Source organism: Bacillus sp. TH30 (genome assembly GCF_016650875.1).
GTDB classification, from domain to species: Bacteria; Bacillota; Bacilli; order Bacillales; family Bacillaceae_G; genus Bacillus_A; species Bacillus_A mycoides.
On record NZ_JAEKEY010000002.1, the window covers coordinates 2,693,015 to 2,750,685 of the forward strand.

Below are 57,671 nucleotides of genomic sequence, written 5' to 3' on the forward strand. Positions count from 1 at the left end.
CGGTAAAATAAGAAAGAATAGGAAGGGATTTGGCAAAGAGTAGCGAAAATAAACCGATAAGATATAAGAAGCTTTAAATCTTGTACTTACACAGAAAGGTTGGGAGTTATGGAAGGGAAAATTTTAATCGTTGATGATCAATATGGCATTCGTGTTTTATTGCATGAAGTGTTCCAAAAAGAAGGTTATCAGACGTTCCAAGCAGCGAATGGATTTCAAGCTTTAGATATCGTGAAAAAAGATAATCCGGATTTAGTAGTGTTAGATATGAAAATCCCAGGTATGGATGGTATAGAGATTTTAAAACATGTAAAAGAAATTGATGAGAGTATTAAAGTGATTTTAATGACTGCTTATGGAGAATTGGATATGATTCAAGAAGCGAAAGATTTAGGAGCTTTAATGCACTTTGCTAAACCGTTTGATATTGATGAGATTCGTCAAGCAGTGAGAGATCAGCTTGCTGTAGAGGCGTAAAAAATGAATTTTTTATAAAAAATATGGAAAAAAGCGTTTACATGGACTATTGAGCAGGTGAATACAGTTGAGTTTTTGAGTACAAGTTGTTATCCTATTGAGTGTAGAAAGAAGTCCGGTATGTAAATATACATATTTTACCTTATTCTGGTCATACTACCAGCGATAAGAATTTATCGGATACAAAAAACGTTTTTTAGGAGGATTCACCATGCCTTTAGTTTCTATGAAAGAAATGCTAAACACAGCACTAGAAGGAAAATACGCAGTTGGTCAATTCAACATGAACAACTTAGAGTGGACTCAAGCTATCTTAGCTGCTGCGGAAGAAGAAAAATCTCCTGTAATCTTAGGTGTATCTGAGGGTGCAGCTCGTCATATGACTGGTTTCAAAACAGTTGTAGCTATGGTTAAAGCTTTAATCGAAGAAATGAACATTTCTGTTCCTGTAGCGATTCACCTTGACCATGGTTCAAGCTTCGAAAAATGTAAAGAAGCAATTGATGCAGGTTTCACATCTGTAATGATCGACGCTTCTCACCACCCATTCGATGAAAACGTTGAAACTACTAAAAAAGTGGTAGAATACGCACACGCTCGTAACGTATCTGTTGAAGCTGAGCTTGGAACAGTTGGCGGACAAGAAGACGACATCATCGCTGAAGGCGTAATTTACGCTGATCCAGCAGAGTGTAAGCACCTTGTTGAAGCAACAGGTATCGATTGCCTAGCTCCAGCTTTAGGTTCTGTACACGGTCCTTACAAAGGTGAGCCTAACTTAGGATTCGCTGAAATGGAACAAGTTCGCGACTTCACTGGCGTACCTTTAGTATTACACGGTGGTACTGGTATCCCAACTGCTGATATCGTAAAAGCTATTTCTTTAGGTACTTCAAAAATTAACGTAAACACTGAGAACCAAATTGAGTTTACAAAAGCTGTTCGTGAAGCATTAAACAAAGACCAAGAAGTTTACGATCCTCGTAAATATATTGGACCTGGCCGCGACGCTATCAAAGCAACTGTTGCTGGTAAAATGCGTGAGTTCGGTTCTAACGGTAAAGCGTAAGAATAAAATTCCGTTTTGGAAACCGTCTAGTCTTTTAGACGGTTTCCTTTCGTTGTATAATGAAAGCGCGAACAAGTCTAAAGATTTTATAAAGTGAATTTTTGGTTTGCGAATATAGAAAATAATGTGCATAGTCCTATTAATAAATGTGGTAAGTATCTGAATTGAGTAATTTGATTCGATGAATAGTTAATCTTCATCTATTTGTACAGCAGGGGAGCTACAGGTGATGGTTTTCTACTTATTGAGTTTCAGGATGGAAAGAGTGATTGAGATTCTTAAGGGGGAATCTTCTACTTCTTATAAAGAAGTAGAAGATAAATACATTCACAAGAAGGGAGCTCAATATGGAAAAGTTGCTAATTGAAGGCGGAAGAGCTTTAAATGGAACGATTCGTGTGAGTGGTGCAAAGAACAGTGCTGTTGCACTAATTCCAGCGACAATTTTAGCAGATACTCCAGTAACTATTGGCGGTGTTCCTAATATTTCGGACGTGAAAATGTTAGGAGACTTACTAGAGGAAATTGGAGGGAAAGTAACTTATGGGCAGGAAGAAGAGATGGTAGTCGATCCTTCTAACATGGTTGCGATGCCTTTACCAAATGGAAAAGTGAAAAAATTGCGCGCCTCTTATTATTTAATGGGTGCAATGCTTGGCCGTTTTAAAAAAGCTGTTATTGGGCTTCCAGGTGGATGTCATTTAGGGCCACGACCGATTGATCAGCATATTAAAGGGTTTGAAGCGTTAGGGGCATATGTTACAAATGAACAAGGTGCCATTTATTTAAGAGCAGACGAACTACGTGGGGCACGTATTTATTTAGATGTTGTTAGTGTAGGAGCTACGATTAATATTATGCTAGCGGCTGTACGAGCGAAAGGTAGAACTGTTATTGAAAATGCAGCGAAAGAACCAGAGATTATTGATGTAGCTACATTGTTAACGAGTATGGGAGCACATATTAAAGGTGCTGGTACAGACGTAATCCGAATTGATGGTGTGGATTCACTGCACGGTTGTCACCACACTATTATTCCAGACCGTATTGAAGCTGGTACGTATATGATTTTAGGGGCTGCGTCAGGAGGAGAAGTAACAGTTGATAATGTTATTCCTCAGCATTTAGAATCCGTTACTGCGAAGCTAAGAGAAGCTGGTGTTCAAATTGAAACGAACGATGACCAAATTACAGTGAACGGCAATAGAAAGTTAAAAGTAGTTGATGTAAAAACGCTTGTATATCCAGGGTTTCCAACGGATTTACAACAGCCGTTTACAACGCTTTTAACAAAAGCGCATGGAACAGGAGTTGTAACTGATACAATTTACAGCGCACGTTTCAAGCATATTGATGAATTGCGCCGTATGAACGCGCAAATTAAAGTAGAAGGCCGTTCAGCAATTGTGACTGGACCGGTTTTATTGCAAGGTGCGAAGGTGAAAGCGAGTGACCTACGAGCTGGTGCGTCCCTTGTTATTGCGGGTTTAATGGCAGATGGCATTACAGAAGTAACGGGACTTGATCATATTGATCGAGGTTACGAAAATATAGTAGACAAGCTTAAAGGGCTTGGTGCAAACATTTGGCGAGAACAAATGACAAAGCAAGAAATTGAAGAAATGAAGAATGCATAAAGTGAAACTTTAATCAGTATGGGGTATCCCACGCCGATTATTAACCCTCACCAATCGGGATAAGGTGGTGATACTTCCGTTAATGGGGAGCGAAGAATCACTACTAACGGAAGTACACTTTATAGAAAAACAAGGTTCACAAAATACGGCAGAAATATAAAGACTTAAAGGAGAGGGATTATCGTGGAAAGAAGTTTATCTATGGAGTTAGTACGTGTAACAGAGGCTGCAGCATTATCATCAGCGCGTTGGATGGGGCGCGGAAAAAAAGATGAGGCAGATGGTGCAGCAACATCAGCTATGCGTGATGTATTTGATACAATTCCGATGAAAGGTACAGTTGTAATTGGCGAAGGTGAAATGGATGAAGCGCCAATGCTATATATCGGAGAAAAATTGGGTACAGGATATGGACCACGCGTAGACGTTGCAGTTGATCCTTTAGAAGGGACAAATATCGTAGCGGCTGGCGGCTGGAATGCGCTTGCTGTTATTGCAATTGCAGATCACGGCAATTTGTTACATGCTCCTGACATGTACATGGATAAAATAGCGGTTGGTCCAGAAGCAGTTGGTGCAGTTGATATTGACGCACCTATTATAGACAACTTACGTGCAGTTGCGAAAGCGAAAAATAAAGATATCGAAGATGTTGTAGCGACAGTTTTAAACCGTCCACGTCATCAAGCAATTATCGAAGAAATTCGTAAAGCTGGTGCTCGTATTAAATTAATTAACGATGGAGATGTAGCTGGAGCAATCAATACAGCATTTGACCGTACTGGTGTAGATATTCTATTCGGTTCTGGTGGAGCACCTGAAGGTGTATTAGCTGCGGTCGCATTAAAATGCTTAGGTGGAGAAATTCACGGGAAGCTCTTACCTCAAAACGAAGCTGAACTAGCTCGTTGTAAAAGAATGGGTATTGAAGATATCAATCGTATCCTTCGTATGGAAGACTTAGTAAAAGGTGACGATGCAATCTTTGCAGCAACAGGTGTAACAGACGGAGAACTATTACGAGGCGTTCAATTTAAAGGTAGCGTCGGAACAACACAATCCCTTGTTATGCGTGCAAAATCAGGCACAGTACGCTTCGTAGACGGCCGTCATAGCTTAAATAAAAAACCGAATTTGGTTATTAAATAAAAAGTGGAGGCGGCTCGTTCAGAATCGCAGGAGGATGGAGCTTCTGACGTAGAGGCGCTTTTTGCCTCGTAGGAAGACGCGAAGCCACCGGAGATTCTAGCTGCCGGCACTGGATTAAATAAAAAGCGTAAGCGGCTCGTTTAGAATCGCAGGACACTTCAAACTCCTAACGAAGAGGCGCTTTTTGCCTCGCAGGAAGAAGCGAAACCACCGACCATTCTAGCTCCTGAAGCTGGATTAAATAAAAAAGCGTAAGTGGCTCGTTCAGAATCGCAGGACACTTCAAACTCTCGACCTTGAAGCATTTTTTGCTTCGAGTGAGAGAGTGAAATGACCGGAGATTCTAGCTGCTGAAGCTGGATTAAATAAAAGCAGAAATGCCTTATCTATTCTGCTTTAAAATCAGGTGAGTAGAAAAAAGAAAGAACTATGAAAAGGCGAAGACAAATTTTCTTGTCTTCGCTTCTTGTATTTGTGTTTCAACGTATTGATTAAAACTAGATAAAAGGGTTACAATAGTGAATATTATCCTACTTGAACTTATTGCCTTTCATTATTATTTATTTGCCTTCCGTATTTTTCCCTTTACCCATGTGAAAAGAGAATAAAGTTAAAGTGTGGTGTCTGAATGAATTTGTCAATTGCAGCATTAGAAAACATGAAATTAAAAGAGTTATACGAGCTTGCGAAGGAATTTAAGATTTCGTATTACAGCAAGTTAACGAAAAAAGAGCTAATCTTCTCTATCTTAAAAGCTCGAGCAGAAAAAGAAGGTTTCTTTTTCATGGAAGGCGTATTAGAAATTATTCAATCAGAAGGATTTGGATTCTTACGTCCTATCAATTATTCGCCAAGCTCAGAAGATATTTATATCTCGGCTTCGCAAATTCGTCGTTTCGATTTACGTAATGGAGATAAGGTTTCTGGTAAAGTACGACCTCCGAAAGAAAATGAGCGCTATTTTGGATTGCTACAAGTTGAAGCTGTAAATGGAGATGATCCAGACTCAGCAAAAGAGCGTGTACATTTCCCTGCATTAACACCGTTATACCCAGATCGCCAAATGAAATTGGAGACGGAAACGAAAAAGTTACCGACACGCATCATGGATTTAATCGCACCAGTTGGATTTGGACAACGTGGTTTAATTGTTGCGCCTCCAAAGGCTGGTAAAACAAGTCTGTTAAAAGAAATTGCACACAGTGTCACAACAAATCATCCGGAAGCAGAATTAATTGTACTTTTAATTGATGAGCGTCCAGAGGAAGTAACAGATATTGAACGTTCTGTTAAAGGTGATGTTGTAAGTTCTACTTTTGATGAAGTGCCAGAGAATCATATTAAAGTAGCGGAGCTTGTATTAGAGCGTGCAATGCGTCTTGTAGAACATAAAAGGGACGTTGTCATTTTAATGGATAGTATTACCCGTTTAGCGCGTGCTTACAACCTTGTTATTCCGCCAAGTGGTAGAACCTTATCGGGTGGTATTGATCCTGCTGCTTTTCATAGACCGAAGCGTTTCTTTGGGGCTGCGCGTAATATCGAAGAGGGCGGTAGCCTAACGATTTTAGCAACAGCGCTTGTTGATACAGGGTCTCGTATGGATGATGTAATTTACGAGGAGTTTAAAGGAACTGGAAATATGGAACTTCACTTAGATCGCTCATTAGCTGAGCGCCGTATCTTCCCAGCGATTGATATTCGTCGCTCTGGTACGCGTAAAGAAGACCTATTAATTCCGAAAGAACATTTAGACAAGCTGTGGGGTATTCGTAAAACAATGCGTGATACACCAGACTTTGTTGAAGGCTTCTTACGTAAACTTCGTCAAACAAAGACAAATGAAGAATTTTTACAAAACATTGTTGCAGACTCAAAAAGGTATGTAACCACTAAGTAAAGGGAAAAGATGGGGACTCGCTTATTTCGTAGTAAGCGAGTTTTTTATGTTTTTAAGGGAATATTAGAGAGAGTAATATATGGAAAAAATTTGTTTTTTAAGATGGAAATCATATTTGGATTGAGAGCTTGAAGTGCCCTACGATTCTGGGCGAGCCGCTTGCGCTTTAAGGTGTATCTAGTTCCATCTCCAGCGGCTAGAATGGTCGGTGGCTTCGCTTCTTCCTACGAGGCAAAAAGCGCCTCTACGTCAGAAGCTCCATCCCCCTCTCATTCTGAACGAGCCGCTTGAGCTTTTAGGTATTATCCAGCTCCAACGGCTAGAATCTCCGGCCATTTCGCTCTCTCGGTCGAAGCAAAAAGCGCTTCTTGGTCGAGAGCTTGAAGTGACCTGGATTCTGAACGAGCCACTTGTGCTTTTAATTTTTAAAAAGACAAAAACAGGTAGTTGCAAAATGGAGTTAGCCTTGTTATAATTTCATCATATGTGTTTCATCAATATAGTTGTGTAAGCAGCTGAAGATGAAAAACTCTGTTTCGAAAATGATTCAGGGCGGAAGGAGATGAAAAGAATGAAAGCAGGAATCCATCCAAATTACAATAAAGTTGTATTTATGGACACGAACACTGGCTTCAAATTCTTAAGCGGGTCTACAAAAGGCTCTAGCGAAACTGTTGAGTGGGAAGATGGTAACACTTATCCATTACTAAAAATTGAGATCAGTTCTGATTCTCACCCATTCTACACTGGACGTCAGAAGTTTGCTACTGCAGACGGACGTGTTGACCGCTTCAATAAGAAATACGGCATCAAGTAATAAAGAACATAAAACAGGCAAGTGTATGTATTCGCTTGTCTGTTTTTTTTGTGAAAATATTAAACCTTTACCCTACTTTGGATTAGGAAAGTAGATGAAAGGAGAGCTCAATGTACTTAATGAATCAAAATGGTTGGATTGAAGTGATTTGCGGGAGTATGTTTTCTGGGAAATCAGAAGAGCTCATCCGCCGTATACGCCGTACACAATTTGCGAAACAACATGCGATTGTATTTAAACCATGTATTGATAATCGTTATAGTGAAGAAGATGTTGTATCACATAATGGATTAAAGGTTAAAGCAGTTCCTGTTTCAGCTTCAAAAGATATATTTAACCATGTAACAGAAGAAATGGATGTTATTGCAATCGATGAGGTACAATTTTTTGATGGGGACATTGTGGAAGTGGTGCAAGTATTGGCAAATCGTGGCTATCGTGTCATTGTAGCTGGATTAGACCAAGATTTCCGTGGTCTACCATTTGGACAAGTTCCTCAGCTGATGGCGATTGCTGAACATGTAACTAAATTGCAGGCAGTTTGTTCTGAATGTGGATCTCCTGCAAGTCGTACGCAACGTTTAATCGATGGAGAACCAGCGGCATTTGATGATCCAATTATTTTAGTTGGGGCTTCAGAATCGTACGAACCACGTTGTCGTCATTGTCATGCAGTACCTACAAAACAAAGATAAATTAAACTCGCTATGTAGAGCGGGTTTTTTTCGAAAATAGATGAAGATTGGTGGCAAGCTCTTCGTGTCTAAGAACCGCCGCAACTCAAGGTGAAAAGCACCTTTTGTGCGAGAGAACCTTAGCCAGTCAGAGCCGCTTGCGCTTTTAAATATTATCTAGCTCCAGCGGCTAGAATGGTCGGTGGTTTCGCTTCTTCCTGCGAGGCAAAGAGCGCCTCTCTGTCAGAAGCTCCAACCTCCTCCCATTCTGAGCGAGCCGCTTGCGCTTTAAATATTATCTAGCTCCAGCGGCTAGAATGGTCGGTGGTTTCGCTTCTTCCTGCGAGGCAAAGAGCGCCTCTCTGTCAGAAGCTCCAACCTCCTCCCATTCTGAGCGAGCCGCTTGCGCTTTAAATATTATCTAGCTCCAGCGGCTAGAATCTCCGGCCATTTCACTCTCTCGCTCGAAGCAAAAAGCGCTTCAAGGTCGAGAGTTCCAAATAGCCTGCGATCCTGAGCAAGCCGCTTACGCTTTTAAATATAATTTGCGTTTTTTTGATTAAGTACCATATACTATTTGTATTAGATACTAGGATGTAGAGGTGAATGGTGTGTTAGATCGTTTGCAAGCTGTAGAAGATCGTTATGAGAAGTTGAATGAATTGTTAAGTGACCCAGAGGTTATTAGTGATACAAATAAGCTTCGTGAGTATTCAAAAGAGCAATCTGATATTCAGGACACGGTAGAGGTGTACCGTGAGTATAAAGATGTTCGTGAGCAATTACGAGATGCAAAAGCAATGTTAGAAGATAAGTTAGACGCTGATATGCGTGATATGGTAAAAGAAGAGGTTTCTGAATTAGAAGGACAAGAGAAAACATTATCAGAACGTCTGAAAATTTTACTTGTTCCAAAAGACCCTAATGATGATAAAAACGTTATCGTTGAGGTTCGTGGCGCTGCTGGTGGTGACGAGGCAGCTTTATTTGCTGGTGATTTATATCGTATGTATAGCCGTTATGCTGAGGTGCAAGGTTGGAAAACTGAAATTATCGAAGCGAGCTATACAGAGTTAGGTGGATATAAAGAGATTATCTTTATGATTAACGGTAAAGGTGCTTTCGCGAAGCTGAAATTCGAGAATGGTGCTCACCGTGTACAACGTGTTCCTGAAACGGAATCTGGCGGACGTATTCATACATCTACAGCAACTGTAGCTGTACTACCAGAGGCAGAAGAAGTAGAAATTAATATTCATGAAAAAGATGTTCGTGTTGATACGTTTGCTTCTAGTGGTCCTGGTGGACAAAGCGTTAATACAACGATGTCAGCGGTACGTTTAACGCATTTACCGACTGGTGTAGTTGTATCTTGTCAGGACGAGAAATCACAAATTAAGAATAAAGAAAAAGCGATGAAAGTATTACGCGCACGTGTTTATGATAAATTTAGACAAGAAGCGCAAGCTGAGTATGATCAAAACCGTAAACAAGCTGTTGGTACGGGAGATCGTTCAGAGCGTATTCGTACGTATAACTTCCCGCAAAACCGTGTTACAGACCATCGAATCGGTTTAACGATTCAAAAGCTAGATCAAATCCTACAAGGTAAGTTAGATGATTTCATCAATGCCTTAGTGATGGAAGATCAGGCGCAAAAGATGGAGGCAGCTGAGTAATGCGTGTCTATGAAGCCCTGAAATGGGCTTCTTCTTTTTTACAGGAAAATGGACGAGATGAAAATGCGGGAGAAATTGTCCTTTGTCATGTATTAAAGACGAACAGAACCGGAATGCTCATGAATATGCGTGAAGAAATAACTGCGGAACAAGAGAAAAGTTTTGAAGAGTTTATCCACAAGCATGTAGAAGGTATTCCGATCCAATATATGCTCGGTTATGAAATGTTTTATGGCCGATCATTCTTTGTAAATGAAGAGGTATTGATACCAAGACCGGAAACAGAGGAACTTATAGTTGGAGTGCTAGAGAGAATTGAGCGCCATTTCGGTAATGAGGAGCTTCACATAGCGGATATTGGAACAGGTAGTGGAGCGATTTCTATTACGCTCGCTTTAGAAAATAAAAATCTTCATGTGTGTACAGTAGATATCGCACAGGAGTCGATTGAAGTTGCAAAAGAAAATGCAAAAACTTTAGGGGCGGATGTAACTTTCTATCACGGCGATTTACTGTCTCCGTTTTATGAAACAGGTCAGAAGTTAGATGTTGTTGTTTCCAATCCTCCGTACATACCAGAGGAAGATTGGCGTGGTCTTTCTACTGTTGTGAAGGAGCATGAGCCGAAGCGTGCGCTTGTTGGTGGGGAAGATGGACTAGATTTCTATCGTCGTTTTATGGAGGAATTGCCGAATGTATTACAGAACAAGGCGATTGTGGCGTTTGAAATTGGTGTAGGGCAAGGTGAAGATGTGAAAGCATTATTACAGCAAACTTTCCCGCGAGCTCAAGTTGAAGTTGTATTTGATATTAATGGAAAAGATCGCATGGTATTTGCAGAGATGGAGTAAGGCATAAGCCTTACTCTATTTTTTGTATGAAAAATTCGCAACTACTCAGCCATACATTTTATTTAGAATTTTGGTAAGGGGTATTATTTCAGCGGAAATACGCACCTTATTACCTATAGATTGCTGTCATAAAGATAAAAATGGACATACACCTTGTTGCCTGTCTTTGTTTTAAAACTTTGCGAGTGGCAGGAAAAGGCCCTGGCCGCTTCTATACATAGCCAGTCCCTCTCGCCAATTAAAAAAATGCTTTTCTATCGGTTTTTTACATAGATTTTGAATTTAATAGTTTAGAAAGATGAAAGTCTGTCCACACTGTTTCTAGAGGGGACGGTGGAGGAAATGAAAAAACAAGTTATTGCTTACTTTCTTTTATTATTAATTGGTGCACAGTTACTTGTGCAGTTTGGATATATGAAAGCTGATGCAAAAGGGCCTACTGTTATTCCGAAAGAGGCCGTTCGATTACGTATTTTAGCTAATAGTGATTCCGATAAAGATCAGGCATTAAAACGTAAAGTACGTGATGAAGTGAAAGCGCAAATTGATGGATGGGTAGCGGATTTAACGTCATTTGAAGAAGCTCAAAAAGTAATTCAAAATCATATTCCTGAAATTGAAAAGACAGTGGCGAATACGCTGAAAAGAGAAGGAAGTAAAGAGGCGTTTCAAGTGAAATTCGGTAAGAATGTGAAGTTTCCTACAAAGGTATATGGGAATTTTATTTATCCGGCAGGAGAATATGAAGCGGTACTTATTACAATTGGAAAAGGTGAAGGTGCAAACTGGTGGTGTGTATTATTTCCACCGATGTGTTTCTTAGATTTTTCAAGTGGTACAGCTGTAAGGAAAGAAGAACATGTTGTGAAAGCTGAATCTCCTGAAGAGGAGCAGGTGAGACAATTAGATGAGGAAGTAGTGGATGTACCGGAGAAGAAAGAGGATAAGGTGAAAGAAAAGAAAGTAGTAAAGCCGGAAAAAGCTGAAAAAGTAACAGCACAGGAAAAGAAAGTAGTAAAACACGAAACACAAGTAGAAGAACAGCCTGTAAAAAAAGTAGAAACAAAAACTGTGGAAAAAGTGGAGAAACCTGTGGAGCAAAAACAAGAAAAGCAAAATGAATATGTAACAGTAGAAGAGGAAGAGAAACCAGAGGTTAAATTATTTATCGTCGAAGCTTTTACATCTTTATTCTCTAAATAGTGCTATTAATAAATCCTTCCTCATATATATCAATGAGGAGGGATTTACTATGAAGAACGTGTATTTTGCTACGAAAGCAGATGTAGAAAGATTACATTCTTTTTTCGGACAAGCTAATAAAAAAGATGATAAAATAAATGAGTTGTACGCACAATTTATGATCTTGGAAGAGGCGGGAGAAATACGAGCGGTAATTGGATATGAACAAAGTGGAGAAAATGCACTTATCCGTTCTTGTTTATTCACACCTAATGTGGATAAACAGACTTTCTTATATTTTTTCGAGATGTTTTTGCAGTATATGAAAGAAAAAGATATTCGACAATTGTACTTACTCACAAATCATCCACAATCTGTGACCATCTTTCAGTTTTTTAACTTTGTCATTATAGAGAAAGAGGAAGTGCCAGAGGAAATTCGACAGTTAGAACACTTTTGTAAAAATATAAAAGAGCTAAATGCAATAATACTAAATTGTCAGCTATTCACAAAGTTATCCACGGATTAACAAGGTTTATCCACATTTTGTGGATAAACCTTGTTTGTCTTTTGGATAAATCTCATAGTAAACTAAAAATAGACAAGTATTTCATGGTAGAAAAGGACGTGGGAAAAAATGCATACAAATATGTGGGTTGTGGATAATGTTGTGGAAAGAAAAAAATATTATCCACAATTAAAAGAAGCAGCGAGATTATTAAGAGAAAATGAAGCGGTGGCCTTCCCAACGGAAACGGTATATGGGTTAGGAGCAAACGCAATGGATGATGAAGCGATAGCGAAAATTTTTGAAGCGAAAGGGAGACCGAGCGATAATCCACTGATTGTCCACATAGGAACAAAATCTCAGTTAGATGGTATCGTAAGAGAAATTCCGCCGGTTGCAGAAAAGTTAATGGAGCATTTTTGGCCAGGACCATTAACAATCATTTTACCGAGAAAAAAAGGGATTTCAGAGAGGGTTACGGCAGGACTTAATACAGTCGGAGTAAGGATGCCGGATCATCCAGTAGCGCTCGCCCTTATTGAAGAGGCAAACGTGCCTGTTGCGGCACCGAGTGCGAATCGTTCAGGACGCCCAAGTCCAACGTTAGCTTCTCATGTGTATGAAGATTTAAATGGGAAAATTGCTGGTATTGTTGATGGCGGGGCAACAGGAGTAGGCGTTGAATCAACTGTAATTGATTGTACGAGCGAGGTTCCGACGATTTTACGTCCAGGTGGGATTACGAAGGAGCAATTAGAGGCCGTGATAGGAAATGTTTCTTTAGATCCAGCTTTAAAGGATGAGAAAGAAAAACCGAAATCACCTGGAATGAAATATACACATTATGCACCGAAAGCGCCACTTAGTATTGTTGAAGGGTCCCGTGAGTTTATTCAACGTATTGTGGATGAGAAAAAGAAAGAAGGATTTAAAGTAGGTGTATTAACGACAGAAGAGTATCAGCATGTGTATAGTGCAGATGTTGTATTGTCTTGTGGTGTGCGAAGCGATTTAGCCAGCGTTGCGACTAAGTTATATGATGTGCTTAGAACGTTTGATGCAAGTGAAGTAGATGTTATTTTTAGTGAATCATTCCCGAATGAAGGCATAGGAAATGCAATTATGAATCGTTTAACAAAAGCTGCGGGACATCAGATTATTATTGAATGATAATGTACCTTTAGCAAACAGAATATTTCTCCTCGGATAAGCATATTGTGAAGTAGCACGTCCGAGGGGGGATATGAATGACACTTGAACAATTAATACCTTTAATAATTATGGCATTTGCCCTGGGGATGGATGCATTTTCAGTGAGCCTCGGTATGGGGATGGTAACATTAAAGTTAAGACAAATCCTTTATATAGGTATGACGATTGGGATATTTCATATTATTATGCCATTTATCGGAATGGTACTAGGACGTTTTCTATCAGAGAGGTATGGGGATGTCGCAAATTTTGCAGGAGCTATTTTATTAATTGGGCTAGGGTTCTATATCGTATATTCGTCTATTTTAGAAGGGGAAGAGACTAGAACTGCTCCAATTGGAATTAGTTTATTTGTATTTGCATTTGGTGTCAGTATAGATAGTTTTTCAGTAGGTCTTAGTCTTGGAATTTACGGAGCAGAGACAATTATTACGATATTATTGTTCGGACTAATAAGTATGTTACTGGCTTGGATGGGTTTATTGCTTGGTAGCCATGCCAAAAATATACTTGGCACATACGGTGAAATAGTAGGTGGTATTATTCTTGTTGGGTTTGGATTGTATCTCCTTTTTCCTATATAATTTTATGTAGGAGGGAATTATGAACAAGCTATTGGAATGGTATGTTAAGCTTTTAACCTTCTTTCCTCGATGGCTAAGAAGACTTATAATATTGGGTGTTATTTTGCAAATTTCGATGTTAGGTTGGATTAAGTTAATTCGTGAATGGTGAGATAGTTCCTTTCTGTGCATAGTTTCGTTTGTACTATATTGATCACACTAAAAAATTACAAATATAGAAAGGATGAGATGAATGACGAGATTGAAGCAAGTTTTTGGTATTATTATTAGTTTTTTTGTTTTTTGGTTCAGTATGCTCGGTGTACAAATGTTTGCTGAGTTTTTAGATATTGAGTCATTGAAGTTTGTTGCAGGAAAATCGGAGGCGGCGCGTACTTTTTATTCTCCGTATCCGTTTTTAATTGTTTTCCTTATTACGTTACTTTCCTTATATTTCTTTGTAATAAAGCTTAGTAGATCTAAAAAAGAGAAATTCCCGTCATTAGAGGAGAAGAACGAAGAATTACGATAAAAAATCCCCCGCTTTCAGCGGGGGTTATGTTTAGGTGATGGAAGTGAACGGGCCCCTTGCGCTTTTAGGGGATATATCCAGTTCCAGTGGCCAGCTAAGAACCTTCCCCACGAGAAGATAAAAAGCATCTTCTGTGAGGAAGGTTCTTAGCCACCGGGCCTGGGCAGTCGGTTCCGCTTTTAAATGTATCCAGCTCCAGCGGCTAGAATGGTCGGTGGCTTCGCGTCTTCCTGCGAGGCAAAAAGCGCCTCTACGTCAGGAGCTCCATCCCCCTCTCATTCTGAGCGAGCCGCTTCCGCCTTTAGGGTGTGATATCCAGTTCCGGCGACTAGCTCTTCGCATCTAAGAACCTTCCGCCCGAAAGGCAAAAAGCGCCTTTAGGACGAAAGAACCTTAGCTGGTCAGAGCTGAACGAGTCGCCTCCACTTTTAGTCGGTATCCAGCTCCAGCGGCTAGAATGGTCGGTGGCTTCGCGCCTTCCTGCGAGGCAAAAAGCGCCTCTACGTCAGGAGCTCCATCCCCCTCTCATTCTGAGCGAGCCGCTTCCGCTTTTAGATGTATCCAGCTCCAGCGGCTAGAACCTCCGGTCATTTCGCTCTCTCGATCGAAGCAAAAAGCGCTTCAAGCGAGAGAGCTCCAATGCCCTGCGATTCTGAACGAGCCGCTTCCACTTTTAAAGTGGCCTCACTAATTCAAATTGTTCTCCTAGTTTTGCGTAGTTGTGTCCTGCTAGGCGGCTTATTGGTTTTAGTTCTTCAGCGTGAATTCGGCCGTTTTCGTATAAGTGTTCAGCGACGTGAAAGCGAACGACGCGGCCGATTAGTAGGTCACAAGCTGGCGAGTCTTCGGTTCCGCCGAGTGGGATAGCGCGTTCTAATATGCACTCCATTCGAATGTTTGCTTCTTTAACCCCTGGTACTGAAATGACATCACTGTCAATCGGTGTTAGTTTTGCTAATTCGATTTCACTTTCATTAGGAGGTAGGTTCGCTGCTGTTTCGTTGATCGCTTCTACGTAAGATTCATCAGAAATATGTACGACAAATTCCCCTTTTTCTATTGCGTTTCTGGAAGTGTCTTTCGGTTTTCCTTCTTTGCGTTGTACTGAAACTGAGATAAGTGGTGGATTGGCAGCGACGATATTGAAATAACTATATGGCGCACCGTTCAATACGCCATCTTTAGTTACAGAAGTAACGAATGCAACAGGACGTGGAATGATACTTCCTGTTAGTAATTTGTAATTATCTTTTTCGGTTTGTTCGTTTGGATTAATGGATAACATGTTGTAATCCCCTTTCTAAATATGAATACTTATTGTTCCTTTACAAGATATCAATGGGAATCTCCTGCTGAAAATAATATTTTTTTGATGATGTAAAAAAAAGAGATTACCTCGATTGTACTGAAGTAATCTCTTTTTTGGTAAATATCTTGAAATAGAGATAAATATTAAAGTAAAACGTAAGCGCCAGGTCCAATTAAAGCTACACCGATAGCGACAGCGATTAACATTAAATTATATTCGAATCCGTTTTGTGTTACCCAGTAACCATTTTTTCCGTGAACTGTGAAAATTGCTACTAACATTGTTCCTACGATAAATAAAGAACCAACTACAGTGAAAATACCTGCTGCGAATAAGAAACCACCTAATAGTTCAGTTGCGCCAGCCATAAATGCCATAAACACACCAGGACGTAAGCCGATTGACTCCATCCAGCCGCCAGTTCCCTTTAAGCCGTAACCGCCGAACCAACCAAATAATTTTTGAGCACCATGACCCATGAATGTAATTCCTATAATAAGACGAATAATAAGAAGACCGATATCCATCATTTCAAAAACCTCCTAAAAGTTATTAACTTATCTTATGTAAGTAATGATAAAATAGTTACTTACTTTAGTTAAGTGAATTTCAACAAAAATTTGAAAGGAATTTTACAAATTAACAACAAAAAATAAAATGTAGTAAAGACCTCTAGACAAGTAAGTGAAAAAAAGAGAAAATATAAATAGAAGTTAACTTCTCATTGTTATTCAGACAATCAGAATTGACTGGAATTTTGTGAAGCGCTACAATAAGAGTCTAGTAGTAATGACATGATTTATTTCGAAAGAGTTTTTACAGTATAACATTCGAAGTATGAAGTCTTACGTGTATTTCGATCTTGAATAGAGATTGCCCTATAAACTTTTAGGTAAATTATAAGGAGGACTATCCTATGTTTAAAAAATTATTCGGTTTTGGTTCAAAAACAAATGAAGAAACAATCGTAGCTCCATTAACTGGAGCAGTGAAAAATATTGAAGAAGTACCAGATCCAGTATTCGCTGGTCGTATGATGGGTGACGGTGTTGCGATCGATCCTACTGAAGGTGTAGTTGTATCTCCAGTTGATGGTGAAATCGTACAATTATTCCACACGAAACATGCTATTGGAATTAAAGCGAAAAATGGTACAGAAATTTTAATCCACGTTGGATTAGAAACTGTAAAAATGGAAGGTGAAGGTTTCGAAGCTCACGTTTCTGAAGGACAAGCTGTAAAAGCTGGAGATAAATTAATCTCATTCGACTTAGAATTAATTCGTGAAAAAGCGAAAAGCACAATTACTCCAATCGTTATTACAAACACAGATGCAGCTGAGTCTATTAAGACAACTGTAGGTGTAACAGCTACAAAAGGTTCAACAGAAGTAATGAAAGTTACAATGAAATAATTATTTGATAGAAGGAATCCGTTTCATATGAAATGGATTCCTTATTTTGTTTCGTAGTGTGTTCATTATGTATGGTAAAATACTTTGGGCACTTGGAAATAGGGTTTCATATATGTGGATAAGGCGCATTTTTCTTAGAAAAAATATAAGAGAAATGCGCCTTTCGTATATTCACATTCCTTTTGTTCTATTCTAATGTACGCTATGATAAAGTGAAACTTTAATGAGTGGAGGGTGTTCATCCCCCGCTGATTATTAGCCTTCACCAATCGGGATAAATGTAGGAAACAGAAAAAAAGGGGTGGGTTTAGATGAAACGGGTGTTATTTGTTTGCACTGGAAATACATGCCGTAGTCCGATGGCTGAGGCTTTGCTTCGTCATTATGGAGAAGGTAAATTTGAAGTGCAATCTGCTGGTGTTTTCGCCTATCCTGGAAGCGATGTGTCGATACATGCAAAGGAAGCTTTAGCTGAAAAAGGAATTGTAATCGATCATGCCGCGCAGCAGGTAAACGATACTTTGGTTGATTGGGCGGATATTGTAGTAACAATGACGGAAAACCATAAGCAAATTGTACTTGGGTATTATCCGAGCGTGGAAAAGAAATTGGATACATTATATGGATTAACTGAGGGTGTAAGTAAGGATATTTCAGATCCATTTGGCGGATCGCTTTCTATTTATAAAGAAACGTTAGAAGAGATGGAAAAACTTGTACAAACTTTACTGAAAAAACATTCAGAAGGTTGATGTTTCGTGTATAATACGATATTGGAGATCACTTTGTTCCATTAAGGTAGCGAGTGTGAAATGAAGATAATTGATTGAAACTTCGGAGGGGTAAAAATGAAAGTAGTAGTAGCATCTGATCACGGCGGTATGAATATCCGTAAAGAACTTGTAAGTTTATTAGAAGAGTTAAATATTGAATATATTGATTTAGGTTGTGAATGTGAAGCTGGTTCTGTTGATTACCCTGATTTTGCGTTTCCAGCAGCAGAAATGGTCGCGAATGGTGAAGTGGATCGTGGTATTTTAGTTTGCGGGACAGGCATTGGTATGTCAATCGCAGCAAACAAAGTAAATGGTATTCGTTGTGCATTAGTTCATGATACTTTCAGTGCGAAAGCGACGAGAGAGCATAATGACACTAACATGTTAGCGATGGGCGAGCGTGTAATTGGAGCTGGTCTAGCGCGTGATATCGCGAAAATTTGGCTAACAACTGACTATGAAGGTGGCCGTCACGAAAACCGAGTAGGAAAAATTAAAACGTACGAAACAAAGTAATAGATTCTAACTATAAGTAGTATGAAATATAATTTGGTGAACCAACCTGTGAAAGGAAGAGGCGTAATGACAGAAATCGTAAAGGTAAGAGAACAGCTACAAATGGCGCTTTCTGATTTCCAAGAACAAGCCACGCTGCAAAGTGGTCAAATTTTTGTAGTGGGGTGTAGCACGAGCGAAGTGCTAGGTGAAAGAATTGGAACATCAGGAACGATGGAAGTGGCAGAGGCGATTTTTTCTGAGTTAAAACAATTTCAAGAGAGAACAGGTATTGAATTGGCGTTTCAATGTTGTGAGCATTTAAATCGTGCTTTAGTAGTTGAGAGAGATGTAGCGATGAAATATCAATTTGAAATTGTAACAGTTACGCCTGTTAGATCAGCAGGTGGTGCATTAGCGACGTATGCGTATCACAATTTTAAAGATCCGGTAGTAATTGAGTTTATTAAAGCAGATGCAGGAATGGATATCGGCGATACATTTATCGGTATGCATTTAAAGCATGTAGCTGTACCGGTTCGTACAAGTGTGAAGGAAATAGGAAGTGCGCATGTAACGATGGCGAAAACACGTGGGAAACTAATAGGTGGAGCGCGTGCTGTTTATGCGGCAAATGAAGAAGCTATTCCTTGCCGTTAAACATGAAAAATTATAAAGTCTTATAACAGCTTTATATCGAAAGGTAAAAGGTATGTAGTCTGACCTTATAATAGAAGAAAGAAAAGACCAATTTTGGTCTTTTTTTTCTTTTATGATATAGAAAGTCATGTTAGAATGTAGTTGAAAACATGAAGGTTCGAAAGAATTACAACCTGAATTTTCGTTTTTTCTGAATAAATGAGAAAAAACTATTGGGAATTGATGTAATTCGTTCAGAAAAGGGGGATTTTGGTGAATCATTTAAAACGTCAAGATGAAAAGGTATTTGCTGCAATTGAGGCAGAACTAGGAAGACAGCGTTCAAAGATTGAGCTAATTGCTTCGGAAAACTTCGTAAGTGAAGCGGTAATGGAGGCGCAAGGTTCTGTTTTAACGAATAAGTATGCTGAAGGATATCCTGGAAAACGTTACTATGGTGGTTGTGAACACGTAGACGTAGTAGAAGATATCGCACGTGATCGCGCGAAAGAAATTTTTGGCGCAGAGCATGTAAATGTTCAACCACATTCTGGTGCACAAGCGAACATGGCAGTATACTTTACGATTTTAGAGCAAGGCGATACAGTACTTGGTATGAATTTATCTCATGGTGGTCACTTAACACACGGAAGCCCTGTTAACTTCAGTGGAGTACAATATAATTTCGTAGAATATGGCGTGGATGCTGAATCTCACCGTATTAATTACGATGATGTATTAGCAAAAGCGAAAGAACATAAACCAAAATTAATCGTTGCAGGTGCAAGTGCATATCCTCGTGTTATCGATTTCAAACGATTCCGTGAGATTGCAGATGAAGTGGGTGCATACTTTATGGTTGATATGGCACATATCGCTGGTTTAGTAGCTGCTGGTTTACATCCAAACCCAGTACCACATGCACATTTCGTTACAACGACAACACATAAAACATTACGTGGTCCACGTGGTGGTATGATTTTATGTGAAGAGCAATTTGCAAAACAAATTGATAAATCAATCTTCCCTGGTATTCAAGGTGGCCCACTTATGCACGTAATTGCTGCAAAAGCTGTTGCATTTGGTGAGACACTACAAGATGAGTTTAAAACATATGCACAACATATCATTAATAATGCGAACCGCTTAGCTGAAGGTCTTCAAAAAGAAGGACTTACACTTGTTTCTGGTGGAACAGACAATCATTTAATCTTGATTGATGTTCGTAACTTAGAAATTACAGGTAAAGTAGCAGAGCACGTATTAGATGAAGTTGGTATTACAGTGAACAAAAATACAATTCCATTTGAAACAGCAAGCCCATTTGTAACAAGCGGCGTACGTATCGGTACAGCAGCTGTAACATCTCGTGGTTTCGGTTTAGAAGAAATGGATGAAATTGCGGCACTTATTGCTTATACATTAAAAAATCATGAGAATGAAGTTGCATTAGAAGAAGCAAGTAAGCGTGTAGAAGCGTTAACGAGCAAATTCCCAATGTATACAGATCTATAATAGATTGAAAAAGACTGCTGAAACGTAATTGTTTTGGCAGTCTTTTTTGTGGACATATATTATTTTTAAAGTATGTATACAAATGATGAATAAATTTTGGCGATATAATGAAGGATACAGCTCCCATAATTGGTAAAGATACTAGATAGATTCATCGCAAAATCATGATTTTGCCAAATTTGCCCTTGAATATTAGTAGCGTTTTCTTTACAATCGTAAATAGTGTAAAGAAGCGTGTAAACGCATGAATATCATCTAAAGGAGAGATTCACATGGGAAAACTGTATGTATTTGATCACCCGTTAATTCAACATAAGATTACATATATTCGCGATAAGAATACAGGTACGAAAGATTTTCGTGAATTAGTGGACGAAGTAGCAAGCTTAATGGCTTTCGAGATTACTCGTGACCTTCCACTTGAAGACATTGAAATTGAAACGCCTGTAAGCAAAGCGACAACAAAAGTGATCGCTGGTAAAAAACTTGGTTTAATTCCGATTTTACGTGCAGGTTTAGGAATGGTTGATGGAATTCTGAAATTAATTCCAGCAGCAAAAGTAGGACACGTTGGTTTATACCGTGACCCTAAAACATTGCAACCGGTAGAATACTATGTGAAACTTCCAACGGATGTAGAAGAGCGTGACTTTATCGTACTAGATCCGATGCTAGCAACAGGTGGTTCTGCGGCTGAAGCAATTAATTCTCTGAAAAAGCGCGGTGCAAAGCAAATTAAATTAATGTGTATCGTAGCTGCTCCAGAAGGAGTAAAAGTAGTGCAGGAAGAGCATCCTGATGTTGATATTTATGTAGCGGCATTAGATGAGAAGTTAAATGACCATGGTTATGTAGTTCCAGGTCTTGGTGATGCTGGTGACCGTTTATTCGGAACGAAGTAAGACAACAGACGAGAGGGGGATTCCCCGCTCGTTTTTTTTCGCCCTCAGCGCACGGGGGAGGGGGAGATAAATATACAGGGTATATACAACATAAGTTATATACACATCACATATAATATAGAAGTCTTACGTCTCGGGGACACTATATTATGGAAGGAAAGCGCTATATCTTAAAAATATAATAGTGACAAACTTGTGAACATTTTCTTCTATTATAAAGAGAAAACTGTTAGAAATTGCATATCTCTAACCAGTATTTAGAAGGGGAACGTTTTCATTTTTGGGAGTAAATGCCTAATACTCAAATTTTTTGATTTTTTACGATTTCTCGTTGACACTGTTAATACCCTATTGTATGCTAACAACGGGGATAGATGGTAGGGCTTTCAGTGACAAAAATGCATCTATTCCGTGACGAAAATGTAAACTTTTTATTTTGTATAGAATTTATGCAGAAAAATGAGTTATTATTAACACATCGTGAATGAGGGTTACATATTGGAGGGATGAATCCTTGCAAAAAAACGATCGCAGCCATATAAAAGCGTATGCTTTAATGTCAGGAATACTTGCTCAGTTAGTTGGTTCTATTCTTATTGGAATCTTTGGTGGGCAATGGATTGATAATAAGGTTGGAACGTTTCCGTTGTTTCTTATTATAGGGTTATTACTCGGGTTAGGAACAGGGGTATACGCAATGATTCGACTCATTCAACATTACTATTCGGGAGAGCAATGATGATAGACGTACATGGACTTGTCCAAAGACAAAAGAAATATATGTACTACTTGCTTGCGCTTCTAGTGCTAGGATGGGGAATTACCTCTTACAAGGATGTATTTCTTGGGCTGATTATCGGAACGATTTTCAGTTTTCTTAGTTTGCGCATCATTGCACGTAGAACAGACAAGCTATTAGATCGCGTAACAAATGGAGAAAACGTGAAGTTTAAGGCGACAGCGGTAAGTACATATTCAAGATTCGCCACGATTGGGTTATTAATTTTATTTGCAGCCAAATATCAAGAGTTAATTGCGATGTGGGGCTTAGGTGTAGGATTGCTGACAGGATACCTTGTCATGATCATAGATTTTCTTTATTTAGAGTATACGAGCAGGGAAGAGAGGTGAATTACTAGTGGAACACGGTAAATTAGTTGAATTTCTAGGTTTAACGTTCGATTTGTCATCAGTTATGATGGTTACTGTAGCAGCAGTTATTGTTTTCTTAATCGCTGTTATCGGAACTCGCAGCTTAGCGCTTCGCCCAACCGGGATGCAAAATTTCATGGAATGGGTGTTTGACTTCGTGAAAGGGATTATCAATAGTACGATGGATTGGAAAACAGGTGGACGTTTCTTAACGCTTGGCGTTACGCTTATCATGTTTATCATCGTATCGAACTTCCTTGGTTTACCATTCATGTATTCAACAGTTGAGGCTGGCGAACATATTGCATGGTGGAGATCACCAACGTCTGATCCAGCAGTTGCATTAACATTAGCCGTGATGGTAGTTACCCTCACCCATTATTATGGAATTAAGATGAAGGGTACGAAAGAATATGTTAAAGGTTATTTCCAACCTATGAAATTCTTATTCCCATTAAAGGTTATTGAGGAGTTTGCTAACACATTAACGTTAGGTCTTCGTTTATTTGGTAACATTTACGCAGGTGAAATCTTATTAGGATTACTTGCTAAGTTAGGCGGGGCATCATTCTTAGGAGCATTAGGTGCACTTGTACCGATGTTAGCATGGATGGGATTCAGCGTATTCGTTGGTTCAATCCAGTCATTTATTTTCGTAATGTTAACGATGGTTTATATGGCTCATAAAGTAAGCCATGACCATTAATATAATTTAAGTAAGAAAAAATTTATTTTTTTATAATACAAAGGAGGACAAATTAAATGAGTTTAGGTGTAATCGCAGCTGCAATTGCAATTGGTTTATCAGCATTAGGTGCAGGTATTGGTAACGGTCTTATCGTATCACGTACAATCGAAGGTGTTGCTCGTCAACCAGAATTAAAAGGCGCACTTCAAACAATTATGTTCATCGGGGTTGCATTAGTTGAGGCACTTCCAATTATCGGTGTAGTTATTGCTTTCATCGTAATGAACAAATAAGGGAGACTCCCCTTACATAGATGGCGAAGAGTGTTTTTCCGAACTTTCTTCGCCATTGCTTTATGAACGAAACGTATGTCTTTTTTTTTCATATGATCAATTTAGATATTTTGAAGGGAGTGAATCCTTGTGCCAACTTTATTATTAGGGGCTTCCATTCCATTTGGAACGATTGCTTATACATTGTTCATTTTCTTACTTCTATTAGTAATGCTACGCAAATTCGCGTGGGGTCCTTTAATGGGAATTATGAAAGAACGTGAAGAGCATGTTACTAATGAAATCGACGCTGCAGAAAGAAGTAATGCTGAAGCGAAGAAATTAGTAGAAGAACAACGTGAAATGTTAAAACAATCGCGTGTTGAAGCACAAGAGTTAATCGAAAGAGCGAAGAAACAAGCTGTAGATCAAAAGGATGTTATTGTTGCTGCTGCGAAAGAAGAAGCTGAATCAATTAAAACATCTGCTGTACAAGAAATTCAACGCGAAAAAGAGCAAGCGATTGCTGCTTTACAAGAACAAGTTGCTTCTTTATCTGTTCATATTGCTTCTAAAGTAATTGAAAAAGAATTAAAAGAAGAAGATCAAGTGAAGTTAATTCGCGATTATATTAAAGAAGTAGGAGAAGCGCGATGAGCAATGGGATTGTAGCAAAACGTTATGCTGTCGCTCTTTTCAAAATTGCAAAAGAAAAACACGTATTAGAAATGTTTGAAGAGGAATTACGCCTTGTACAAAACGTTTTTACAAAGAACGGAGAACTACATAGCTTTTTAACGCAACCGAACATTTCAAAAGAGCAGAAGAAAACGTTTCTTGCAAACGTATTCGCATCTGTTTCTGAATCTATTTTAAATACGTTATATATTTTAATTGATAACAAGCGTATTGATATCCTACCTGAAATTGCAAATGAATATGTTGTTCTTGCTAATGAAGAACGTAACGTAGCGGATGCAACTGTATATTCTATTCGTCTTCTATCGGAAGAAGAAAAACTTAACATTGCAGAAGCATTTGCAAAAAAAACAGGAAAAGATGCAATTCGCGTGAAAAATGTTGTGGATGAAGATTTACTAGGCGGCATTAAAGTACGTATTGGAAATCGCATTTACGACGGAAGCTTACAAGGAAAATTAGCACGTATTCAGCGTGAATTAATGAAGAATAGATAGGGGTGAAGCACATGAGCATCAGAGCTGAAGAAATTAGCGCACTGATAAAGCAACAAATCGAGAACTATCAGTCTGAAATCGAAGTTAGTGATGTTGGTACAGTTATCCAAGTCGGTGACGGTATTGCGCGTGCTCATGGTCTTGATAACGTTATGGCTGGTGAACTTGTAGAGTTCTCTAACGGCGTTATGGGACTAGCACAAAACTTAGAGGAAAACAACGTAGGTATCATTATTTTAGGACCTTACACAGAAATCCGTGAAGGTGACGAAGTTCGTCGTACTGGTCGCATCATGCAAGTACCAGTAGGAAAAGAACTAATCGGTCGTGTTGTAAACCCATTAGGTCAACCAGTTGATGGTTTAGGCCCAATCAATACAACAAACACTCGTCCAATCGAAAGTCCAGCACCAGGTGTAATGGATCGTAAATCTGTTCATGAACCACTTCAAACAGGTATTAAAGCGATCGATGCTCTTGTACCAATTGGCCGTGGTCAACGTGAGTTAATCATCGGTGACCGTCAAACAGGTAAAACAGCAGTTGCACTTGATACGATCATTAACCAAAAAGATGAAGATATGATTTGTATCTATGTAGCTATCGGACAAAAAGAATCAACAGTACGTAACGTAGTAGAAACACTACGTAAGCACGGTGCATTAGATTACACAATCGTTGTAACTGCATCAGCTTCTCAACCAGCTCCATTATTATACCTAGCTCCTTACGCTGGTGTAACAATGGGTGAAGAGTTCATGTACAATGGTAAACACGTATTAGTAGTATATGATGACTTATCAAAACAAGCAGCGGCTTACCGTGAGCTTTCATTACTATTACGTCGTCCTCCAGGTCGTGAAGCATATCCAGGGGATGTATTCTACTTACATTCTCGCTTATTAGAGCGTGCAGCAAAATTAAGTGATGCAAGAGGCGGCGGTTCTTTAACTGCACTACCTTTCATCGAAACACAAGCAGGGGACGTATCAGCTTACATCCCAACAAACGTAATTTCTATTACGGATGGACAAATCTTCTTACAATCTGACCTATTCTTCTCTGGCGTACGTCCAGCAATCGATGCGGGTACTTCTGTATCTCGTGTAGGTGGATCAGCTCAGATTAAAGCGATGAGTAAAGTATCAGGTACACTTCGTCTTGACCTTGCATCTTATCGTGAGTTAGAAGCGTTCGCTCAGTTCGGTTCTGACCTTGATAAAGCAACACAAGCGAAATTAAACCGTGGTGCTCGTACAGTTGAGGTATTAAAACAAGGATTACACAAACCGTTACGTGTAGAGAAACAAGTTATCATTCTTTACGCTTTAACACGTGGATTCCTAGATGATATCCCAGTAGTAGATATCACTCGTTTCGAAGAAGAATTCCATGCTTGGTTAGATTCAAATGCAACTGACTTATTAAGCGAAATTCGCACAACTAAGAAACTTGCGGATGACGACAAATTTGCAGCAGCTATTAATGGATTTAAAAAAGTATTCGTAGCTTCTGAGTAATAAATAAAAGCGGAAGCGGCTCGTTCAGGCTGCTGAAGCTAGATAATATATAAAGGCATCTCAGCTTTTGAGATTGCTGACGGTTATGTAAAGGAAAAGAGTAGGTGCACCTATTCTTTTCCTTCAATCATGAGCAAGAATATCTTGCAACGTAGATTAGGAAGAGGATTCTTACTAATCGTGCCAACTTCCGGAAAAAAGGTGGTGAAAACCTGTGGCATCTTTACGCGATATAAAAGCGAAGATTAACTCGACAAAGAAAACGAGTCAAATTACGAAAGCGATGGAGATGGTATCTGCATCTAAGTTAAACCGTGCAGAACAAAATGCTAAATCTTTCGTTCCGTATATGGAAAAGATTCAAGAAGTAGTAGCGAGCATTGCGCAAGGAAGTAAAGGGATTAATCATCCAATGCTAAATGCGCGTCCTGTAAAGCGTACAGGGTACATCGTTATTACATCTGATCGCGGACTAGCAGGTGGTTATAACAGTAACGTATTACGTACAGTAAGTAACGTAATTCGTGAACGTCATAATATGGATTCAAACCAATATTCAATTATTGTGCTTGGACGACTAGGACGTGATTATTTAAAACGTCGCGGCTTTAACATCATTGATGAAGTAGTTGGATTATCTGACCACCCATCATTTACTGATATTAAAGATATTGCTTCTCGAGCAATTGCGATGTTCGCAGATGGTGCTTATGATGAGCTGTATATTTACTACAATCATTATGTAAGTAAAATTTCACAAGAAGTAACGGAAAATAAAATTTTACCGCTTACGGATGTGGCGTCTGATAAACCGACGACAGCTTATGAATTCGAACCTTCTGAAGAAGAAATTTTAAAAGTATTATTGCCACAATACGCAGAAAGCTTAGTGTACGGTGCATTACTAGACGGTAAAGCAAGTGAGCACGCGGCGCGTATGACAGCAATGAAGAGTGCTACAGACAACGCAATGGAAGTTATCGATTCACTTACACTTTCATTCAACCGTGCGCGTCAAGCAGCGATTACGCAAGAAATTACGGAAATCGTTGGTGGAGTAGCAGCGTTAGAATAGTATTAAAAAGCGTAGGTGGCTTGCTCAGAAGGGGAGGGCATTGGAACTCCTGACAAAGAGGCGTTCTTTGCCTCGTAGGAAGGGGTGAAATGACCGATCCTTCTAGCCACCGGAGCTAGATTCAATAAAAAGCGGAAGCGGCTCGTCCAGAACAGGAGGGCATTGGAGCTCCTGACGAAGAGGCGCTTTTGGCCTCGTAGGAAGGCGCGAAATGACCGACTGTTCTAGCCGCTGGAACTAGATTCAATAAAAAGCGGAAGCGGCTCGTCCAGAACAGGAGAGTCGCGTAAGCTATAAACTAATAAAAATTAAAAGCCGACTTCTCTTAGAAAGCTGGCTAATTAAAAGAAAGCTAGGAGGGAACCCGATGAATAAAGGGCGCGTTACGCAAATCATGGGTCCGGTTGTAGACGTTAAGTTTGATGGCGGAAAGCTACCAGAAATCTACAACGCCCTTACGGTAAAACAAAGCAACGAAAACGGAGCAAGCATTAACTTAACATTTGAAGTTGCACTTCATTTAGGTGATGACACAGTTCGTACAGTTGCAATGTCTTCCACAGATGGACTTGTTCGTGGCACAGAAGTAGAAGATACTGGTAAAGCAATCTCTGTACCAGTTGGTGATGTAACACTTGGTCGTGTATTTAACGTATTAGGTGATGCAATTGACTTAGATGGTGATGTTCCTGCGGATGTACGTCGTGATCCAATTCACCGTCAAGCGCCTGCATTCGAAGAGTTATCTACTAAAGTAGAAATTCTTGAAACTGGTATTAAAGTAGTAGACTTACTTGCTCCTTACATTAAGGGTGGTAAGATCGGTCTATTCGGTGGTGCCGGCGTAGGTAAAACAGTATTAATTCAGGAATTAATTAACAACATCGCACAAGAGCACGGTGGTATCTCTGTATTCGCTGGTGTAGGTGAGCGTACTCGTGAAGGTAACGACTTATACCACGAAATGAGCGATTCTGGCGTAATTAAGAAAACTGCGATGGTATTCGGACAAATGAACGAGCCACCTGGAGCACGTCAACGTGTTGCATTAACAGGTTTAACAATGGCTGAACATTTCCGTGATGAGCAAGGACAAGACGTACTATTGTTCATCGATAACATCTTCCGTTTCACGCAAGCGGGTTCTGAAGTATCTGCCCTTCTTGGTCGTATGCCATCTGCGGTAGGTTACCAGCCAACACTTGCAACAGAAATGGGTCAATTACAAGAGCGTATTACATCTACAAATAAAGGATCTATCACGTCTATCCAAGCGGTATACGTACCAGCCGATGACTATACGGATCCAGCGCCAGCTACAACGTTCGCTCACTTAGATGCAACAACAAACTTAGAGCGTCGTTTAACACAAATGGGTATTTACCCAGCCGTAGATCCATTAGCATCTACATCTCGTGCGCTTTCTCCAGAAATCGTAGGAGAAGAGCATTATGGAGTAGCTCGTCAAGTACAGCAAACTTTACAGCGTTATAAAGAGCTTCAAGATATCATCGCTATCTTAGGTATGGATGAGTTATCTGAAGAAGATAAGTTAGTTGTACATCGTGCTCGTCGTATTCAATTCTTCTTATCACAAAACTTCCACGTAGCTGAACAGTTTACAGGTCAAAAAGGTTCTTACGTACCTGTAAAAAATACAGTTAGTGGTTTCAAAGAAATTCTAGAAGGAAAATATGATGACCTTCCAGAAGATGCGTTCCGTCTTGTTGGTAGCATTGAAGAAGTTATTGAAAACGCGAAGAAAATGATGGCGTAAGGCCTTAGGAGGGACGAATTATGAAGACATTTCCAGTCAGTATTGTAACTCCTGATGGACCGGTTTACGAAAAAGAAGTAGAAATGGTAAGCGTAAAAGCAGAGAGTGGGGAAATGGGGATCTTACCAGGTCACATTCCAACTGTTGCACCTTTAAAAATTAGTGCGGTCCGTCTGAAAAATGGTGGGCACACTGATTATGTAGCAGTAAGCGGTGGCTTTATCGAAGTTCGTCCAGATAAAGTAACTGTGTTATCATCATCTGCTGAAGAAGCAAACCATATCGATATCCATCGTGCAAATGAATCGAAACGTCGCGCTGAGCAACGTATGCAAGATAAACAAGCGCATGTTGACTTTAGACGTGCAGAAATGGCCTTGCAGCGTGCTGTGAACCGTTTAAACGTTTCTGATATGAAGTAAAAAAATCCGTAAGGGCTCTTGCCTTTACGGATTTTTTGTTATGGATATAAATAAAAAGAGGAAAAAAATGCCTCTCTTTAGGTAGGAGAGAGCATCTAGCCGTGCATAGAAGCGGTCAGAGCCTTTTTTTGCCCCATGCCAAGTGAAAATCAAGAAATAAAAAGAACTGCAGGTTCGTTTTTTGTTATGCATAGATGTGTTTTATTTAAATGTCGAAACTGAAACTCAATTTAATAGATAGAATAAACTGACAAAATTGGTATAATTATATTGTTGTTTGTATAAGTAGAAAATATATAACAATTTATATTTCATAAAGGAGATGAACAAATGATCGGTGAAATGAAACGAGAAGCATTGTACTCTTTAAAGGGAAAATGGGGACTAGGTGTTGGATCAACGATTTTACATATTATTTTAAGTTATGTTGTTTCAATGGCTGCAATGCTTATACTTTTAATTCCAGGAATTATTATATTTTTCTTAGTTGTTGGTTTAGCGGGTTCAATTGAAGAGGAAGCGATATCAGTCGGGGCAGGTATTACATTTGGAATTTTTTATTGCATAATGATCATTTTGAGTAATGCATCTTATGGTATTACATCATACGGTTATACGAATGTGTTGCTACAAATTAGTAAACGAGAAGATGCTAGAGTAGATTATTTATTTGAAGGATTTCGTGGCTTTAAAAGAATGATGAAAACAATGTGGGCTATGCTTGCGATTTTGGTATATACAGGTACGTGGATTCCGATGTTGTTACTAGGTGTATTCGCGTTTTTTGGTGAGGAAGGGAATGTATCGTTAACAATTGCTTTCTTTGTACTATTAGCTATTTCGATTGTTGTAATGATTGTGATGTATTTTTCCTATGCGATGACGTATTATGTTATGGTTGAAAATCCAGATTATAGCGTTTCACAGGCGATGAAAGAAAGTAAGAACTTTATGAAGGGACATAAACTAGATTTATTTCTTTTATGGCTTAGCTTCATAGGATGGGCTATTTTAGCAATTCTTACTCTTGGAATAGGATTTCTTTGGCTTAGTCCATATGTAGGTACAACGACAGCACATTTTTATCGCTATATTGCAAAAGGTGAATTGCAGTAGGAACATGCTATACTAATAGAATTATTACGTATTGGAGGCTAATTATGATTAGTGATTTAAAAGGAGAAGCACTAGATTCACTAGAAGGAAAATGGGGCTTAGCTGTTGGGGCAACATTACTTATTTCGATTCTTATTTCAGCTTTTAGTTTTAGTGTTGATTTCATTTTCTCTCAGGTTTGGGATTGGAAAGAAGTAGATAACTCACTTTCAGTAGATGTTATTACAATATTGATGGTAGGTCCATTAACGCTAGGTGGTTATTGTTTAGCACTATATATAATTCGTGAAAAAGAAGCGCGTATTGGGCATATATTCAGATGGTTTACGGAAGGAAGTAAGTTTATAAAGTCATTTTTATTATATATAGTAGTAAACATTTATATTTTCTTATGGTGCTTACTATTTATTATTCCGGGCATTATTAAATCATTTTCTTATGCGATGACGTATTTTATTATAAATGATCATCCTGAGTATTCAATAAATCAAGCTATTACAGAAAGTCGTCGTATGATGGCTGGACATAAGATGGAGTATTTCATTTTATGTTTAAGTTTTATTGGTTGGTTTATATTAAGTTGTATTACATTAGGGATTGGATTTTTATGGTTGATTCCATATTTTTATACAACGACAGCAGCTTTTTACGAAGAGATTGCAGAAGAATATTACGAAAAAAGAATTCCGACACTTTAAAAAACACCCAGTGTGAACTATTGGTTCATACTGGGTGTTTTTTGTAGAAATTTTATAAACTGTTTACTTGTTAGAGGTTTACTGAAATAGTAACCTTGCATGTATTTACAGTTGTTTTTTTGTAGAAACTTAAGCTGTTTTTCTGTTTCAATTCCTTCAGCAACGACAGAGAGATTTAAAGTATTTGCAAGGGAAAGGATAGTGGAAACGATGGCTCTTTCTTCAGGCCGATGATCGGCTAGTTGTGTAAATTCTTTTGGTACTTTTAATGTATCGATAGGGAAAATTGATAAATAAGCAAGAGAAGAGTAGCCGGTACCGAAGTCATCAATGGACGTTTGAATACCATATTCTTTTAATTGCTTTAGTCTCGATAATGTTTCTTTTTCATCAATCATCGCAATTCGTTCTGTTAGTTCAAGTGTTACATCTTTCGGGTCAATTTTAACGTCCTTTAGTATTTGTGAAATATTTTCGATTAATTGATTTTGTTGAAATTCTTTCGCTGATAAATTGACGCTCATTTTTAAGTTTGTGTATCCAAAACTTTGCCATATTTTTAGTTGACGACAAGACTCTCGTAGCACCCAATGCCCAAGTGGGATGACCTGCGGAGTCTCTTCCACAATTGGAATGAACTCACATGGTGAAATGTCACCTAATAGTGGATGTTTCCAACGGATTAAAGCTTCGGCACCGATGATTTTATTCGTTGTAATGTCAACTTGTGGTTGATAGACGAGAAAGAATTCTTTATTTACTAAAGCAAGTGGTAAATCTTTTTCAATTCGAGCTTTTCGCTCCATTTTTTTATATAACTCTTTCGTATAAAGTGAGCTACCATTCTTTCCTTTATTTTTGGTTTCGTACATGGCCATATCAGCATGTTGTAAAATAGATAACGGATCTTCGCCTGCTTCTGGGTATATTGCAATCCCGATACTTGGCGAGATTTGTAAATGTTGATTTTCAATTTCGAATGGCTCATTCATAGATAGTACAATCATATCAGCTATTTTTTGTACATCTCTATCTTCTTTATAATCTTCTATAAGAATTGTGAATTCATCCCCAGCTAACCGAGCAAGTTTCATATTTGACGTCGATATTCGTTCTAGTCTTTTTGCTACAGCAATTAAAAGAAGATCTCCTACCCGGTGACCGAGAGTATCGTTAATAACTTTAAAACGGTCTAAATCGAGAAACATAACAGCAAAAGGTCTTTTTGATATTTTTGCTCGTGCAATTGCCTTTTCTAACTGTTGATGAAATGAACGGCGATTCGCAAGTTCCGTTAAAGTATCGTGATATGCTAGGAAATTAATTTGCTCTTGTTGCTGCTTGCTTTCTGTAATATCTTTAATCATTAAATAGGCCCCAGAAATATGTTCCTTTAAAAAGATGGGAACAGCTGTAACATGTAAGTAGTAAATATCTCTATTTTTATGATATGCCCGTATTTCTAAAGAAATAGATTTCCCTTTTTTCACGTGATGAAAGGCAGTAATGATTTCTTCCAAATCTTGTTCATACATAAGTGAATAGTATGGTTGGTTTAATAATTCATTCGTTTGATAACCGAGTAAAGTAGTTCCAGCGTTGTTCACATTGAGAAAATTACCGTACAAATCTAATGTGAAAATTGGATCTGGATGATGCTCGTATAAAGATTTAAACATTTGTTGGTTATGATATAACTCATTTTTTTGTTCTACTAAATCTTCTGTACGTAGTTCGATTTGTTTCTCGAGTTCTAAGCTGAATTGCATTTGTGCTAGCAATAATATTTTATTTTGTCTTCGAACTAACGTATGGCGTATGAGAACGAAGGCGAAAGTTACCATAAGTCCAATTACTACGATAGGTGCAAAAACATTTTCGACCAATATAAAAACAATAAGCATCACGACAGAAATATACGGTAATGATAATCGGATTGATTCACCAAATTGAGGCGTTAGTAATATTTGTTCTTGTTTTTCGGGCTCTTTTGTGTGAAGTATACAAGCGATTGCTACCAATAATAAGGTTACTTGATAGAATGGAGCAACTGTGAACATAGAGTGCTCAGGCTGGAAGTATTTTATATAAGCATAAATAGAATCCGTAGTAGCATACAAAATTAAAGCACTGCCAAGAAGAGCACCAACTTGCTTTGGTAGTAAGGATAATGGTCTGAATAAAAGGTTGATTCCTATTAAAAGAAAGAGTAGATCAGCCATTGGATACGTGAGTTGAACAAATATGTCGATATATGATGTTGTAAAAATATGAATGGTTCTTTCAATAAGTAAATAGTAGCTTAAAGTAAATTGAGCAGTAACAATAATACAAATATCACATATCGTAAAAAGCTGTTCCAATAAATCTCGGCCATAAATAATTTCATATAGAAAGGCAAATGCAAAGCTAATTAAAAATAATAAGTAAAAAAAGTCTGATGGATCAACGAATGTATAGTAGTCATGCAGAATTAAGCGTTGATAAGCAACTACTATATCGCCGATGAAATAAGAGAAGGATCCGATAGTTAATGTTATCCAAAACAAACGAGATAACCCTTGTTTTATATTTGAAAAATGAAATATATAACTACAAATTGTAATATCAATTAATATGGTACTTATTCCAGTTAATATTTGAAATGGGAGTGCGTACTCATATAAAACGGACATTGATACGTAATGAATAGCTATATACAACAATGAAATGCTTATAAGAATACTTACATGTGTTTGTTTTTTCATTTATATCACCCACTGTATATACATAAGAACCACCTTTTCTTAGTTTATGTTTTTTAGGATTGCTTGAAAAACATATAGAATTTCTATATTTATTTTACACATTTATAATGAGTTGTAAAAATAGATTTGCTCAGCAAGTATTAATTGTTGTTTCTGTTCCCAATATATCGACATAGGAATTTGAAGTTTGCTATAATGAATTAAATAGTTGCATTATTTAGAAAAATTTAAAAATAATAAATAATGCAAGTAAGACATATTGTTTACTATGTGAACTTGTTCTTAATTCAGGGGGGAGGGTTTCACAATGGCAAGTGTATATGAAAATAGTTATATGATCGTTTTGATTTTCTTGCTATTAGGTATATTGCTGCCGGTAGTGGCTCTTACATTAGGGAAAATGCTGCGTCCAAACAAACCGAGTGCAGCGAAAGCGACGACGTATGAGAGTGGAATTGAGCCTTTTCATGATGCAAATATTCGGTTTCATGCTCGTTATTACATTTTCGCTTTATTGTTCGTCATCTTTGATGTAGAAACTTTATTTTTATACCCATGGGCTGTTGCATATGACAAGCTTGGTTTATTTGCACTGATTGAAATGCTCATTTTTGTTGTGATGTTGCTAGTCGGATTAGCGTATGCTTGGAAAAAGAAGGTGTTACAATGGTTATAAATTTTGAGGAATTACACCCACAGGAGCGAGCGGAATTAGAAAGGAATATCTTTTTTTCTACATTGGAACAGTTGAAGGGATGGGCGCGGAGCAACTCTTTATGGCCGATGACATTTGGACTGGCATGCTGTGCGATTGAAATGATGGGAGTAGGCTCATCACATTACGATTTAGATCGATTTGGATCATTTTTTCGGACTTCACCAAGACAATCGGACGTCATGATTGTGTCAGGAACGGTAACGAAGAAAATGGCACCTATTGTTCGGCGCCTATATGATCAAATGCCTGAACCGAAGTGGGTAATTGCGATGGGATCTTGTGCAACGGCCGGTGGTCCGTATGTGAATTCGTATGCTGTTGTGAAAGGTGTAGATCAAATTGTACCAGTTGATGTGTATATTCCTGGATGCCCTCCAAATCCTGCTGCTTTAATTTATGGAATTAATAAATTAAAAGAAAAAATTCGTTACGAGGCGAGGACCGGGAAGCAGGTGACGAATAAATGAGTGATCCAAATAAAGACTTAGAAAGTATGAAAAGAGAAGCAGCCCGTCATGCGAAAGAGGAAGCGCGAAAACGCCTTGCTGCGAAACATGGGGCGGAAATGTCTAAACTTGAAGGAGAACATCGAGAAAAAGAGAAAGCGCTACCAAAAGATAAGGGGATTAATGTAGAAGAAGCGAAGGCGAAAGCTGCAGCAGCCGCAAAAGCAAAAGCAGCGGTATTAGCGAAGCAGAAGCGAGAAGGATCAGAAGAAGTAACGGACGAAGAAAAAGCCAAAGCGAAGGCAAAGGCCGCAGCAGCCGCAAAAGCCAAAGCAGCGGTATTAGCGAAGCAGAAGCGAGAAGGATCAGAAGAAGTAACGGACGAAGAAAAAGCCAAAGCGAAGGCAAAGGCCGCAGCAGCTGCAAAAGCCAAAGCAGCGGTATTAGCGAAGCAAAAGCGAGAAGGATCAGAAGAAGTAACGGACGAAGAAAAAGCCAAAGCGAAGGCAAAGGCCGCAGCAGCCGCAAAAGCCAAAGCAGCGGTATTAGCGAAGCAGAAGCGAGAAGGATCAGAAGAAGTAACGGACGAAGAAAAAGCCAAAGCGAAGGCAAAGGCCGCAGCAGCCGCAAAAGCCAAAGCAGCGGTATTAGCGAAGCAGAAGCGAGAAGGATCAGAAGAAGTAACGGACGAAGAAAAAGCTAAAGCGAAGGCCGTAGCAGCTGCAAAAGCAAAAGCAAAAGCAGCAGCGTTAGCGAAGCAGAAAGCCTCACAAGGTGAGGGGGATTCTGGAGATGAGAAAGCAAAGGCAATTGCAGCCGCGAAAGCGAAAGCCGCTGCTGCGGCAAGGGCAAAGGGAGCTGTAAATAAGATAGAAGACGAACTGCAGCAGGAAGAACCATCAGTTAACCAACCATATTTAAATCGCTATGTGGAGGTTGTTAAGGAGAGGGTAGGAGAATATGCATTAGTAGATTCCTATATTAATAAGCTTTCAAAAGATGTTCCAACGCTTGTGGCGGAGCCTTCGAAATATTATGAAGTGATGGAGTTAATGCGATTGCATGAGGGACTTGCTTTTGATTATATGTCAGAGCTACATGCGACGGATTTTGTGACACATATGGAAGTATACGTTCATTTATTTTCATATGGAAAGAAACAGTCAGTAGCAGTGAAGGTAAAGCTGGATAGGGAAGCGCCGCAAGTAAAATCGGTGACGCCGCTTTGGAAAGGGGCAGATTGGCCGGAGCGTGAAGCGTATGATTTGCTCGGTATTGTATTTGAAGGTCATCCTAATTTATCTCGCATTTTAATGCCGGATGATTGGGTGGGGTATCCGCTTAGGAAGGATTATGAACCGTATGATGTGGAGGTGTAGCTTGTGATCCGTACGGAAGAGATGCTCTTAAATGTAGGGCCGCAGCATCCGAGTACACATGGTGTGTTTCGGCTTGTAATTAAGATTGACGGGGAAATTATTAAAGAGGCTACACCGGTTATCGGATATTTGCATCGCGGAACAGAAAAGATCGCTGAGAGCTTGCAATATACACAAATTATCCCGTATACAGATCGAATGGACTATTTATCAGCAATGACGAATAATTACGTCCTTTGCCACGCTGTAGAGACGATGATGGATCTTGAGATTCCAGAGCGTGCTGAATATTTACGGGTGCTTGCGATGGAGCTTGGGAGAGTTGCGAGTCATCTCGTCTGGTGGGGAACGAACCTGCTTGATATAGGAGCGGTTAGTCCATTTTTATATGCCTTTCGTGAACGAGAGATGATTATAAATTTATTAAGTGAATTGTGCGGTGCAAGGCTTACTTTCAACTATATGAGAGTCGGCGGCGTGAAGTGGGATGCGCCAGACGGCTGGATTGAAAAGGTGAAAGAGTTTGTTCCGTATATGAGAGAGCAATTGGCAGGTTACCACGACCTCGTTAGCGGAAATGAAATTTTCTTAAATCGTGTGAGGGGCGTTGGCGTATATAGCGCGGAAGAGGCGATCTCGTATTCTTTAAGCGGCGCAAATTTGCGGTGCACGGGAGTCCGCTTTGATCTTCGCAAAGATGAGCCGTATTCTATTTATGATCGTTTTGACTTTGATGTTCCTGTTGGGATCTCGGGAGATGCTTGGGATCGCTACGTTTGCCGGATGGAGGAAATTGAGGAGTCATTGAAAATTATTGAGCAAGCAGCCCAGCAGTTCCCGAAAGACGGCGCTGTGCTGGCGAAAGTGCCGAAAATTATTAAAGCACCTAAGGGAGAAGCGTTCGTCCGTATAGAGTCACCGCGGGGAGAGATTGGCTGTTATATTGCTAGTGATGGAAAGAAAGAGCCGTACCGCTTGAAATTTCGCAGACCGTCTTTTTATAATTTGCAAATCTTACCGAAGTTATTGAAAGGTGAAAACATCGCCAATTTAATTACGATTTTAGGTGGGGTTGATATTGTACTTGGGGAGGTTGACGGCTAATGATTGAGACGCTCTTACAATCACCTTCAAGCTGGACGAATTTCTTCATTTTTTTCGGATTAGCGGTGCTTCTATTATTTGCAGTCCTTGGCTTCGTTACATACGGTATTTTGGCAGAACGGAAAGTGATGGGATTTATGCAAGGGCGGATTGGACCAAACCAAGTTGGGGGCCGGTTCGGTTTACTCCAAACGGTAGCTGATGTTTTGAAATTATTATTAAAAGAAGATAGTATTCCGAAAGCTGCAGATAAACCGTTGTTTATATTAGCACCTGTTATTGCATTCGCACCAGCATTTATGGTGCTTGCGGTTATCCCGTTTACTGATAAATTTCAGTTCGCGGATATTGGTGTAGGATTGCTGTATTACATTGCTGTTTCTGGGATTACGACGATCGGCGTCGTAACTGGGGGATGGGCATCAAATAATAAATATTCCCTTTTAGGAGGGATGCGTGCGGCAGCGCAAATGATTTCTTATGAGATTCCACTTGTGATGAGTGTAATTGGCGTCGTTTTGTTAGCTGGTAGTCTTAACTTGAATGAAATTGTAGCGGCGCAGGAAAAGGTATGGTACATTTTCGCACAGCCAATCGGTTTCGTCATTTTCTTAATCGCTGCAGTTGCAGAGTTAAATAGGACACCGTTTGATTTACCCGAAGCGGAGTCAGAACTTGTTTCAGGATACCATACGGAATACTCAGGTTTTCGCTGGGCGTTTTTCATGCTTTCAGAGTATGTGTATTTCTTCGGGATGTCATCTTTAATTACAGTACTCTTTTTAGGAGGCTGGAATCCAGTTATGTTCCTTGGGTTTATTCCAGGAGCCGTATGGTTTGCTTTGAAATTCAGCAGTGTGGTCTTTCTATTGATTTGGTTCCGCGTTACGTTCCCGCGCATAAGAGGTGACCAGTTAATGGAGTTTGGCTGGAAAGTATTATTACCAATCGCACTTGCAAATATTTTCTTAACGGCATTGATTAAGGAGCTATTCTTCTAATCTATAAAGGGGGTGCCAGTAAGAGATGAAAGGACTATTTAAAGGGTTAAAATATACGCTTAGTAATTTGAGTAAGAAAAAGGTGACGTATGATTATCCAAATCAACCGTTGCCATTACCAGACCGATTTCGGGGTATTCAAAAGTTTTATCCAGAGAAATGTATTGTTTGTAATCAGTGTTCCAACATTTGTCCGACAGATTGCATTCAATTAACAGGAAAAAAACATCCTGATCCTACGAAAAAAGGGAAAATTATCGACACGTATGATATTAATTTTGAAATTTGTATTCTTTGCGATTTATGTACAGAAGTTTGCCCGACAGAGGCGATTGTAATGACAAATAACTTTGAACTTGCAGAGTATTCACGTGATGATTTATTTAAAAATTTGCAGTGGCTTGACGAGAACGACGAGAACATCAGGAAGGAGAATAAAGCATGAACGGCGAGTTTGTAGCTTTCTTTATATTATCCTTGTCTGCGATTATCGGCGGCGTTCTTATGCTGAATTTAACGAAAGTAATGCATATGATGCTGGCCCTTGTGCTTACGTTCCTTAGCATTGCGGGTTTGTACTTTCTCTTATCAGCCGAATTTATCGGAGTGGCACAAATTTTACTTTACTCTGGTGCAATCACTATTATTATGATTTTTGGCATTATGTTAACGAAACATAACGCGGAAAATGAATCGCGCCTTACTCTTCGAAAATGGATTATCTTCTTTGCGGTTGTAGCATTTGGAGCAGTTATGTATTTCGCTGTTAATAGTATCGATTTTTCAAATCAAAGCACACAAGGAAGTTTACCTCTCCATGAAAATAACACACTTCAAATCGGTACACTTCTCTATTCAAAATATATTATTCCATTCGAATTAACCTCAGTTATTTTACTTGTAGCACTTGTAGGAGCGATTATCCTTGCGAAGAAGGATGAGGGAGAGGAGGATTCCCATGAGTAGCGTTCCGGCTTCTGCGTATTTAACACTTGCGATTATTTTGTTTTGCATCGGCTTATTTGGAGCTTTAACAAAGCGAAATACAGTAATTGTACTAGTTTGTATCGAATTGATGTTAAACGCCGCCAATTTAAATCTAGTAGCGTTTAGTAAATTAGGCTTGTTTCCGAATTTAACAGGACAAATTTTTTCGCTGTTTACGATGTCTGTAGCGGCAGCGGAGGCAGCGGTAGGTCTTGCAATTTTGATTGCTTTGTACCGTAATCGCCCGACAGTTCATGTAGATGAGATGGATACGCTCAAAGGATAGCATTGTGACCGAAAAGGGGGAAGGAAACAATGATCGATTATGCATGGCTCATACCGCTTTTCCCGCTTGTTTCGTTTTTGTTACTTATTGTGTTCGGGAAGAAAATTAGAGAGGGAAGTAGTGTACTAGGTATTTTCTTTACCTTTCTCTCCTTTATATCCGCGGTAGTGGTACTAATAGAACGATTTTCATCCGAGGCAGTGAAGCATAAGTGGGTATGGCTTAGGGTAGGAGATATAGATATATCATTTGGTTTTGAAGTTACCGCATTAGGGGCTTTAATGTTGTTTATCGTTACACTTGTGAGTTTTCTTGTACATGTGTACTCAAAAGGTTATATGAAAGGTGACACCAGATTACCAACCTTTTATGCATATTTAGGGCTCTTTACTTTTGCGATGCTTGGGCTAGTTATATCGACGAATTTATTACAGCTTTATATATTTTGGGAGTTAGTCGGCCTTGGTTCGTTTTTACTTATCGGTTTTTATTTCTTTAAAGAAGAAGCGAAGGCTGCTGCGAAAAAGGCTTTTATTATGACACGCATTGGGGATGTTGGGCTATTTATTGGGATGATTTTAATTTTTTGGCACGCAGGTAGTTTTGAATATGACGCGATTTTTAAAGCGATTCATACGGGCGACCTCTCTCCTTCTATGATTACAATAACGGCGATATTAATTTTTATCGGCGCGATGGGGAAATCGGGTCAGTTCCCGCTTCATACATGGTTGCCAGATGCAATGGAAGGACCGACGCCTGTTTCGGCGCTTATTCACGCGGCAACGATGGTTGCAGCCGGCGTATATTTAGTAGCGACGATGTTCCCGCTATTTTCAGCAAGTGCGGTAGCGATGCAAACTGTGGCAATCGTTGGGGCTTTCACCGCAATCTTTGCGGCCTCTATCGGTCTAGTGCAAACTGATATTAAGAGGGTTCTTGCTTACTCTACAGTTAGTCAACTCGGGTATATGATGCTTGCGCTAGGCTCGGCTGGTTATGTAGCTGGTATCTTTCACTTAACGACACACGCCTTTTTTAAAGCATTATTGTTCCTGGCAGCAGGAAGTGTAATTCATGCAGTCCATACGCAAAACATTAATAAAATGGGCGGTTTACAGAAAAAGATGAAAGTAACCGGTGCACTATTTTTAATAGGCACACTTGCAATTAGTGGTGTTCCTCTTCTTTCCGGATTTTTTAGTAAAGATGAAATTTTAGCGGCGGCTTGGATGAATGGCAATTACTTTCTATTCGTTTTAGCAGTAATTGCGGCATTTCTAACAGCATTTTATATGTTCCGTCTATATTTTCTTGTCTTTACCGGGGAAACGAAGACGAAGGAAGAGGTGCATGAATCACCTCGCACCATGACGTATCCGATGATTGTCCTTGGTGTTCTTGCGGTAGTGGCCGGTTATATAAATACACCGTGGTTCGGAACGTTTCTTGGGGATTGGCTTACGAAAGATGTGGGCTTCAAAGTGAAAGACGTGCATGGACCAGCTTGGATTATGGTTGTTGCGACGCTCGTTTCATTTGCGGGAATTGCCCTTGCGTATTTCATATATGGCAAGAAATCTATCTCTAGAGATTGGGCCGGCGGAGAAGGGACGCCTCTTTATAACCTTTTGAAAGGAAAATATTATGTGGATGAACTATACAATGTGACGGTGCTTCCTATTACGAAAGGAATCGCTCATGTGCTTCGCTTATTTGAAGTATACGTGGTAGAAGGAATCGCAGTTTTAATTGCTGGACTCGTTAAAGGTATGAGTGGCCTAGGATCGCGGCTTCAAAACGGGAATGTACAAGTGTATGGAACTGTAACAGCAGTTTCGCTCGCAGTGCTCCTAATTATTTTGTTATATACGGGAGGGGATTTACGGTGAATGGATTGCTATTAACGTTCTTCATTTTTTCCCCGCTTTTAGGAATTCTCTTGCTTTTATTAACGCCGAAACGAGAATCGCGTACAGTGCAGGCGCTTGGTTTATTCGGAACGGCGCTTCCCTTTGGAATTGCTATCGTCCTTGCTTGTACATACGCTTCAGGAAAGAGCTTATCGATATTTGATGAAAAAGTGAAATGGATTAAATTTGGGGATTTCACAGCAGTGGACAAAAGGTGGTTTTCAATTTATTACGAGCTCGGCATTGATGGTTTATCGCTTGTAATGATGGTGCTCACAGCCCTTCTAGCGATGCTTGCAGCTATTGCGGCATTTTCTATTAAAAGAAATTTGAAAGCATTCTACATGCTGTTACTCATGTTAGAAATAGGTATGCTCGGTGTCTTCGCTGCTCAAAATTTAATGTTGTTCTTCATGTTCTTTGAGATTACGTTGCCACCAATGTTTTTATTAATTGGCAAGTGGGGGAAATTGTCGAGTGAAAAGGCTGCATATAGTTATTTAATATATAACGGTATTGGATCAGCTATTTTACTTATCGTTTTCTCGGTTTTATTTGCGAAAACAGGTACAACAAATATTGCGGAGCTTAAAGAAATATTAACGAGTGTAGGTGCTGGGGGAGGAATGGCCATCTCAAGTAGCGTACAGTTCGGCTTGTTTCTTGCCATAATGATTGCTTTTGCGATTAAACTCCCTGTTTTCCCTTTGCATCGTTGGATGGTCAATGTACACATAGAAGCGCATCCTGCTGTAGTTATGCTTCACGCGGGGGTTTTGCTGAAGATTGGCGCGTACGGTATTGTTCGCTTCGGGAAAGGATTATTCCCAGAATATTTTCGTGATTTTGCAACGCTAATTGCGATTTTAGGGGTAATTAATTTATTGTATGGGGCCTTTCTAGCACTCATCCAAACGGACTTTAGAAAGGTACTTGCTTACTCTAGTATTTCGCATATGGGCATTGTATTAATGGGGCTTGCGGCGTTAAATGCACCAGGTACACAAGGGGCATTGTTCCAAGTTGTGTCTCACGGTTTAATTGCAGCCCTACTCTTCTTCTTGCTTGGCATTATTGAAGAGCGTTTCGGGACTTCTGATATTACAGCACTTGGTGGACTTGCAAAAAGTGTTCCGGTGCTTAGCGGTTTCTTCCTAGCGGGCGGTATGGCATCGCTTGGGATGCCAGGGATGTCCGGATTTATTAGCGAATTCCTTGCCTTTCTCGGTTTATTCCAAGGGAAACCTGTTATCGCCGCCGTCGGTGTAATCGGAATTATTTTAACCGCTGTATACGTATTAAGAGCGACACTTCAAGTGATATTTGGTAAGAAAGAATGGGAAGCGAAATTTGATATACACGGATGGGAGTACGTTCCTGTTATAGTGCTTATCGTTTGTATTATTGCAATTGGGGTAATGCCGGAACTACTAGGGGATCCACTTCAAACTACATTGAAAACATTGGGGGTGAAGTAGGATGGATATGAACACGTTACTTAGTTTATCATGGCATCTCATGGTACCAGAATTCATTATTCTCGGGGCAGCCATCCTTCTTTCCATATGTGATTTGTTTTTTAAGCTGAACCATAGGTATGTTGCGATTGGTGCAATTGCCGCTGTCTTGTTAGCGATCGTGTCATTAATGACGCTATATAGCGAACCGGCAGGAGATATTTTAAATGGATCGTTTGTACTAGATGGATTTTCAAAAGGATTTAAAACATTGTTATTAGGCGGAGCAGCTCTCGTTTTATGTATGGCAATAAGCGATGACAAGAAGGAGCCTATTCAAGATAAAGGAGAATACTATTATTTGTTTTTAATGGCGCTTCTTGGAGCGATGTTCATGGCTTCTAGCGTTGATTTCATCACATTGTTCGTTGGTTTAGAGTTGCTTTCGCTTTCTTCCTATATTTTAGTAGGAATCCGAAAAAGAAACCGCGCATCGAATGAGGCTGCAATGAAATATGTCATTAACGGAGGAATTGGAACAGCAATTACACTCTTTGGAATGAGCTATTTATACGGTATTACAGGGTCGACCAACATAGTGGAAATGCAAAAGGTATTTACGCAAGGATTGGCCGGGGGCATTCAGTTATTGTTAGCTCTCGCATTTCTACTTTTGCTCGTTGGACTCTCATTCAAAATTGCAACAGTGCCATTTCATATGTGGGCACCAGATGTGTATGAGGGAGCGGCTACACCTGTCACTGCTTTTCTCGGAACGATTTCTAAAATTGCTGGTTTTCTACTCATTACGCGTTTGTTTCTTATGGTGTTTGCAGGTGTGGCAATCCAAGGAGACGCACAATCTTTGTACGGGCGTATGAGTATATACATTGCGGTACTAGCTAGTATTACGATGATTGTTGGGAACGTAGTAGCATTAAAGCAATACAACGTAAAACGTCTATTTGCCTATTCAGGTATCGCGCATGCTGGGTATTTGCTAGTCCCTCTTGTAGCGCTATCGCAGTTTACGATGGATAGTATGTGGTTTTATATGCTTGCATATATGCTTATGAATATAGGAGTATTTGCAATCATCCACGGATTAATCTTACAAAATGATAAGGAAAACATGACGATTTTTACAGGGTTATATAAGCGATCCCCCTTTACAGCTATAGTGATGACGGTCTTTATTTTATCGTTAGCTGGAATACCGGGGACAGCAGGTTTCATCGGAAAAATTAACATTTTTTTAGGGGCACTTCATGTTGAACCTGCTCATTACGTATTAGCTTCTATTATGATGGGGACGACGGTTATTTCATTCATATATTATTTCCGAATATTACAGCAAATGTTTTTCCGCAAGGGAGAGACAGAAGAAAAGCTCCGATTACCGTTAAATATAAAGATTGTCATGAGTCTTTGCGCAATTTCAATTGTAATACTAGGGATTATGCCGATGATTGGTTACAATTTCTTTTATGAACATTTTCCATTAATGAAGGATTTCTTCTTCTTGGGGAACGTGGTACAATAGTGGAAATAAAAGGTGTAGAGTCCGTACTCTACGCTTTTTATTTTGGAGTAACAGCAAATGAAAACGTCTATAGGTATATGTTTTCCGAGAGAAAATTACGATGTAAGATGCTTATTTGCGTTTGAAAAAGTGTGGCTCCTACTTATTTATGGTATCGTTTTTTACATTTTGCGTAAGTAGTAGCCAAGCAAAAAAAGGGGTCGATTTTTTGGCACATCTTTTAGGGCAACAAGCACTGATTGCCATTGTTTCGCATTTATTGTTTATTACCATTACGTGGTGGGCCTTACAAGGTATTCACATTGAGCGCTTAATGAAGTCTGGAAAAGTGATGCAGACGAGAGTATTACTTATCCTAATTACAATTGCAATTGGGACATCTGTAAGTAACTTTTTCCTTGATTATTTAGGCTATTCAAAGAGTTTAACGTATTTAGTAAAGTAAGTGTATAGAACCTCATATCTCCGTTAACAATGGGGATAGGAGGGGATGAAATTGAAGTTTAAAGCCATTCTTATCGTTATCGTAAGTGTTGTTTTATTTTTGGTTGGATATAAAGAGATGAAACCTATAAGCGATGAACAGAAAATGGAGAGCATGATTGCAGCTTTAGAGAAGAACGATGCAAAAGTAGAGCGGTGGTCATGGTTAGCGCGAGAAACGAAAACAATTTCTAATATACATACGTTTCAAAAACTGTTAAACGATGTGAAGGAAGAGGCAAACATCGAAAGTTGGGAATTAGAACAATCTCCAGATGGATATAAGGCTACATCCTATAAAAAATCTTCTTCACATGAAGAACGAATAGTAGTAACTTGGAGTAAGGAAAATACTAAAGAAAACACTTTTATTATTTTTGAAGTGAGCGGGGCGAAATGGGACCCGAAGTACGTTCAGAACATGGATAAAATTTTTAGTGAAAAACCTATAATTTACACTTGTGTTCAAGGTGTACTGAATGATAAGATTGAAGGTGTTTTGCAAAATAAAACCAATCAGGTTTTGAAAGATCTTTCAGCAAGAGCGATCGAACAGATAGAAGAAAGAGCATTTGTATCAGTCTCCGCATATAATAAAAAGTGGAATGACGCTCTTTCAACAAATAGAGAGAAAATAAATGTGCAAATAGCAATACGTTCTACAAACAACAAAGATACAATTGTGGTTGGCACACCGATCATAACTTCTGAGTATTGAGTGAATAGATACTGAAAAAAGGACACGGAGGGGAATAATTTGGAAAAGATCATCGTCCGTGGCGGAAAGCGGTTAAGCGGCACAGTGCGTGTTGAGGGCGCAAAAAATGCTGTATTACCTATAATCGCTGCAGCCCTATTAGCGAGTGACGGAAAGAATGTACTATCTGAAGTACCAGTATTATCTGATGTATACACAATTAACGAGGTATTACGTCATTTAAATGCTGAAGTCGTATTTGAAAATAACCAAGTAACAATCGATTCTTCTAAAGAATTAAACATTGAAGCACCATTTGAGTATGTACGTAAGATGCGTGCATCTGTTCAAGTAATGGGACCATTATTAGCACGTAACGGTCGTGCTCGTATTGCACTTCCTGGTGGATGTGCAATTGGTTCACGTCCAATTGACCAACATTTAAAAGGCTTCGAAGCAATGGGAGCGAAAGTAAAAGTTGGTAACGGATTTGTTGAGGCACACGTAGAGGGCGAACTAAAAGGAGCTAAAATTTATTTAGACTTCCCAAGCGTAGGCGCGACAGAAAACATTATGTCTGCAGCTACATTAGCAAAAGGGACAACAGTCCTTGAAAACGCAGCGAAAGAGCCAGAAATCGTTGACTTAGCTAACTTCTTAAATGCAATGGGAGCGAAAGTACGCGGAGCTGGAACTGGAACGATTCGTATTGAAGGCGTTGAAAAATTATATGGTGCAAACCACCCTATTATTCCTGACCGTATTGAAGCAGGAACATTCATGGTTGCAGCGGCAATTACAGGTGGAGACATCTTAATTGAAAATGCTGTGCCTGAACATTTACGCTCAATTACAGCGAAAATGGAAGAAATGGGTGTTAAAATTATTGAGGAAAATGAAGGTGTACGTGTTATCGGCCCAGATAAGTTAAAAGCGGTTGATATTAAAACTATGCCTCATCCAGGTTTCCCAACAGACATGCAATCACAAATGATGGCATTATTACTACATGCTGATGGAACAAGTATGATTACAGAAACGGTATTCGAAAACCGCTTTATGCACGTTGAAGAATTCCGTCGTATGAATGCTGATATTAAAATCGAAGGTCGTTCTGTAATTATGAACGGTCCAAGTAGCTTGCAAGGAGCTGAAGTTGGCGCAACTGATTTACGTGCTGCAGCAGCATTAATCTTAGCTGGTTTAGTATCAGAAGGTTATACTCGTGTAACAGAGTTAAAACATCTTGACCGCGGTTATGTAGACTTCCATAAGAAATTAGCTGCATTAGGTGCAACTATTGAACGTGTAAACGAAAAAGTAGAAGAAGTGAAAGAACAAGAAGTTTCTGATCTTCACGCTTAATTGAAGTAGTCTCTATGTCTTTTGACATAGGGGCTATTTTTTTTGGGTTATTACTGTTATAGTCAATAAATTCTATACTTATGCACGTCTCAGTGAAAATATTTAGAAAATTTTTGTTTTATTCCACTATTTGCGGTCAGTAAAACCCCACTGATTAAAGTTTCACTTTATATCGATACCCCCAAGTATGTTCTAAAAGATCCCGTATTTCCATAAGAATGAAAAGAATCCAACTTTATATTGGGGGAATAGGATGAAATTTTCAAAGCCACTTTTCATTACAGTAGCGCTCTTAATAGCGCTCGTTATCATTGTACCTGCTGCTCTTGTTATTCCGTTTGCGAAAGCAAAAGTAGGGGAAGAAGCAGCTTCTAAAACTCCTCCAGCGATAGAAAGTATACCAGCTCCAGGGAAAGTGGATACAGCGGTTCAAGTTGCTGTATATCGTGATCAGCAGAAGAAGGTAGAAACATTACCTATGGAGGAGTATGTGGCCGGTGTAGTAGCTTCTGAGATGAATGCCAGCTTTGAAATAGAGGCGCTAAAGGCGCAGGCATTAGCAGCAAGAACATTTGTAGTGCAGCGTATGCTAAGCGGAGGTAAGAAAAACAACGCGGATGTGACAGATACAGTGAAAGATCAAGTGTACAAAAGCAAAGAGGAATTGAAGAAACAATGGGGTAATAACTACGAAAATAATTTAAAGAAAATTGAGGAAGCCGTTTCGAAAACCGCAGGACAAGTTTTAACGTATGATGGAAAACCAATTTCAGCATCCTTCTTCTCAACGAGTAACGGACGAACAGAAAATGCAGCTGATTATTGGGGGAATGATTATCCGTACTTGAAAAGCGTAGATAGTCCGTGGGATCAAGCCTCTCCAAAATTTACGAGTGAGCAAAAATTCACAGTAGCTGATTTTCAAAAACGTCTCGGTGTGAAAGTACTAGCGGACGGAAAGGTTGGTAATATTAAAGACCTTACGGAAGGAAAGCGAGTAAAGGATGTAGAGTTCCAAGGGAAAACATTAACTGGAAAACAAGTTCGTGAAAAGTTAGATTTGCGCTCCTCAGACTTTACGTGGAAACAAGAAGGGGATAACATCACCGTTACGACGAAAGGATTCGGTCACGGCGTCGGTATGAGCCAGTACGGTGCGAATGGTATGGCAGGAGAAGGTAAGAAATATACAGAGATAGTCGCTCATTACTATAAAGGCGTTGAAATAAAGACGATGAATGATTATGAAGGAAAGTTGATGGTGAAGAAGTAGATGTCAGGGGTTTCCTGATACCTACTTCTTTTTTGTTTAAAATATCATAATTTTCCATTAAATGTTTGATATACTTAGAGAAAAATATTTGGGGGAGACAGAATGGCGTTATTGGAGTTGAAACAATTAGGGAAGACGAACCAGTTACCGGCAATTGAACTGGAGGTTGAAAAAGGACAATGTGTTGTTTTGCAATGCAATAATCATACAGCTAAAGTGTTGCACCGCATCATTATCGGTGAAGAAGCAGCTTCAACTGGCAATGTACTATTTGAAGGCACAGCGATTGGAAAGAAGAATTATTCCCGCATCGGCTTTTGTTTTTTGAAAGATGAAGCATACGATCGTTTGAAGGTGAGGGAGTACTTCAAGTTTATATTAGGGCTTTATGAATCTAACATGAGTATGGAAGAAGTAGTACAATATGTCGGTCTCCTAGATAAGTTGAACGTTAAAATAGAAAAATTGTCATTTTCAGAGAAACGCCGTCTTCACCTTGGGCGAGTTATGATTCATAATCCGGATTTAGTTATTTTAGAAGAGCCAGAGCAAAATGTAGATACAGAGAGTACGATTATTATTCGAAAAGCGATTATGAAAATGAAAGAGCAAGGAAAGGCGATTTTTATTACGTCATCTTTCTTGTCAGACGCTCTTTCGTTAACAGAAGATGTATACATATTAAATAACGATGGTGTAAAAAAAGTAGAAATAGAGCAAGAAGAAGCTGAAGAAGTAGATGAAGAAAAAGTAGTTCAAATGATTCCGCAAATGAAGTTAGAAAGAATTCCAGCGAAAGTGAATGATAAAATCATTTTACTGGATCCGATGGAGATCCATTTCATTGAAACGCAAAACGGAGTGACGCATATTCATGTGCGCGAAGGAGATTTCGTATGTGCATTAACATTAAGTGAATTAGAAACGAGATTAACAGGATTCGGATTCTTTAGATGTCATCGCTCGTACCTCGTTAATTTACAAAGAGTACGAGAAGTCATTACGTGGACACGTAATAGTTTTAGTTTAATTTTGGATGACGAAAGAAAAAGTTCAATCCCGCTTTCAAAAGGAAGAATGGATGAGTTAAAAGGTGTAATTGGGATATAAAAATGCTCCGATAAGCTCAAAATACGATTCATTCAACAGTAAAAATACTCCTTTTACTGGTATTTTACTGCGTAAACCCTTTGTTTTTCATATGATTGAGTCAAGAAAAGCGAAACAATCAAATCGAAACTTGTGAAAGTAAATTTCATCTATAAAAGAAAAACAAAGGGGATGACGAAATGACATTGGCAATTGAAATGAAAGATGTAATGAAAAGTTTTAACGAAAAAACGGCCCTTCGAAATGTAAATATTGAGGTAAAGCAAGGGGAAATCTTTGGATTCCTCGGACCGAGTGGATCTGGGAAAACGACAACCGTAAAAATATTAACATCTCAATTGCTTCATAGTATTGGAACGGTACGAGTGTTGGGGAAAGACATTACAGGACCAAGTAGCATCGATTACAAACGAATCGGCATTTTAACAGACAATAGCGGCTTATACGAAAGACTTAGCATTTATGATAACTTACTATTATTTTGTGACTTATACGATTGCAAAAAAGAACGAATTGATGAAGTGTTAGCACAAGTGAACTTATTGGATGATAAAAAAACACAAGTGAAAAAATTATCAAAAGGAATGAAGCAGCGTGTCACACTAGCGAGAGCGATTCTTCACAAACCAGATATCCTCTTCTTAGATGAACCAACATCTGCACTTGATCCAGTAAATGTGCAAAACATTCATAAAATCTTAAAAGACTTAAATAAAGAAGGAACAACGATTTTTTTAACAACGCACAACATGGACGAAGCAGAGACGCTTTGTAACCGTATTGCCTTTCTGTGCGGCGGAGAAATTGTAGCGCTTGATACACCAGAAAACTTGCGATTAAAATACGCGAAAGATCAAATACAAGTTGTGTTAAAAGATAAACAAAAAGAAACAGTGAAAAAAGACGAATTAGGTGCAAAACGTATTTCAGAATGGATGAACAAAGGAGAATTACTATCCATTCATTCACACGAACCAACTTTAGGTGATATCTTTATTGAAGTTACTGGGAGGGGATTATAATGACATTTTCAATGAGACGTGTATCAGCTATTTTTAGAAAAGAAGTACAAGATTTTAAGACGAATTCACAAGTGTTGTTAATGGCATTTTTACCAATTATATTTTCATTTTTATTTAGCAAATTTGGAGCGGGAAAGGAAATGTTAGGCACTACTACTATAACGGCCTTCCTATTTGTCGCAGGCTTTGTTCAATCTATGGTAATTGCAGAAGAAAAAGAAAAACATACACTACGTGTGTTAATGTTATCCCCAGCATCTTCTGTTGAAGTTCTTCTTGGAAAGAGTTTATTAACAGCGGGTCTGACGATGGCCATTTGTATTGCAAATTTATTCATTTTAGATCAGTTAAATATCAATCTTCCATTGGTAGGATTGATATTCCTATGTGGAACTATTTTATTTATCGTGCTTGGAACAATGATCGGATTACTTGCGTCTTCTGTACCACAAACATCATTAATTGGAATGCCTATTTTAATGACGATGTATTTAGCTGTACAATTTGAGTCACTAGTTGAAAATAAAACAATTAAGACGATGATTGAATATCTTCCAACATCTCATATTGTAAAAGCAATTAACAGCTTAGTAGGTGGGGCAGGATTTAGTAGTATTGGTGGGCATGTATTAAATATTGCAGTTTGGCTTATCATTTCGCTTATTGCATGTTTGATCGTATATAAAAAGAAACAAATGGACTAAAAACTGAGCTGAAACGCTCAGTTTTTTCCTTTTTCTATCATTTCCTCGGAAATTTTGCAATTCCTATACATATTTTTACAGATTTTGTCGAAAAGTAATTAGTTATAGGTTGTATAGGATGAGTGAATATTGTTCAAAATGATTGCTGAGGTGATGATGGAATGCGAGGAAGAAATAGTAAAAAGTCGCAAAAAGTAGTACATTTATTTCAAAAAAGATGGGTGTTTCCGGCACTATACATTGCTTGTGCAGCGGTAATCTTAATGGTTGCGCTATGGTTCCAGGGAGCTAATCCAAAGAAAGCTCCGAACCAAGATCAAGCAACACCGTATACACAAACGGAAGATCCGGCAGTACCAGTAACAAAATCTTCAGAAGTAGTGAAAATGCCAACTGCAGCAAATGCAGAAGTAGTAGTACAGAAGAAATTCTATGAAGATGCAGCATCAGAGGCGGAACAAGAAAAAGCACTTGTCTTTTATAACAACACATATTCCCCGAATAAAGGAATTGACATTGCTGCGAAAAACGGAAAAGAATTTGATGTTACAGCTGCTTTAAGTGGTACAGTAACGAAAGCTGAAAAAGATTCACTTCTTGGTTATGTTGTAACAGTAGATAGTGGAAATGGTGTAGCAGCATCTTATCAAAGCTTAGGCAGTGTGAAAGTAGAAAAAGGTGCAAGAGTCGCGCAAGGTGAAGTGTTAGGAAAATCAGGTCTAAATGCAATGAATAAAGATGCAGGTTCTTACGTTCACTTTGAAGTACGTAAAGACAATGTGGCTGTGAACCCTGAGCGTTATTTAAATAAATCAGTAGCAGAAATTAAAGCTGATGCAGGTGCTGCAAAGGCGACGAATGCTTCTGGTAAAAAAGCTGATGACAAATCTCAAAAAGAAGAAAAGTCAACAAGCACGAAACCAGAAAGTAAAACAGAAGATAAGTCTCAAAAAGAAGAGAAATCGACAAGCGGTTCGACTAGTGATAAAGAGACGAACGGTAAACAAGATGAGAAATCTCAAAAAGAAGAGAAATCAACAAGCGGTTCGACTAGTGATAAAGAGACGAACGGCAAACAAGATGACAAATCTCAAAAAGAAGAAAAATCAACGAATGGTTCTACAGAATCATCTAACGGTTCTTCTTCACAAGAATAATAAAGTGAAAAAATCAGTTCTCATTAGGAGAGCTGATTTTTTTATTTTTATATAAAAATAATCGATTTCGAGAAAAAAGTTGCAATAACAAGGAAAAATGACGAGATTCTCGAATATATATTACAAAAGGGAGGGGATACTGTGTCATTTTTATCTGTTCTGTCGATTGCTATCATTTTATTGTTTGTTTTATTCGCTTTATATTATTATATTGCCGGTAAGAAAGAAGTCCCCCACCATCAGTTGTTAGAAGAAGAATATGAAAGAGAAGAGTGACACTCTAAGAAAGAGTGTCTTTTCTTTTTGTATACCTATTGGAATTTTTAGAGCTAGGACGTATAATACTAGTTGTGATTTTTTTACATAAGATAATGATATTAGAATACAGTATGACTCTAAAATACTGTATTTTTTGTTGTGATTGAGGGGGAAGTTTAATGAAAACTAGAGAGAGTAAAAGTTTGAAAAAATTATTTGTTTTAATAGCGGTGGCAGTAGCGCTAGTAGCCGGGATTGGGTTTTTCATTTTTAATAAAATGAATGCGGCAAGTAAGCAAGAGAAAGTGCCTGTGTTATTATATCATCATCTACTGAAGGGTACTGAAAAAGAAAATAGTGAAGTTTTTAAAAATAAAGGAACAACTTTAGCAGTGGAACAATTTGAAAAACAAATAAAATATTTAGCGGATAATAATTATAGAGCGATTACTGCGAAAGAATTAGAAGGATTTATAAAAAATAAAAAAATCTACCGGAAAAAAGCGTACTAATTACTTTTGATGATGCATCAAAATCAAATTATACTTATGCATATCCTATTTTAAAAAATATAACATGCATGCAATCTCCTTTGTTGTTACATCAAAAATTAGTGATCAAGAAGAGAAATTTGATCCTAATAAAATCCAAGCTTTAAGTAAAACAGAAATGGTTAAAATGGGTGATGTTTTCGAATTTGGTAGCCACACTGACTCTTTACATAAATTAGAAAAAGGAGAAGCTGCGGTATTTAATAGAAATAATGTGGAGATTAAAAATGATATTTTAAAGAGTAAGGATGTTTTAAAGACTGATTACTTTTCTTATCCATTTGGAAAATACAATGATACGATTGTTAAAGTGTTGAAGGATTCTAAATTCCAGATGGCATTTGTAAACTCTCCTGGTTATGCTACTAAAGAAAGTAATATATTAAAGGTTAGTCGTTTTGTTATTAAGTCAGATTTAGATATAAAAGCATTCTCTGAAATAGTAGAAGGAAATTATGGTAAACAAGATAAATAAACGAAATAAGAGTGTGTGGTATTTAATTAAAATTAGGTACCGCATGCTCTTATTTTTTTTGGTCTTGAGGTGTTTTATGTTGATACGGGGATTGATTATTGGAATGTGTATAAATAAAATATTAAATTTGTAGCATCTTCTCTGTAAAAATACCGAACATGTAGCATATATCAGTAGTGCGGGCAATACAATGGTATAAACCAATGCAAAGAGAGTGTTTGAGGTGAGAAATCGTGAATCATTTCATTATAAATCCAAGAATGTTTAACGCTTACAAACAGCACTCACATTTACTTCATAGTCGTATGCAGCGAGTCTCATTTCACACTTCTCACATCCAATTTAGGGAGGCGAGTGGTGTGCACGATTACATCAAAGAGAGAACTATCAAGATTGGCAAGTATATCGTGGAGACAAGAAAGACAGTGCGTGTAATCGCAAAGGAGTTTGGGGTATCAAAGAGTACAGTCCATAAAGATTTAACAGAACGTTTGCCAGAAATTAATCCAGAGCTCGCAAATGAAGTGAAAGAAATTCTTGATTATCATAAGTCTATTCGTCATTTAAGAGGGGGAGAAGCAACAAAGCAAAAGTATAGAAAAGAAGATACTGAAAACCCTGTGCGCCAATAAATCTAAAATAGCAAACATTCCTTGCGAATTCGGTAATATTTTTCAGAAGAATTCTTTTTGCGAATATTACGTTTCTGTTAAATTTATGATAAAATCAGAAATTAGGTGTAAAAGAATTCAGGTGTAACCTGATTTTGAATATCGAGGAGGAAATGACGGGAATGTTTGCGCGAGATATCGGAATTGACCTAGGTACGGCTAACGTATTAATTCATGTTAAAGGTAAGGGTATTGTATTAAATGAGCCATCTGTTGTGGCAATTGATCGTAATAGTGGAAAAGTATTAGCAGTAGGTGAAGAAGCAAGAAGTATGGTGGGACGTACACCTGGTAATATTGTAGCAATTCGTCCACTTAAAGATGGTGTAATCGCAGATTTCGAAATTACAGAAGCAATGTTAAAGTATTTCATTAACAAATTGGACGTGAAGAGCTTCTTTTCAAAACCTCGCATTTTAATTTGCTGTCCAACAAATATAACATCTGTAGAGCAAAAAGCAATTCGTGAGGCTGCTGAACGTTCAGGTGGTAAAACAGTATTTTTAGAAGAAGAACCAAAAGTAGCCGCAGTTGGTGCGGGTATGGAAATCTTCCAGCCAAGCGGAAACATGGTTGTTGATATTGGTGGAGGTACAACAGATATTGCCGTACTTTCTATGGGTGATATTGTTACCTCTTCCTCTATCAAAATGGCTGGCGATAAGTTTGATATGGAAATCTTAAACTACGTTAAACGTAAGTATAAGCTATTAATTGGAGAACGTACTTCAGAAAATATTAAAATTAAAGTTGGTACAGTATTCCCAGGTGCACGTAGTGAAGAGCTTGAAATTCGCGGACGTGACATGGTAACAGGTTTACCACGTACAATTACAGTATGCTCTGAAGAGATTACAGAAGCACTAAAAGAAGACGCAGCTATCATTGTACAAGCTGCAAAAGGCGTACTAGAGCGCACACCACCAGAACTATCTGCGGACATTATCGACCGCGGTGTTATTCTAACAGGCGGTGGAGCTTTATTACACGGTATCGACATGCTTCTAGCAGAAGAATTAAAGGTACCAGTATTAATCGCTGAAAACCCAATGCAATGTGTTGCTATTGGTACAGGTATTATGTTAGAGAATATCGATAAATTACCACGTCGTGCATTGCGATAGATATAGAATTAATATGATTTGAAATACTGTAAACCTTGAACAGTTGGTTTTATTATTTACTGTTCAGGGTTTATTTATATTTGGTCAATTAATAGTAATTATTCAGATGAAAACGCCTTTTTTATGGATTAATTAATATATTCTAATATATTTTTTGGTTATGAAAAGCTAAATTGTTAGGCAGAGAGGTTCAATTTTGTCAGATTTAGTGATATCCTTGTATTTGTAAATTTAAAGTGAACTTTGTAAATTTAAAGTGAATTTTGTAAAAAAATAGAGAATGATTAGAGAAAATAGAATGGGGCATTAATTGATACGGGAGGAAGAAGGGACATAGAAAAATGAAGAAAGTGTTAGTGATAGCACAGAATTTTTATCCGGAAATTGGGAGTGCAGCGAATCGAATTAAGAATATTTACTCGGAATTAAATGAAAAAGGATATGATGTTACAATTTTGACTACTGATCCAAGATATCCAAATGAAAATTTATATAAGAAAAAAGAATTTTGGGACGAAGAATCGGTAAATAGTGACGAAATTATAAGAGTGAAACCAAGGGTGAAAAAATATACAAATAATATGTTAAGAAGGTTATTTTTGTATTTAGAAATCACAGTACTCTTTATTATGGCTATATTACGTATGGATAAAAAGTATGATTATGTATTTGTTTCAACTCCGCCTATTTTTATCGGCATAGCAGGGATTTTTGCAAAGAAAAAACTAAAGGCTGAACTATTGTTAGATGTTCGAGATTTATGGCCGGAATCATTATTGGGTGTTGGAGTTTTTGCGAATCGATTTGTTTTATCAATAGCATATGCTTTAGAAAAGCTGTTATATCGTGCAGCCAATCAGATCATTGTAAATAGCGCAGGCTTTATTCCGTATCTTGAGTTGAAAGGTGTTAAACGCGAAAGAATTTCATTTATGCCAAATTCTTTAACTGAGGAAGAATTACATATGGTAGAAAATAAGCGGATTATAACTTCCTCGACTATTGAAACAGTGGAAGTGATTTATACAGGGAATATCGGGTTAGCTCAAGACGTTCTGAAGTTGATTGATGTAGCAGAATTTCTAAAAGGAAAAGAAAATATAAAATTTAAAATAATTGGCTATGGATTTAAAAGTTATCGAGTAGCTGAAGTTATTAAAGAAAAAAAACTTTCTAATATAGAAATTATTAAAGCAAAAAGTCGTAAGAAGACTCTACAGGAAGTGGCAAAAGCACATATTGCATATGTTAGTTTAGTAGATGAAAAAGTGTTTCAAACGGTTTTGCCAGGAAAGATTATTGACTACATGTGTATGAAAAAGCCTATTGTTGGTGATGTGTCTGGATATGCGGAAAAGGTTATTAATGAAGCTCAATGTGGTTTGATTTCACATGATCGAACAGTTAAAGAATTAGGAGAGCATATTTTAAGATTAGCTGAGAATGAGATATTACGAAAAAAAATAGGGGATAACGGACATAAGTTCGCCTTCCAATATTTGAGATGGAAAAATAACATCAAAGTATTAACGAGTTTAATGGAGGAAAAAGATGCAACAGAAGAAAGTGTGTATGTTCGTATGGAACCACTTCACAAATGATGCCCGTGTGTTAAGGGAATGTACGGCTTTAGCTGAAGAGGGTTATGAAGTGGACTTGATATGTATTCACGATTGGAAACAACAGGATTTACCTAAGTGGGAGATGCGAAAAGAAGGGTTTACAGTAACACGTGTAAATAATCGCCTATCTCTTTTACAAAAAGGTTTGGGTGCAGCAAAACGAGTAAAACAGTTAATAACGAAAAATATAGTTACAATGTTTTTATTTGGAGTAATTGCGGCACTGTGTTTCTGGAAATTTCAAATAATAACATGTTTGATATTATTATTTGGTGCAGTATTTTCTGTGGGGAAGCTACGGACATTAATTGTACGCTCTTACATATTGGCTCAAATGGTCAAGGTAGGTTTGAAAAAAGAAT

61 protein-coding genes and 1 pseudogene (1 of these 62 cut by a window edge) are annotated in these 57,671 nt (G+C 38.5%); 59 read left to right on the plus strand and 3 right to left on the minus strand.

Features of this window, described 5'->3' with window-relative positions; translation table 11 throughout:
* Positions 1-108: 108 nt before the first annotated feature.
* The 15 genes from spo0F to JFU20_RS15980 all read left to right on the plus strand — a co-directional run bounded on the left by spo0F (position 109) and on the right by JFU20_RS15980 (position 14,250).
* Positions 109-477 carry a sporulation initiation phosphotransferase Spo0F gene (spo0F, locus tag JFU20_RS15915; protein ID WP_000398592.1) on the plus strand — a complete coding sequence of 123 codons (369 nt, stop codon included), beginning with the start codon at positions 109-111 and terminating at the stop codon, positions 475-477.
* Positions 478-688: 211 nt separating this feature from the next.
* Positions 689-1,546, plus strand: coding sequence for a class II fructose-bisphosphate aldolase (locus tag JFU20_RS15920; protein WP_002016312.1), 858 nt, complete (start codon positions 689-691; stop codon positions 1,544-1,546).
* A 347-nt stretch (positions 1,547-1,893) separates the two neighbouring features.
* Complete coding sequence (gene murA, locus JFU20_RS15925; RefSeq protein WP_002016311.1) at positions 1,894-3,183, plus strand: UDP-N-acetylglucosamine 1-carboxyvinyltransferase; 1,290 nt, start codon at positions 1,894-1,896, stop codon at positions 3,181-3,183.
* Between the two features lie 183 nt (positions 3,184-3,366).
* Positions 3,367-4,332: a class II fructose-bisphosphatase gene (glpX, locus tag JFU20_RS15930; RefSeq protein ID WP_002016310.1), complete on the plus strand. Its 966-nt coding sequence runs from the start codon at positions 3,367-3,369 to the stop codon at positions 4,330-4,332.
* Between the two features lie 628 nt (positions 4,333-4,960).
* Positions 4,961-6,232 carry a transcription termination factor Rho gene (rho, locus tag JFU20_RS15935; RefSeq protein ID WP_002016308.1) on the plus strand — a complete coding sequence of 424 codons (1,272 nt, stop codon included), beginning with the start codon at positions 4,961-4,963 and terminating at the stop codon, positions 6,230-6,232.
* Positions 6,233-6,803: 571 nt separating this feature from the next.
* Positions 6,804-7,049: a type B 50S ribosomal protein L31 gene (locus tag JFU20_RS15940; RefSeq protein ID WP_000643447.1), complete on the plus strand. Its 246-nt coding sequence runs from the start codon at positions 6,804-6,806 to the stop codon at positions 7,047-7,049.
* Positions 7,050-7,159: 110 nt separating this feature from the next.
* Positions 7,160-7,744 carry a thymidine kinase gene (locus JFU20_RS15945; RefSeq protein ID WP_002016305.1) on the plus strand — a complete coding sequence of 195 codons (585 nt, stop codon included), beginning with the start codon at positions 7,160-7,162 and terminating at the stop codon, positions 7,742-7,744.
* A gap of 590 nt (positions 7,745-8,334) precedes the next feature.
* Entirely contained in the window at positions 8,335-9,402 is a 1,068-nt protein-coding gene (gene prfA, locus JFU20_RS15950) for a peptide chain release factor 1 (RefSeq protein WP_002113060.1), read from the plus strand.
* Positions 9,402-10,253: a peptide chain release factor N(5)-glutamine methyltransferase gene (gene prmC / locus JFU20_RS15955; protein ID WP_201038730.1), complete on the plus strand. Its 852-nt coding sequence runs from the start codon at positions 9,402-9,404 to the stop codon at positions 10,251-10,253. Before prfA ends, prmC begins: the two co-directional genes overlap by 1 nt.
* Before the next feature lie 342 nt (positions 10,254-10,595).
* Entirely contained in the window at positions 10,596-11,456 is an 861-nt protein-coding gene (gene spoIIR / locus JFU20_RS15960; protein WP_201038731.1) for a stage II sporulation protein R, read from the plus strand.
* 49 nt (positions 11,457-11,505) lie between these two features.
* Positions 11,506-11,964, plus strand: a complete 459-nt coding sequence (locus JFU20_RS15965) for a GNAT family N-acetyltransferase (protein ID WP_002016300.1) — start codon at positions 11,506-11,508, stop codon at positions 11,962-11,964.
* Between the two features lie 108 nt (positions 11,965-12,072).
* A complete protein-coding gene (locus JFU20_RS15970) occupies positions 12,073-13,113 on the plus strand; it encodes an L-threonylcarbamoyladenylate synthase (RefSeq protein WP_002016299.1) in 1,041 nt (346 codons plus the stop codon).
* Between the two features lie 77 nt (positions 13,114-13,190).
* Entirely contained in the window at positions 13,191-13,739 is a 549-nt protein-coding gene (locus JFU20_RS15975) for a manganese efflux pump MntP (protein WP_002016298.1), read from the plus strand.
* Between the two features lie 19 nt (positions 13,740-13,758).
* On the plus strand, positions 13,759-13,890 hold the full coding sequence (locus JFU20_RS30440) for a hypothetical protein (protein ID WP_002139014.1): 132 nt from the start codon (positions 13,759-13,761) through the stop codon (positions 13,888-13,890).
* 81 nt (positions 13,891-13,971) lie between these two features.
* Complete coding sequence (locus JFU20_RS15980) at positions 13,972-14,250, plus strand: DUF3935 domain-containing protein (RefSeq protein WP_002016297.1); 279 nt, start codon at positions 13,972-13,974, stop codon at positions 14,248-14,250.
* Positions 14,251-14,923: 673 nt separating this feature from the next.
* Here the strand turns inward: JFU20_RS15980 and JFU20_RS15985 are convergent.
* Both JFU20_RS15985 and JFU20_RS15990 read right to left on the minus strand, forming a co-directional pair.
* On the minus strand, positions 14,924-15,535 hold the full coding sequence (locus JFU20_RS15985; protein ID WP_002016296.1) for a flavin reductase family protein: 612 nt from the start codon (positions 15,533-15,535) through the stop codon (positions 14,924-14,926).
* Between the two features lie 167 nt (positions 15,536-15,702).
* On the minus strand, positions 15,703-16,089 hold the full coding sequence (locus JFU20_RS15990) for a DoxX family protein (protein WP_002068579.1): 387 nt from the start codon (positions 16,087-16,089) through the stop codon (positions 15,703-15,705).
* A 386-nt stretch (positions 16,090-16,475) separates the two neighbouring features.
* Between JFU20_RS15990 and JFU20_RS15995 the strand changes: the two genes are divergently transcribed.
* From JFU20_RS15995 to JFU20_RS16085, 19 genes are all read left to right on the plus strand, one after another.
* Entirely contained in the window at positions 16,476-16,973 is a 498-nt protein-coding gene (locus tag JFU20_RS15995) for a PTS sugar transporter subunit IIA (RefSeq protein ID WP_002016294.1), read from the plus strand.
* Between the two features lie 311 nt (positions 16,974-17,284).
* On the plus strand, positions 17,285-17,725 hold the full coding sequence (locus JFU20_RS16000) for a low molecular weight protein arginine phosphatase (protein WP_002130066.1): 441 nt from the start codon (positions 17,285-17,287) through the stop codon (positions 17,723-17,725).
* A 96-nt stretch (positions 17,726-17,821) separates the two neighbouring features.
* On the plus strand, positions 17,822-18,265 hold the full coding sequence (gene rpiB / locus JFU20_RS16005) for a ribose 5-phosphate isomerase B (protein ID WP_000869917.1): 444 nt from the start codon (positions 17,822-17,824) through the stop codon (positions 18,263-18,265).
* A gap of 66 nt (positions 18,266-18,331) precedes the next feature.
* Positions 18,332-18,904, plus strand: a complete 573-nt coding sequence (locus JFU20_RS16010; RefSeq protein WP_002166406.1) for a TIGR01440 family protein — start codon at positions 18,332-18,334, stop codon at positions 18,902-18,904.
* A gap of 252 nt (positions 18,905-19,156) precedes the next feature.
* Positions 19,157-20,398, plus strand: a complete 1,242-nt coding sequence (gene glyA, locus JFU20_RS16015) for a serine hydroxymethyltransferase (RefSeq protein WP_002016291.1) — start codon at positions 19,157-19,159, stop codon at positions 20,396-20,398.
* A 272-nt stretch (positions 20,399-20,670) separates the two neighbouring features.
* A complete protein-coding gene (gene upp / locus JFU20_RS16020; protein WP_000517533.1) occupies positions 20,671-21,300 on the plus strand; it encodes a uracil phosphoribosyltransferase in 630 nt (209 codons plus the stop codon).
* A 374-nt stretch (positions 21,301-21,674) separates the two neighbouring features.
* Positions 21,675-21,788, plus strand: a complete 114-nt coding sequence (locus JFU20_RS16025; RefSeq protein ID WP_000232963.1) for a DUF4024 domain-containing protein — start codon at positions 21,675-21,677, stop codon at positions 21,786-21,788.
* A 26-nt stretch (positions 21,789-21,814) separates the two neighbouring features.
* On the plus strand, positions 21,815-22,039 hold the full coding sequence (locus tag JFU20_RS16030) for an AtpZ/AtpI family protein (protein WP_002089742.1): 225 nt from the start codon (positions 21,815-21,817) through the stop codon (positions 22,037-22,039).
* Positions 22,039-22,431: an ATP synthase subunit I gene (locus tag JFU20_RS16035; RefSeq protein ID WP_002016288.1), complete on the plus strand. Its 393-nt coding sequence runs from the start codon at positions 22,039-22,041 to the stop codon at positions 22,429-22,431. Before JFU20_RS16030 ends, JFU20_RS16035 begins: the two co-directional genes overlap by 1 nt.
* A 7-nt stretch (positions 22,432-22,438) precedes the next feature.
* The gene (gene atpB, locus JFU20_RS16040) at positions 22,439-23,158 is read left to right on the plus strand and encodes a F0F1 ATP synthase subunit A (protein WP_000399874.1); all 720 of its coding nucleotides are present in this window, start codon (positions 22,439-22,441) and stop codon (positions 23,156-23,158) included.
* Positions 23,159-23,214: 56 nt separating this feature from the next.
* On the plus strand, positions 23,215-23,433 hold the full coding sequence (gene atpE, locus JFU20_RS16045; protein ID WP_000052064.1) for a F0F1 ATP synthase subunit C: 219 nt from the start codon (positions 23,215-23,217) through the stop codon (positions 23,431-23,433).
* A 129-nt stretch (positions 23,434-23,562) separates the two neighbouring features.
* The gene (gene atpF, locus JFU20_RS16050; RefSeq protein ID WP_002016287.1) at positions 23,563-24,069 is read left to right on the plus strand and encodes a F0F1 ATP synthase subunit B; all 507 of its coding nucleotides are present in this window, start codon (positions 23,563-23,565) and stop codon (positions 24,067-24,069) included.
* Complete coding sequence (atpH, locus tag JFU20_RS16055) at positions 24,066-24,608, plus strand: F0F1 ATP synthase subunit delta (protein ID WP_002130060.1); 543 nt, start codon at positions 24,066-24,068, stop codon at positions 24,606-24,608. The genes atpF and atpH overlap by 4 nt, the downstream gene beginning before the upstream one ends.
* An 11-nt stretch (positions 24,609-24,619) precedes the next feature.
* A complete protein-coding gene (gene atpA / locus JFU20_RS16060) occupies positions 24,620-26,128 on the plus strand; it encodes a F0F1 ATP synthase subunit alpha (RefSeq protein WP_002016284.1) in 1,509 nt (502 codons plus the stop codon).
* 214 nt (positions 26,129-26,342) lie between these two features.
* Positions 26,343-27,203: a F0F1 ATP synthase subunit gamma gene (atpG, locus tag JFU20_RS16065; RefSeq protein WP_002016283.1), complete on the plus strand. Its 861-nt coding sequence runs from the start codon at positions 26,343-26,345 to the stop codon at positions 27,201-27,203.
* A gap of 367 nt (positions 27,204-27,570) precedes the next feature.
* On the plus strand, positions 27,571-28,980 hold the full coding sequence (gene atpD, locus JFU20_RS16070; protein ID WP_002016281.1) for a F0F1 ATP synthase subunit beta: 1,410 nt from the start codon (positions 27,571-27,573) through the stop codon (positions 28,978-28,980).
* Between the two features lie 20 nt (positions 28,981-29,000).
* Complete coding sequence (gene atpC, locus JFU20_RS16075) at positions 29,001-29,402, plus strand: F0F1 ATP synthase subunit epsilon (RefSeq protein WP_002016279.1); 402 nt, start codon at positions 29,001-29,003, stop codon at positions 29,400-29,402.
* A gap of 330 nt (positions 29,403-29,732) precedes the next feature.
* Positions 29,733-30,518 carry a DUF975 family protein gene (locus JFU20_RS16080; RefSeq protein ID WP_201038732.1) on the plus strand — a complete coding sequence of 262 codons (786 nt, stop codon included), beginning with the start codon at positions 29,733-29,735 and terminating at the stop codon, positions 30,516-30,518.
* Between the two features lie 44 nt (positions 30,519-30,562).
* The gene (locus JFU20_RS16085) at positions 30,563-31,216 is read left to right on the plus strand and encodes a DUF975 family protein (RefSeq protein WP_002016276.1); all 654 of its coding nucleotides are present in this window, start codon (positions 30,563-30,565) and stop codon (positions 31,214-31,216) included.
* A gap of 17 nt (positions 31,217-31,233) precedes the next feature.
* On the opposite strand, the gene JFU20_RS16090 is transcribed toward JFU20_RS16085, so the two are convergent.
* Positions 31,234-33,963, minus strand: a complete 2,730-nt coding sequence (locus JFU20_RS16090; RefSeq protein WP_201038733.1) for an EAL domain-containing protein — start codon at positions 33,961-33,963, stop codon at positions 31,234-31,236.
* A gap of 307 nt (positions 33,964-34,270) precedes the next feature.
* Between JFU20_RS16090 and nuoA the strand changes: the two genes are divergently transcribed.
* The 25 genes and pseudogenes from nuoA to JFU20_RS16215 form a co-directional block, all read left to right on the plus strand.
* On the plus strand, positions 34,271-34,639 hold the full coding sequence (gene nuoA, locus JFU20_RS16095) for an NADH-quinone oxidoreductase subunit NuoA (RefSeq protein ID WP_000179270.1): 369 nt from the start codon (positions 34,271-34,273) through the stop codon (positions 34,637-34,639).
* The gene (gene nuoB, locus JFU20_RS16100; protein ID WP_002089729.1) at positions 34,630-35,148 is read left to right on the plus strand and encodes an NADH-quinone oxidoreductase subunit NuoB; all 519 of its coding nucleotides are present in this window, start codon (positions 34,630-34,632) and stop codon (positions 35,146-35,148) included. The genes nuoA and nuoB overlap by 10 nt, the downstream gene beginning before the upstream one ends.
* A complete protein-coding gene (locus JFU20_RS16105; RefSeq protein WP_201038734.1) occupies positions 35,145-36,506 on the plus strand; it encodes an NADH-quinone oxidoreductase subunit C in 1,362 nt (453 codons plus the stop codon). Before nuoB ends, JFU20_RS16105 begins: the two co-directional genes overlap by 4 nt.
* Before the next feature lie 3 nt (positions 36,507-36,509).
* On the plus strand, positions 36,510-37,610 hold the full coding sequence (nuoD, locus tag JFU20_RS16110; protein WP_201038735.1) for an NADH-quinone oxidoreductase subunit NuoD: 1,101 nt from the start codon (positions 36,510-36,512) through the stop codon (positions 37,608-37,610).
* A complete protein-coding gene (gene nuoH, locus JFU20_RS16115; protein WP_002068471.1) occupies positions 37,610-38,611 on the plus strand; it encodes an NADH-quinone oxidoreductase subunit NuoH in 1,002 nt (333 codons plus the stop codon). The genes nuoD and nuoH overlap by 1 nt, the downstream gene beginning before the upstream one ends.
* A gap of 25 nt (positions 38,612-38,636) precedes the next feature.
* Complete coding sequence (nuoI, locus tag JFU20_RS16120; protein WP_002016193.1) at positions 38,637-39,056, plus strand: NADH-quinone oxidoreductase subunit NuoI; 420 nt, start codon at positions 38,637-38,639, stop codon at positions 39,054-39,056.
* Positions 39,053-39,577 carry an NADH-quinone oxidoreductase subunit J gene (locus tag JFU20_RS16125; protein WP_001012819.1) on the plus strand — a complete coding sequence of 175 codons (525 nt, stop codon included), beginning with the start codon at positions 39,053-39,055 and terminating at the stop codon, positions 39,575-39,577. The genes nuoI and JFU20_RS16125 overlap by 4 nt, the downstream gene beginning before the upstream one ends.
* Complete coding sequence (gene nuoK / locus JFU20_RS16130; protein ID WP_000100081.1) at positions 39,570-39,884, plus strand: NADH-quinone oxidoreductase subunit NuoK; 315 nt, start codon at positions 39,570-39,572, stop codon at positions 39,882-39,884. The genes JFU20_RS16125 and nuoK overlap by 8 nt, the downstream gene beginning before the upstream one ends.
* A gap of 29 nt (positions 39,885-39,913) precedes the next feature.
* Complete coding sequence (gene nuoL, locus JFU20_RS16135) at positions 39,914-41,776, plus strand: NADH-quinone oxidoreductase subunit L (protein ID WP_002068487.1); 1,863 nt, start codon at positions 39,914-39,916, stop codon at positions 41,774-41,776.
* Entirely contained in the window at positions 41,773-43,275 is a 1,503-nt protein-coding gene (locus JFU20_RS16140; RefSeq protein ID WP_201038736.1) for an NADH-quinone oxidoreductase subunit M, read from the plus strand. The genes nuoL and JFU20_RS16140 overlap by 4 nt, the downstream gene beginning before the upstream one ends.
* Before the next feature lie 7 nt (positions 43,276-43,282).
* Entirely contained in the window at positions 43,283-44,797 is a 1,515-nt protein-coding gene (nuoN, locus tag JFU20_RS16145) for an NADH-quinone oxidoreductase subunit NuoN (RefSeq protein ID WP_002166414.1), read from the plus strand.
* 208 nt (positions 44,798-45,005) lie between these two features.
* Positions 45,006-45,242 (plus strand): DUF1146 family protein, encoded by a 237-nt coding sequence (locus JFU20_RS16150; RefSeq protein ID WP_002016201.1) that lies wholly within the window; start codon positions 45,006-45,008, stop codon positions 45,240-45,242.
* 51 nt (positions 45,243-45,293) lie between these two features.
* A complete protein-coding gene (locus JFU20_RS16155; protein WP_002139032.1) occupies positions 45,294-45,998 on the plus strand; it encodes a YwmB family TATA-box binding protein in 705 nt (234 codons plus the stop codon).
* Between the two features lie 39 nt (positions 45,999-46,037).
* Entirely contained in the window at positions 46,038-47,342 is a 1,305-nt protein-coding gene (murA, locus tag JFU20_RS16160) for a UDP-N-acetylglucosamine 1-carboxyvinyltransferase (RefSeq protein ID WP_002068497.1), read from the plus strand.
* Positions 47,343-47,595: 253 nt separating this feature from the next.
* Entirely contained in the window at positions 47,596-48,615 is a 1,020-nt protein-coding gene (gene spoIID / locus JFU20_RS16165; RefSeq protein ID WP_002016205.1) for a stage II sporulation protein D, read from the plus strand.
* Between the two features lie 102 nt (positions 48,616-48,717).
* The gene (locus tag JFU20_RS16170; protein WP_002016206.1) at positions 48,718-49,725 is read left to right on the plus strand and encodes a LytTR family transcriptional regulator DNA-binding domain-containing protein; all 1,008 of its coding nucleotides are present in this window, start codon (positions 48,718-48,720) and stop codon (positions 49,723-49,725) included.
* A 179-nt stretch (positions 49,726-49,904) separates the two neighbouring features.
* Entirely contained in the window at positions 49,905-50,747 is an 843-nt protein-coding gene (locus tag JFU20_RS16175) for an ABC transporter ATP-binding protein (RefSeq protein ID WP_002016207.1), read from the plus strand.
* A complete protein-coding gene (locus JFU20_RS16180; protein ID WP_201038737.1) occupies positions 50,747-51,451 on the plus strand; it encodes an ABC transporter permease in 705 nt (234 codons plus the stop codon). Before JFU20_RS16175 ends, JFU20_RS16180 begins: the two co-directional genes overlap by 1 nt.
* A 161-nt stretch (positions 51,452-51,612) precedes the next feature.
* Positions 51,613-52,608: a stage II sporulation protein SpoIIQ gene (gene spoIIQ / locus JFU20_RS16185; RefSeq protein WP_061673792.1), complete on the plus strand. Its 996-nt coding sequence runs from the start codon at positions 51,613-51,615 to the stop codon at positions 52,606-52,608.
* Positions 52,609-52,749: 141 nt separating this feature from the next.
* A complete protein-coding gene (locus tag JFU20_RS16190) occupies positions 52,750-52,884 on the plus strand; it encodes a hypothetical protein (protein ID WP_002016211.1) in 135 nt (44 codons plus the stop codon).
* 161 nt (positions 52,885-53,045) lie between these two features.
* Positions 53,046-53,892, plus strand: a pseudogene (locus JFU20_RS16195) (polysaccharide deacetylase family protein).
* 359 nt (positions 53,893-54,251) lie between these two features.
* A complete protein-coding gene (spoIIID, locus tag JFU20_RS16200; protein ID WP_002089714.1) occupies positions 54,252-54,524 on the plus strand; it encodes a sporulation transcriptional regulator SpoIIID in 273 nt (90 codons plus the stop codon).
* Between the two features lie 161 nt (positions 54,525-54,685).
* Complete coding sequence (mreB, locus tag JFU20_RS16205; protein ID WP_002089713.1) at positions 54,686-55,687, plus strand: rod shape-determining protein; 1,002 nt, start codon at positions 54,686-54,688, stop codon at positions 55,685-55,687.
* Between the two features lie 341 nt (positions 55,688-56,028).
* The gene (locus JFU20_RS16210) at positions 56,029-57,288 is read left to right on the plus strand and encodes a glycosyltransferase family 4 protein (protein WP_002016217.1); all 1,260 of its coding nucleotides are present in this window, start codon (positions 56,029-56,031) and stop codon (positions 57,286-57,288) included.
* A protein-coding gene (locus JFU20_RS16215; protein ID WP_002166420.1) for a glycosyltransferase crosses the window boundary here: on the plus strand, positions 57,239-57,671 show its start. The gene runs 866 nt beyond the window's last position; the window shows 433 of its 1,299 coding nt (coding positions 1-433); the start codon lies at positions 57,239-57,241; the stop codon falls past the right edge of the window. The genes JFU20_RS16210 and JFU20_RS16215 overlap by 50 nt, the downstream gene beginning before the upstream one ends.

Excerpts from the sequence above, each read along its gene's own strand:
- nuoL (WP_002068487.1), top strand. The coding sequence starts at position 39,914 with ATGATCGATTATGCATGGCTCATACCGCTTTTCCCGCTTGTTTCGTTT.
- JFU20_RS16025 (WP_000232963.1), top strand. The coding sequence starts at position 21,675 with ATGGTAGGGCTTTCAGTGACAAAAATGCATCTATTCCGTGACGAAAAT.
- prmC (WP_201038730.1), top strand. The coding sequence starts at position 9,402 with ATGCGTGTCTATGAAGCCCTGAAATGGGCTTCTTCTTTTTTACAGGAA.
- nuoN (WP_002166414.1), top strand. The coding sequence starts at position 43,283 with ATGAACACGTTACTTAGTTTATCATGGCATCTCATGGTACCAGAATTC.
- JFU20_RS16210 (WP_002016217.1), top strand. The coding sequence starts at position 56,029 with ATGAAGAAAGTGTTAGTGATAGCACAGAATTTTTATCCGGAAATTGGG.
- JFU20_RS16035 (WP_002016288.1), top strand. The coding sequence starts at position 22,039 with ATGATAGACGTACATGGACTTGTCCAAAGACAAAAGAAATATATGTAC.
- JFU20_RS16090 (WP_201038733.1), bottom strand. The coding sequence starts at position 33,963 with ATGAAAAAACAAACACATGTAAGTATTCTTATAAGCATTTCATTGTTG.
- atpA (WP_002016284.1), top strand. The coding sequence starts at position 24,620 with ATGAGCATCAGAGCTGAAGAAATTAGCGCACTGATAAAGCAACAAATC.
- JFU20_RS16170 (WP_002016206.1), top strand. The coding sequence starts at position 48,718 with ATGGCGTTATTGGAGTTGAAACAATTAGGGAAGACGAACCAGTTACCG.
- spoIIR (WP_201038731.1), top strand. The coding sequence starts at position 10,596 with ATGAAAAAACAAGTTATTGCTTACTTTCTTTTATTATTAATTGGTGCA.
- JFU20_RS15985 (WP_002016296.1), bottom strand. The coding sequence starts at position 15,535 with ATGTTATCCATTAATCCAAACGAACAAACCGAAAAAGATAATTACAAA.
- nuoB (WP_002089729.1), top strand. The coding sequence starts at position 34,630 with ATGGTTATAAATTTTGAGGAATTACACCCACAGGAGCGAGCGGAATTA.
- nuoA (WP_000179270.1), top strand. The coding sequence starts at position 34,271 with ATGGCAAGTGTATATGAAAATAGTTATATGATCGTTTTGATTTTCTTG.
- atpC (WP_002016279.1), top strand. The coding sequence starts at position 29,001 with ATGAAGACATTTCCAGTCAGTATTGTAACTCCTGATGGACCGGTTTAC.
- nuoH (WP_002068471.1), top strand. The coding sequence starts at position 37,610 with ATGATTGAGACGCTCTTACAATCACCTTCAAGCTGGACGAATTTCTTC.
- spo0F (WP_000398592.1), top strand. The coding sequence starts at position 109 with ATGGAAGGGAAAATTTTAATCGTTGATGATCAATATGGCATTCGTGTT.
- JFU20_RS16010 (WP_002166406.1), top strand. The coding sequence starts at position 18,332 with ATGACAGAAATCGTAAAGGTAAGAGAACAGCTACAAATGGCGCTTTCT.
- JFU20_RS16080 (WP_201038732.1), top strand. The coding sequence starts at position 29,733 with ATGATCGGTGAAATGAAACGAGAAGCATTGTACTCTTTAAAGGGAAAA.
- murA (WP_002016311.1), top strand. The coding sequence starts at position 1,894 with ATGGAAAAGTTGCTAATTGAAGGCGGAAGAGCTTTAAATGGAACGATT.
- atpD (WP_002016281.1), top strand. The coding sequence starts at position 27,571 with ATGAATAAAGGGCGCGTTACGCAAATCATGGGTCCGGTTGTAGACGTT.
- rho (WP_002016308.1), top strand. The coding sequence starts at position 4,961 with ATGAATTTGTCAATTGCAGCATTAGAAAACATGAAATTAAAAGAGTTA.
- JFU20_RS15940 (WP_000643447.1), top strand. The coding sequence starts at position 6,804 with ATGAAAGCAGGAATCCATCCAAATTACAATAAAGTTGTATTTATGGAC.
- JFU20_RS16125 (WP_001012819.1), top strand. The coding sequence starts at position 39,053 with ATGAACGGCGAGTTTGTAGCTTTCTTTATATTATCCTTGTCTGCGATT.
- nuoK (WP_000100081.1), top strand. The coding sequence starts at position 39,570 with ATGAGTAGCGTTCCGGCTTCTGCGTATTTAACACTTGCGATTATTTTG.
- nuoI (WP_002016193.1), top strand. The coding sequence starts at position 38,637 with ATGAAAGGACTATTTAAAGGGTTAAAATATACGCTTAGTAATTTGAGT.
- JFU20_RS15920 (WP_002016312.1), top strand. The coding sequence starts at position 689 with ATGCCTTTAGTTTCTATGAAAGAAATGCTAAACACAGCACTAGAAGGA.
- JFU20_RS15965 (WP_002016300.1), top strand. The coding sequence starts at position 11,506 with ATGAAGAACGTGTATTTTGCTACGAAAGCAGATGTAGAAAGATTACAT.
- rpiB (WP_000869917.1), top strand. The coding sequence starts at position 17,822 with ATGAAAGTAGTAGTAGCATCTGATCACGGCGGTATGAATATCCGTAAA.
- JFU20_RS30440 (WP_002139014.1), top strand. The coding sequence starts at position 13,759 with ATGAACAAGCTATTGGAATGGTATGTTAAGCTTTTAACCTTCTTTCCT.
- upp (WP_000517533.1), top strand. The coding sequence starts at position 20,671 with ATGGGAAAACTGTATGTATTTGATCACCCGTTAATTCAACATAAGATT.
- spoIIQ (WP_061673792.1), top strand. The coding sequence starts at position 51,613 with ATGCGAGGAAGAAATAGTAAAAAGTCGCAAAAAGTAGTACATTTATTT.
- JFU20_RS15945 (WP_002016305.1), top strand. The coding sequence starts at position 7,160 with ATGTACTTAATGAATCAAAATGGTTGGATTGAAGTGATTTGCGGGAGT.
- atpE (WP_000052064.1), top strand. The coding sequence starts at position 23,215 with ATGAGTTTAGGTGTAATCGCAGCTGCAATTGCAATTGGTTTATCAGCA.
- atpH (WP_002130060.1), top strand. The coding sequence starts at position 24,066 with ATGAGCAATGGGATTGTAGCAAAACGTTATGCTGTCGCTCTTTTCAAA.
- mreB (WP_002089713.1), top strand. The coding sequence starts at position 54,686 with ATGTTTGCGCGAGATATCGGAATTGACCTAGGTACGGCTAACGTATTA.
- spoIID (WP_002016205.1), top strand. The coding sequence starts at position 47,596 with ATGAAATTTTCAAAGCCACTTTTCATTACAGTAGCGCTCTTAATAGCG.
- JFU20_RS15975 (WP_002016298.1), top strand. The coding sequence starts at position 13,191 with ATGACACTTGAACAATTAATACCTTTAATAATTATGGCATTTGCCCTG.
- JFU20_RS15970 (WP_002016299.1), top strand. The coding sequence starts at position 12,073 with ATGCATACAAATATGTGGGTTGTGGATAATGTTGTGGAAAGAAAAAAA.
- JFU20_RS16180 (WP_201038737.1), top strand. The coding sequence starts at position 50,747 with ATGACATTTTCAATGAGACGTGTATCAGCTATTTTTAGAAAAGAAGTA.
- JFU20_RS15995 (WP_002016294.1), top strand. The coding sequence starts at position 16,476 with ATGTTTAAAAAATTATTCGGTTTTGGTTCAAAAACAAATGAAGAAACA.
- JFU20_RS16085 (WP_002016276.1), top strand. The coding sequence starts at position 30,563 with ATGATTAGTGATTTAAAAGGAGAAGCACTAGATTCACTAGAAGGAAAA.
- JFU20_RS15990 (WP_002068579.1), bottom strand. The coding sequence starts at position 16,089 with ATGATGGATATCGGTCTTCTTATTATTCGTCTTATTATAGGAATTACA.
- JFU20_RS16105 (WP_201038734.1), top strand. The coding sequence starts at position 35,145 with ATGAGTGATCCAAATAAAGACTTAGAAAGTATGAAAAGAGAAGCAGCC.
- JFU20_RS16000 (WP_002130066.1), top strand. The coding sequence starts at position 17,285 with ATGAAACGGGTGTTATTTGTTTGCACTGGAAATACATGCCGTAGTCCG.
- JFU20_RS15980 (WP_002016297.1), top strand. The coding sequence starts at position 13,972 with ATGACGAGATTGAAGCAAGTTTTTGGTATTATTATTAGTTTTTTTGTT.
- JFU20_RS16175 (WP_002016207.1), top strand. The coding sequence starts at position 49,905 with ATGACATTGGCAATTGAAATGAAAGATGTAATGAAAAGTTTTAACGAA.